This is a genomic window from Halobellus clavatus, from assembly GCF_900107195.1.
In the GTDB taxonomy this organism is placed as follows: domain Archaea; phylum Halobacteriota; class Halobacteria; order Halobacteriales; family Haloferacaceae; genus Haloquadratum; species Haloquadratum clavatum.
Map to the genome: position 1 here is coordinate 57,194 of NZ_FNPB01000009.1, position 57,671 is coordinate 114,864.

The following is a 57,671-nucleotide window of genomic DNA, read 5'->3' on the forward strand; positions in this document are numbered from 1 at the left end:
TCGCGGTCACGACTGCCCTGTTCAGAAGGCCATCGGGAACGGTGCCGAACTCGCGAAACAGACGGGCACGACGCGGACGGCTGCGTCTGTCCTCGAACTCGACAAACAGGGGGTGTACGACGGCGCCATCGCCGTTATCGGGAACGCTCCGACCGCAGCACTCGCCCTCGCAGACTGTATCGAGGACGGCACGCGCCCGGCCGTTGTGGTTGCCACGCCGGTCGGCTTCGTCAAAGCTGCGGAGAGCCGGACACGACTACGGGAGGTCGCGGACTCATACGGCGTCCCTGCAATCACGAACGTCGGCCGTCGCGGCGGAAGTGGGTTGGCAGCGGGCCTGACGAACGAACTCGTCCACGTGGCAAGCGACGTCCGGAGTGGAGAGGTCGACCTCCCGTGACCGACACCTACGATCTAGACTCCGGCCCCGATCCAGCGGCACTGGCGGCATCGGTTCCTGAATCCGGGTCCGTATCTGCGGCGGACCCGGTGTACGCAGTCGGTATCGGCCCGGGCAATCTGGCGTATCTGACCCCTCGCAGCGAGCGCGCAATCCGCGATGCCGATGTCGTCGTGGGTTTCGAGACCGTCGTCGAGTTCGTCCGCGAGAAGACGAACGCCGACCTACTCACGTGTGGGTATCGTGATGAGGCCGAGACGCTCGCGAGGTTTGCTGACCGTGTGGCTGAGGGGGAGTCCGGAACGGCCGTCCTGATGGGAGACCCGAACCACTCGGGCTATCAGTTCGTTGGAAAAGTTCAGGCCGCCGTCGAACGGCCCGTTCGGGTTATCCCTGGTATCTCGTCCCTACAGGTGGCCGCCAGCAGGGCACGAACACCGATGGAGGAGACGGTCTTCGTGACTCTCCACAAGAGTGGAGAGATCACACCTGACCTCCGTCGACTTTGCGATGAGGTCGGTGACCGACACCTGCTCGTGCTCCCGCGTCCCTCCGACTGGATGCCGGAAGACATCGCTGCCGAATTACTCGATGAGGGTGCATCCCCTTCGCTTGGGGCTCTCGTCTTGGAACGGCTGACACACGACGACGAAGAAGTGACGAGGACAACGCTAGGTAAACTCCAAGCACTCACGAACGAATCAGATACCGAAACGTCACCGTTCTCCGATCTGTCGGTCCTCGCGGTTCGGTCCAACTAGCGGATACCGATTCAGCGTCCTCCCGAATCTTCGCTTGTCATAGCTCTCACTGCTGTCTACGGGCTAGTAGGTCTCTTCTTGTAGCACTATTGCCACGCTCTCGCTGACGGAAATCCGACTCACCAAAACTTATTTGATGGTCTGTCTCAACCGATAAGACAACCCAAATTGGGTTAACACAAATAAAATTGTACACGTGGCTAACCCATGACATCCGAATCAATCCTGCTCATCGGCCGTACGACGAGAAACGCCCACGAAGTACTCGAAGCACACGCCGAGCGTCTCAGGCGGCGTTCCGCCGTCGATGACGTCGAGGTCGCGACGTACGAGAGTGAACCGATCCGCGAACTCAAAGAACAGTTCGAGCGAATTTCTGCGGATACAGTGTATGCAGTCCCGATGTGTGCTGCACATAGCCACGACACGATCGACGGGGTCCCCGCCGCGCTCTCCTCTGTCGCTGGGGACGTACACTACTGTGAACCACTCGGTCAGAGTCCGGCCGTCACCGAGGTGATAGAAGAGAAAGGGGCGAATCTGATTCCGGCATCTGAGGACGTCTCTCTCATCCTCGTTGGGTTCGGGAGTAGTTCGAAACCATACCACCGGCAAACGACCGACTATCACGCAGCTCGACTTCGAGAACAGTCGGGGTACGGAGAGGTGCTGACCTGCTATCTCCTCCAGAATCCAACAGTCGAATGTGCCCGGTACAACACTAGTAATACTCAGTCGGTGGCTGTCCCACTCTTTCTGACACGAACCGAAGCGACCGAGAGCAGGATTCCCGGGGAACTCGACCTCGCACGCGGCGGCATCGAGTATGCCGACCCGCTTGGAGCGCATCCACGAATAACGGACGCCGTTCACGCGGAGGTGGAAAAGCAACGCGCGCTCGCTGGTGACGACAACGCGTCGGCAGCCTCGTTCGAAGCGCAATTGACCCGGACGAAACGCCCAATCGCAACTGATGGGGAAGGGATCCAGCGGTACTGATTCGGATCTTAGAATGAAATTCGTTCTCATCGGAGGCGACACCGAGACGGCCCGTATCGATGGGATCAGCGCAGCAGGGGCCACCCCCGACGCGATGGTTCACACGCCCAGTGCAGACCTCGAAATCGTCGAATACGATCACCCAGTCCAGGCCCCGGTCGTTCCGGGGAGCCCGAGCGGCTGCCCAACGCCAGCAGTCATCACTCGCGCTGTCCGCGAACTCCTCGCGTTCGACCTACTGGCCGTCGAGGCCGGGCTCGCCGGGTCGACGATGGCACCGACAGTCAGGATCGGAGACGAGGTCGGAAGCGACATCCGAACCTCGGATCCGGTCGCGTCGGCTTCGGACACGTTCGAAGCCGCTCGTCGGCTGGGTCGCTCCCTGCCCGACGAGGAACTCGTGATCGGCGAGACGATTCCCGGTGACACGACGACTGCCCTCGGTGTGCTGACTGCACTCGGGGAGCAGCCGACCGTCTCATCGTCGCTGCCGGAGAATCCACTCTCGCTCAAGCGTGGCGTGGTCCGGGAAGCACTGGACACGAGCAGCATATCGAACGGGAGCGCTGCCGGTACCCCGATAGAGGCGGTTCGGCATATCGGTGACCCAGTCCTCGGTGCTGTGGCCGGATTGACTGCTGGCGCGACTGCCGCTGGAAAGAACGTACCGCTCGCCGGCGGCACCCAGATGGCGGCCGCCGCCGCACTCGTTGGACACACGGGCACGGGTAGTTCGCTCTCGCTCGCGACCACCTCCTTCATCGTTGCCGACGAAACGGCGGGGATCCGCGAGCTGGCGGACGATCTCGACGTCGCGCTGACGGTCACCGATCCCGGTTTCGGGAGCGTGAGCCATCCGGCGATGGATGCCTACGTGGCTGGTGAGGCGAAGGAAGGCGTGGGAATGGGCGGGGCCTGGTCGTTGGCTGCCGCTGCCGACGTATCGATGGCAGCCGTCCGCGAGAAAGTCGCCACCGTCTACGACAGGCTCGTCGGTGAGGAGGTCACTGCTACATGAAGGGTATCGTCATTGGCGGTACCCGTTCAGGCGTCGGGAAGACCGTGGCCACGCTCGCCATCATTCGCGCTCTCCAAGAGCAGGACTATACGGTCCAACCCGCCAAAGCTGGTCCCGATTTCATCGATCCCAGTCATCACGAGCGCGTGGCCGGTCGGCCGTCGCGAACGCTCGACCGCTGGCTCCAGGGCGACACCGGGCTTCGGCGGAACTACTACCGAGGCGACGGCGACGTCTGTATCGTGGAAGGCGTGATGGGGTTGTACGACGGCGACGGTTCCAGTACCGCAATGGTCGCCGAGTCACTCGACCTTCCGGTCGTTCTGGTCGTCGATGCGAAAGCCGGGATGGAAAGCGTCGCCGCGACTGCACTCGGATTTCAGCGATACACCGAACATACCGACACCGACATCGATGTCGCAGGTGTCGTCGCCCAACGCGCTCACGGCGGACGTCACGAGCGTGGCATTCGCGACGCACTGCCGGACGATTTGATGTACCTGGGTCGTATTCCCCCTCGCGACGATTTCGAGATCCCCGACCGTCACCTCGGGCTACATATGGGGGACAAAGTCCCACTTCCTCCCGGAGTCCTCGACGAGGCCGCCGAACACGTCCGCACTGAACGAATCGTTGACATCGCGCGTACCCCTCCCCACCCTCCCCACGTCGAGCACGAAACACGCCAGCCGGAAACGAACAAGCGAGTTGCGGTCGCTCGTGATGAGGCGTTCCGCTTCTATTATCCCGCGACTATCGAGCGCCTTCGAGAGCGTGCGAACGTGGTCACGTTCGCGCCGACGGCAGGAGACGAACTCCCAGACTGTGACGGCGTCTATCTTCCGGGAGGGTACCCCGAACTGCACGCTGCCACGCTGGAGAACAGTCCTGCGATACGGCAACTCGGCACTGCAGCGGCCGAGGGGTGCCCCATCGTCGGCGAATGTGGCGGGCTGATGACGCTCGCCGAGACGCTGACTACCACCGATGGCGACACCCACCGAATGGCAGAGGTGCTCCCTGCGGATGTGCAAATGCACGGTCGATATCAGGCGCTCGATCACGTCGAACTCCGCGCCCGAGAGCGTACACTTACTGCCGACTCGGGGCAGTCCCTGCGCGGTCACGAGTTCCACTATTCGAGTGCTTCTGTTGCCGGAGACAGTCAGTTCGCGTTCGATGTCGAGCGGGGTGACGGCATCGAAGACGGTCGAGACGGGCTCTACGAGTACGAGACGCTCGGGACGTACTGTCACGTCCACCCCGCGAGTGGAGCCTTCGATGCGTTCCTCGAGGCGATGTGAGACGGGACACGAAAACGAAACGATTTCCGGAGGTTCGTCGGTCTCTTCGGAACCATCGTAACGGAGGACAAGCCGGGCGATCCGGGAACCCACCCGTTCACGCGCTTGAAGCGCAGGGCGTCCGGGGCCACCACGGACGACCGCGCTGTCTGGGTGTACGACGACGAGACGTGGTCCTTCGAGCATCGGGAACCGCCGCTCCCTTTTGAGCCATATTGAAGTGATCAGCCTGTCCGCCGGAACGCAACGCCCGACGGTCACACTCTGGGCGACATTGGATCGCGGGACGGCGCCTCCCGCTCGAACGGAGATCTCTTTGGAAACCGTAGAGACGATGGCCCTCTCGAAATTCGACGAGAGGTACCGGTATCACCGCCGGACCAATCGTCAGGGAGGGATACCGATCCCAATGAGTCACGCGACTACAGCGGGATCACGGCCACTATTCGGGATGTGCGGAGAATGCTAGTCGGCGGGAGATTCCCCCTCCAGGGAGCTCCCATACTGGTGCACTGCGTAGAACCCGAGTGCGTACATTCCGAATGCAAACGGTCCGACAGCGAAGATTCCAATCGAGAATATCCCGACCGAGAACACCCCGACAGAAAACACTCCTACGGAGAAGATTCCGGCGGAGAGCACACCGAGACTGAAGTTCCCTGCTGCGAGGAACCCGAACGCTGTTTGTCCGGCCGCCAAGACTTCGTACCCCGCGATCGTCTCGACACCGGCCAGTGTCAATAGCAGCGCAATCATCAAGAGGCCGATCGCGACGAGACCGCCGGATTCTTGCCAATCTAGTTTCATATCTGTTCGTTCGGCCGAAGGAACCCTAATTATTCCGCAGACTCTCCTCTGTTAGGAATAATCAGCATATATATGTGTGACATATAAAGTGTCTCTACTGATAGAATCGGTTTTCGTTACGACCATCTGCACTTCACTATTTGACAGTTGTGTTGAGAGAGACCGTTTTGGGCCCCTACCGAATTACCGCATCCCACAGAACAGCGCCAGTGACCAGCGGCCGACGCACCGGGAGACGTGTTCAGCCTCGGCCTTCGGTTGGTGGTCCGCCACCGTCGATTTCGAGGACTGTCCCAGTCACATAGGCACACAACTCAGCGGTGAGAACGAGAACACCGTTGGCTTGGTCCTCAATTCGACCGAGACGGCCGAGTGGAACGCGTGAGGCGTCTTCCTCGTGCCACTCGTCGTCGATGTGTTCTGTCAACGTCGGAGTAAGGGTGCCACCGGGACAGACGGCAGTGACCCACACGTCGGGTGCGAGGTCGCGCGCGGCGTGTTTGTAATATGACGCCCCACTTTGCCGTCGTGGAGTGGATCCCACGGTTGACACGCACCTTCCGACCAGCCATCGAGGAGATGTTTCCGGTCTGGCCCTCGCCGCGCTCTACCAGTCCCGGAGCACCTCCAAGCGGTGGATTCGCCCGCTGGGTGGACTGCGCTCCGAGGCGGTTGACGAGCCGCAATGCGATCGAGGGGTGTCGAGTCCTTGGGACCGATGATTTCGCGAGATAACGACCTGGCTCGTACTGTGTGTTGGGTGACAGTCACGGCTCACCGGATCGTATCCGAGAGGCTGAGCCGAACATCCTTACCCGAGCCACGACCAAGATTGCGTAGCTGAGCGAGTCAGTGATCATTTCAATGGTGCGTCGAAACAACGAGCCGGTGCGTCAAATCAATAATGAGGGCCGCTGAGGTCGTCGGCGAGCCAACCACCGACGGTGGAGCGAACGCTTCGTGGCGTTGGGCGACAGTGCTTGCGGTCCAGCCGGTGTTGACGATCGGAGCCTGCCTCGGCGCGCTCCTGTTCGGTCTCCTCAGCACCGCAACGAGAGCCTTCGGACTGCCGGCGTATCTACCGATATTCCCGGGGGCGCTGACCCTTGTGTTCCTCGGGGTAGCCTACGTCTACACACCGATTTACGCTGCTGGAGTAGTACTGGACCGACGGTCTGTGCGAGCGTCTGCCGCGGTATGGAGTCCATCGAGATTGGTCCTGCTGGGCAGTGGTATCCAGGCCATATACTTCGTCGTCCCGATGGTGCAGGCCTATGGGGGTGAGACGTTCGAAGAACTGGTGTTCGGCTCGGTTGAGCTCGCGGCGCTCCTGAGTACTGGGATTCTGACAGTCCAGTATCTGGCTGTCCGCGACAGCAACCTCCCCGGAACCCCCGCGCTTGTCTCGCTGTGGTCCAGCGTGTGGTCTCGCGTCACTACCTTCTTATGATTGGTCTGTTTGTCTCGGAGTCGTGCCTCTCCGCCGAACAAAGACTGTCGATACACTCTACGCGGATGTCGAAGCCTCCGATCTCGTTGTCACTCCTGACGCCCCGTTTGCGAGCGCGCTCAACCGGCGCCTCGATCGTCCTCACTTCGGCACGTTCGCCACCACGCCTCGCCGGCTCGCCGCTGGCCGTCGCGAACAGGCGGAGGATCGCGTCGCCTTTCTGGAGCTCATCGAACAGACCGACCACGACTGGAAGGCCATCGCCTATGCGATCGGGAACGTCCTCCAGTGCTGGGAGCACCAGGGTCATCTGGATGCCATCCTCGACTACGATGCCTACGTCGACGCAACGACCCGCGACGTCGTCCAGCGGATGCGGACCCTTCGAACGACCTCGAAACAGCTCACCGAGTACACGATCGACGACTCCCAGTCGGTGGCCGTCGTCGGCTACGAGCAACTGACCGCCCTCGAGCGCAGCATCCTCCCGGAGACGTTCGATCGGATCGAGTTGTTCACCGACGACGCGTTCGACTATCCGGCGTTTCACGTCTTCGAGTCCGCGACCGATATCGTCACTGCGCTCTTGGATACGATCTCTACCGACACCGCCGAGGATGTCGCGATCGTCCTCGACAGCGGCAGCCAGTACTCCTCGCTCGTCGAATCGGCACTCGAAGCTGCCGGGATTCCATTTTATGGTGGCCCAGGATTCATCGATGATCCACACCATCGAGCCGTCATCCGCCTGCTCCGGCTCGGGTTCCGGGGGACTGAGACGACCATCGCTGACGCCCAGCCCGTATTGACGCAGCTGGGGCTCGACGTTCCCGTTGACGACCAGCACAAACGGCTGGATGCAGTCACTGTCCCCGAGCTCGAGTGGGTGCAGGAGCTCTGGCGGACGATCGAGACGCAGACGTTTGCGGACGTGCTTGAGGCGTATACTCGCCGCACTGATGTCGAGTTGACGCGCTTCGAGGAGGAACTGCGAACGCTCGGGCTCGCTGACGAACCAATCACCGAGGCAGGTGTCGACCGACTTGCGTACTATCTGCAGACCTACGAGGTGCCGATCGATCGCGACAACGAGGGTGTGCTGTTGGCCGACGCGAAATCCTCCGCCTATGTGGATCGCCCCGTGGTCTTCCATCTCGGGATGGGGCAGGACTGGACGCATTCGGCGCCACAGCGGCCGTGGGTCGATACCGACACCCAGTTCGAACGCTATATCGGGAGCTTCCAGCGCTTGCTTCAGAGTGGGGAGCAGCAGTACTATCTCGTCCAAGACACGGCTGGCGGGGAGCCGATCACACCCTGTCTGTACTTCGGCGAACTCCTCGAGACCGACTTCGAGCGGTTCAGCGATCTCGAGGCCGTCGAACATCGACGGCGACCGCGCTCGAACGACGGCGGCTTCGATCGTCACCCGCTGGACGTTGGGACCGAAACGGTCCAGACGATCAGCCAGTCCAGCCTCAACAGCTACGTCAACAGCCCACGGGACTACCTCTTCGGGCAACTCCTCGAGACCCCTGATCAAGAACGGTTCGTCGAAGGCAACCTCTTCCACGACTTCGCCGAATTTTACGTGACTCACCCTGATGTCGTTGCCGACGCCGACCGCGATGCGCTCGTGGACGCGATGCTCGCGGAGGCCGATCCCTTCGGATCGCGGGCAGACGAGCCGCTTCGACGGCGGAAGTACCGCATCGGGATCGAGATGCTAATCGAGTACTTGGACGATAACGGGCCCGACTCGGAGGCATTTCTCACGGCGACGTCCGGGTGGGGGGAGAATTTCTTCGCGTCGTATTTCGACGCGCCGATCGACTCGCCGCTCACCGAGCGCTGGTTCGAAGACCACTCGCTGGGCGTGAAAGGGAAGATCGATCTGGTGCAAGCGCCGGATCACCTGCTCGATTACAAAAGCGGCCACAAAAAGCGCGCCACCCAGGTCGTAAAGCGGGCGGCGACGGATCCCCCAGCGGACACGCCGAACTTCCAGGCGGCGCTGTATCTGACCTATTACCGGACAGTCCACCCGGACGAACCGCTTGAGTTCACCTTCTTCCACTTCCTCGATCCGATGGCCGACGTGATCGCCGGCGACGCGGATCTGGACGGTGCGCTCACGACCGTCTCATACTATCCGTTCACGTTCGACGAGTACGTCGGCTCTCGGGACGCCTACGAGACGCTTCTGGACGGGTATACCGACTGCCGGGAGACCTTCGACGACCTCGGCTATCAGGCCTACAGCGAGAGTATGGCGCAACTGACGGTCCCCGACACGACCGACCGGGACGAACTCCGTGCCTCCGAGTTCGCTGCGGAGTTCACTGCCGCCGTTGATGCCGACACGTCCGATGCTGTCGACGCCGAGAAAGGCGCCGATCAGGCAATCCGAGCACTCAACGGCGTTCGGCGGCGAGCGTTCTTCCGCGAGGATCTGGATGCCTTCGAGGTGTTCGTCGACGAGCGTCTCGCGGAACTCAACGATCGGCGGGCCGGCGAGGAGCGCTTCCCAGTCGCGGGGGTGGCCGGCGAGCCGAACTACAGACGGGTCGACCACCGCGATCTCCTCTTGGAGGGTGAACACGATGGGTGAGTCATCGTCCGGACCGACCCCGAACGAACGTCAACAAGAACTCATCGAGAGCACCGACGGACTGTATCTCGTCGATGCCGGTCCGGGAACCGGGAAGACGTTCGCAATCACGCGCCGCTACGGGACGATCGTCGAACAGCCCGCCATCGAACCCGAAGACATCCTGCTGGCGACCTTTACGCGGGGGGCTGCCACCGAAATGAAAGAGCGGATCGTCGACCACAGCACGTACGCACTCAGCGATCTGGCCGACGCCCCGATCCAGACGTTCCATTCGTACTGTCACGATCTACTCAGTGAACACGGCTATGCGGCGCCCACCCACCTCGGCCTCGACGAGCGGATCACCGGCTCGACACAGATCATCGATGACGAGTTGCTCGAAGCCGAGCGGTTCCGCGAGTTCTTCAGCGGATTTCGGGACGACCATCCGGAGTACGACGACTTGTATCGGGTGCTCTCGGGGCCTGGCGAACTGCTCGATGTGATCACCGAACTCGCCTCGAAGGGGATCTTTCCCACTGCTGAGGGGTGGTATCGTGATGGGGAATCGCATCTCGATGGCGACCTCGAGGCGTTCACAGAGCAATTCGATGCGGTGAATCAGCCACGCAACGATGGTCGAAAGCAATCGGAGTTACGCGAGGCGCTGAGTGGCTTTGGGCGAACCAAGACCTACCACCCGGAAGCGCCGTCGAAGTCGGAGCTGCGCGGCGGGCGTGGGACGAAACAACTCGATGCGGAGGTCGCACGGACCGTCTTCGAGGAAGATCGTACGGACCTCAAAGCGTTCGTCCACGACGTCTACGTCGAGTATCTCCAGTTCGCCTTGCAGCGGAACTATCTCACCTTCAGTTTCCTCCAGTTGTTTGCATTCGTGCTGCTCTGTGAGGACCCGCGGGTTCGACAGGCGGCGCAGTTCGAGTACGTGATGGTCGATGAGTTCCAGGATACCAGCGAGATTCAGTTCAAACTCGCGCTGCTGGTCTGTGGGACCAATAACTTCTGTGCGGTCGGCGACTGGAAACAGAGCATCTACAGCTTCCAGTACGCGGATGTCCAGAACATCCTCGAGTTCGAAACCCGGCTCGACCAGTTTGCTGGGGATCTCAACAGCGATACCGAGCGGGTGTCCTTTGACACCGATGCGCTGACTCGCATCGAACTGGCGGAAAACTACCGATCGACGGAATCAATCATCGAACTCTCCGAGCAGACGCTCACGACGCCCGCCACGAGCGGTGAGGACGTCACGACGACGCTGGACGACGTCGTCGAACTCTCCGCGAACGCCGCCTTCGATAACACGGTCATCGAGGGCATCCAGCACGAGGACGAACACGAGGCAGTCCTCACGAAGATCCAAGCGATCGTCGGCAACGACGAGTACGCCGTCGAAGGCGAGGACGGTGATCAGAGGGCACCCGAGTATCAGGATATCGCGGTGTTCACGCGGACACGTGACTACGGGCGGGAGCTTCTCGATGTCGCTGCCGAGTACGACTTCCCGGTCGCCTACGATGGCGGGATCGAACTCTTCCGGACCGACCCGGCGAAGCTGCTGCTGGCGTGGCTTCGGATCCTCGAGTCGGATGCCGACCGCGGCTGGGCCGTCGTCCTCGAAGAGATCGGGTACACGTTCGACGAGATCGAGCACCTGCTAGAGACGGACTCGTATCCGTCCGCGCCAGTTGCGTTCCGCGACGAGTTGCGGGAGCTGGCGTCCGTGGGGGCGGTCACGCGGCGGGTGCTCGACCGCTACGGATACACGGGCGACACGGGAGACGTGCTCCTCCATACGATCCAGTCGGTGTACGATTCGACGACTCTCACCCGGGGCGAGTTGATGCAGTTCATCGAGCGCGGCATCGAGACCGGGGCGACGGTCGATATCCGCGCGACTGCCGGCGAGAACGCGGTGACCGTCCAGACGATCCACGCCGCGAAGGGCCTGGAGTATCCGATCGTCATCCTGGCGAATATGAACGAGGGCCGCTTCCCGCCGCGATCGCGTGAGTCGAGCATCATCCAGTACCAGGACCCGGTCGGACTCCGACAGCGGAAGTGCTACGCCGAAGACGGTGCATACCCTCACGTCTACGACAACTGGCGGCACGACGTCATCCGCCGGTGTCTGCCGCGTGCGTACGACGAGGAACGCCGGTTGCTCTACGTCGCCGTCACCCGAGCCGAGCAGCACGTCGTCTTCGCGGCCGGTGCTGAGTCAAATACGTTCCTCGAAGAACTCCCGGTCGATGTCGAGACCCTCGATGTGACCGTCGAGCCACTCGATCGAGCGACGTCAGCGGCCGCAGAACTCCCCTTTGCGATCACGACCCCGGAGGGCCCGATCGGCCAGACGCCACATTCGCTGATGGATGAGACCGTCTTCGAGGAGACGGCTGCACGGATGGAAACGGAAGCGGAAGCGGATCCGGATACTGGCCCGGAGACCCGCGCGGTCGACTTTGGCTCCCAGGTTCACGAGTTCGCTGAGGCCTATGCGCTTGGAGACGGGGTGACACCATCGAACTCCCACGAGCGTCGGGTCGTAGAATTCCTCGAGGGGCTTTCGGGTGAGCTACACGTCGAAGAGCCAGTCACGCTCCCGATTGCTGTCGATGGCCACCGCATTACCATCTCGGGGATCGTCGACCTGGTGCAGGTGACAGACGAGCAGGCGACAATCATCGACTACAAGACGGATCGGACGCGGCATGCCCAACCGGAGTACCGAAAGCAACTCAGCGTGTATTATCACGTCCTCGACGAGTGGTATCCCGAGAAAGACGTCACGGCGAGTCTGTTCTATACGAGCGACGGATCTCGAGTGCAGATTGAGCCACTCACGATTGGGGCGGTACGATCACTCGTTCAGAATCGCTGAGTACCACGGTGTTTGTTTCAGGGATCGACAACTGCATCGACCGTCAAACCGTGCTTGCGGATTAACCGCCGAGATTTCATCAGCTCGAAAGTTTGCTCCGGGAGCCGGACACGGTACGACGCGGGTATATCACAGACAGAGGATGTCGGTAACGACGAGTTCGTCTCGTATTTTCAGTGAGCAAGAACGAGCAAGCAGTATGTGCTTGTGACTGCCAAAGCATCAATACGAGATGATCGATTACTACGACCTGGTTCTCCTCGCGATCGCTGCAGTGATGATCGCAGGTGCAGCAATGAGTTTGCATCCCCTCGTAGCGCTTCATCAGGGGCTCGCTGCTGGGAGTCTGGTAGCGACGCTCTTCTTGTACGACGTACTCTTCCGGAATCCCCCGACTGAACCGACCACGTCTACGACCGCGGCCTCAGCCGCTGTTGGAGTCAGTTGGCTGCTAACGCTTATCCTGTCTCTGTAACTCTCTGCCCGTGTCTGGGGAACCAGTCACTGAGTCAGCGCGTAGCATCCCTCTGTCTCTCGCAAGACGGTCCTGACAGAACGGAGCAGAACGGACGCCGGCTCTGGTCTGTTCGATGCACTGAGGGATCTGCACTGGTGTTTTCACCGGGAGTTCACTGAAGCGACTGCAGAGTCGTACCGACGAATACAGCGACGAAACGAGTTCCTGTGCCAGAAGATCCACAGGTCGCTCTCGTGTCGTGGAACACAGAGTGTGGGCTGATACCCAGATAGGGGTCGTTTAAATTGAGGGTTCAAATAGTCCTCGTCGGGCCGGAGCCGCGGCTGAACTTCTCAGGGAAGTGTTGCATCTGCCATCGGATCTTCCTCCACGCTTATGTTTCTGTAACTGTATGTATGTGTATGGCAGACGTACTAATCGTCGGCGGCGGTCCCGCCGGTCTGAGTGCTGCACTGTTCACGGCCAAGAACGGGGTCGAAACAACCGTCTTCGACACAGACGAGACGTGGATGCACAAGGCCCATCTGTTCAATTACCCCGGGATCGGGTCGATAGATGGCTCGAATTATCTCGAGACGCTCCGCGACCAGGTTGACGACTTCGGGGTCGATCGCCACCAGGAAACCGAAGTCACTGCTGTCGAATCGACTGATGACGGCTTCACCGTCACGACCGACGACGGCGAGTATGCCTCGTCGTACGTCGTGCTCGCAACAGGCGCGAATCGGGACCTCGCTGCGGGTCTAGACTGTGCGCTCACTGACGAGGGTATCGTCGACGTCGACGTGACGATGGAGACATCGGTCGAAAACGCCTACGCGACCGGGGCAATGGTTCGAGCCGAGGAGTGGCAAGCCGTCATTTCAGCTGGCGATGGGGCCGCTGCCGCGCTCAATATCCTCACCAAAGAGAAAGGCGAACACTTCCACGACTTCGACGTCCCAGGGGATGCTGAGGAACTCTTCGGCTCCCTTGTCGATTCCTCGTAGGGATACCCCATCGCACCCAGGAACCGCTCACCGAGCGCGTCCCCACGCTGCTTGAACGGGGCGACCTTCTCCTGCAGGTCGTCGCTGACGCGCTCGATGCTCGCGAGCGCCAACTCCACGGCGATCTCGACGTGATTTTCTGCATTCGAGGCGGCTGGGGTCCCACGGACGCAGTATCCCGAGATTCCGCCACGTGTGGAGTATACTGTCGGACAGAACTATGTGAAAATTATCGGCACCTCGTGGGTGCCAAAATGATTCACGAACTTCTGTCCGACAGTATATGCGTCGGCCGGTGACAGAGATGAGGAGTGTGAGCGATTAGAACCGCTTCTCACGTGGGTCGAGGGGCCGTCGTAGGCCTCTTGTGCCGAATTGACCACTCACAAACTGAGAGCGAACGGGGTTCAGAGTTCCTCGGCGCCGTCTGTGAGGACTACTAACCGAGATTCAGTGGGACCCGATTGAGGGTTCGTAGAATATATGCTCTCGTTCAGCACTTCGTCCCCGACAGATCCGGACCAGCTGACGAATCGAGACGAAATACTATTAGTCTGTACTGAACGAGGTACTGTTTATTTTTGGGAGATTCATCGGGAATTTACCACCAAACGATGCCCCAACCCCGATAGAAAATATTGATCAGAAGATGAAGGCTCAAGAGAAGGCGCGCTCCGAGACGTACGAAAAATCGGGATACGCGTTGGTCGATCTCTATTCCGACTGGAATACCAAGCACTGTCCAGTGATCGAGGACATCGAGACGAGTGCGGCCGCTCTGGCTTCAGTACTGCCGAGGTCAGCCATCACCAGCGGGAAGGGATCGACTGGCGTGATCAGGGAGGCACCGACGAATAGAAGCAGCAGCCGTCCGGCCGTGCTGGTCGTCCACCGCTGCACTGGCTCGGCAGCGAATGTACGGTCGTCAGTCGGTTCGGTCACTCCCCTCCGTCAGGGACGATACGATGAGTCGTTCGATTCCACGTCGGAGGAGACCACCGGCTGCCGGCTGAGAGATGTCCAGTTCAGCGGCGACTTCGCCGAGCGTCGCGTTCCGTGGTTCCTCGAAGTACCCCGCGTCCAACGCGACGAGGAGTGCCTCTCGTTGACTGTCGGTCAACCCGGCGTCGGTAGTCCCTAGGCTGGCGTATTCGTTCACGCGCAGTAACTCAATGTCGATGTCGTGTTGTCGTGCAGTCTCCCAGAGCGCGGCTAGGTTCGCTCGTTCGGGCATCCAGACGGTAAATATCCAGGCGTTTCCGTCGTTTTCCATATCGAGTACAACACCGTTCGCGGTCGAGATGACCGGCGAGAAGATCTTCGCTTCGTCCGTGTACTCGAAGCTATAGATCGCTTTCCCGTCTCTGGTTTCGATCACCTGTTCGAATTCGCCAACGGTGTGGTCGTTCCGCAGTCCGTCTTCGAACCGGCAGAAGTCAGATGACTCTACGCGGTAGAAGAACTTCCCCGATGTCGGGTCGGTTCCTGCCTCTGACACCGACCTGACGTTCGAACTGCTGTCGTGCGCGACGGTCTCCGTGAGCACGACGTCGGGATGCTCGATCCGCACGATCGCCTTAATATCGGTCATCGTTCCGTGAGGTAGGCGGTTTGCGTATATGGCCGTTCGCAATCGGCTGGGTTTGGCGTGGTCGGCATTTACGATCGGTATCGTAGCACTGCATCTTGAGAGACCCGGCTCTCACTCCTCCGTATCGTCCTCGGCGTGAATCTTGGCTTGTTCGCGAGCACTGGGATTGGCCGACTCTTTGAACGGGACCTTCGCTACTGTCGCATAGACGGGTTCGTCGGGCTCCTCGGCGTACTCGTCCGGGAGGTGGACCGCGAACTCCAGGTCCAGATTCGCGTCGTATATCGAGTCGTCGAGGGGGGTGTCGGTCTCGGCCTGCAGTTTTGCCGCTGGCACGAATCCGAGGCCGATGTTGGCCTCGAGGCCCGGATTCCACCCCGCCGAGGTCAGATAGCCACACTCCTCGCCCGTCTCCGGGTCCGAGATGAGCCAGAAGTCCGAGGCCCATTCGAGGATCGGCTCCCCGGCCATTTTCAGCCCGACCAGTTTGTGCGTGAACGGGAACGCTCCGTCTTTGATACGTTCCTTCTGGCGTTCCAGTTCGGCTTTGCCGATGTAGTCGGCGCTCTTGTCGTCGGGGACCTGATAGCCGAGGTTGACCTGGAACGGCGACGTCTCGTGGTCCATATCCTGCCCCAGCGACAGGATGCCGGCGGCGATCCGTCGCCGACCGTTGACCGGCGTCGCGGCACCGCCGTGCTGCTTGACCGTTTCGAGTACCGGATTCCACACCGCTTCGGCGTTCGTCGTCGCCTCGCGGACGTATATCTCGAACCCCGCCTCGCCGGAGAAGCCCGTCTGGCTCACCAGCACCGGGACGTCGTTGATCGTCGCCTCCAGCAGTCCGTAGTACGGCACGTCTTCGACCGCGGCGTCGATGAGCGACTCGATCACGTCTGGCGACTTCGGTCCCTGGACCTGCATCGGGGAGACGTCGATCTCGTCGATCTCCACGTCGAAGTCGTTGCCGACGGTAACTCCTTGCAACCACTGCAGTAGGTCCGAGTCGGCGATAGAGAACCAGAACTCGTCGTCCTCGGGTCGGAGCAGGACGAAGTCGTTGAGGATGCCTCCATCGTAGTTGCAACAGATGGCGTACTTGCCGCGCATCGGCTCGATATCGGTCGCATCCCGCGTGATGACGTAGTCGACGAACGACTCGGCGTCGGGGCCCTTGACGCGAATCTGGCGCTCGACTGCGACGTCCCATAGCGCCACGTCGTTGACCAGCAGGTCGTACTCGGCTTCCGAGCCCCCGTCTTCGGGATCAATGAAGGCCCGAGGATGATACATATGGTTGTACACGGTCGCCTTGTGACAGCCTTCCTCGACGGAGAGGTGCCAAAAGGGCGACTTCCGGACCCGCGTCGAGACCACGAGATCGATGTCCGCGTCGCCCGTCTGACGCAGGTTCCTGGGGACGGTGCGGTCCGACTGGTCCACGCTCGGGTGGTTCGTATGGTGGTTTTTTCCAGACATTACGATCTATTTCGGTGGTTCTACGGCGTGGTTGAACAGGTATTCCCAGAGTCGCGTCAGCCGACTAGTTTCGCCCGACGGGGTGACCCCAGCTGGGAGATAGAGTTCTACGTCGGTTGTGCTGTCCCGGTCGTCGGCGTGGGTTTTCGCTGTCATACGACTGAATGAACGACCCGTAACCGCATTGGTCTGTAGCTTATTCGTATAACGTGTTTATACCGGGTCCGCAGAGCCTGCGGAATCTTCACCCGGTTGGGACCTCGCTGGACGAGATCGAATCGAGTGGCGGGTGGCGAACACCGAGACGACAATCATCACAGAGCACGCCGCGAGACGGCGTTGACGCGTGTCGGAGTCGTCCCGCGCCAGTGTATCGTAGCTCTGATCAGTCGTGCGCCCAATCTGTTTCTCCGTAGCTGATCCCGCAATTCCTGTTCACGCTCGGGTGCTCAAGCGGGTCCACCAGATCTTCGTGGTGATATTGGACACCGTCGATCAGTTGGCTGGCAGTTCGGAGTGTGAACTGGACTTCCCGACCGTCTGTTTCATCGATAGCACGCTCTGTCAGTTGCGTGGTCGTATTGAGAGGAGACTCGACGATATACAGAGAATAGGACATATCGTAAAATATTATTTGGTATATATTCTATCGGTAGAATACGAGTCCACGACTCCATCGGGCACAAGGCGCAAAACCGTAAATGAACCACGAGAACACGTTTTCAGACCCCGTAGCCTTGTACTGGGGTAGTATCTTTCTTGCCTTTCTGTGGTTATGGCTCGGCGAGACTCGGGATCCAGATTCCGTCGTGTTTGTTGTGCTGTTTATGAAACTTGGCGGTGGATTGGCGACGCTCTGGTTTATCGCCGAACTGGGGTCAATCGGTGAGACGCAGTTCCTGCTCAACCTTTTGTCACTAATCGCGTATCTGTTCGCGCTCGTGATTTTCGGGACAGGCATCGGTTTTAGAAATCTGTTCCGAGGCTTCTTTGCCTGGATCAGGTAGTACTCGCAATGGTACGGCTGATTCGGTGACTGCAGTCAGAGGGAAGTGAGACAAATCGTTCAGTATCGACGTTCCACGCCATCTCCCATCTGGCAGGTATTTACTCCGGATATCACAGGAATAGACTCCTGAGTACAGCGGAATCAGTCAGCGTTCGCCACCGACCACTGGTCGATGGTCGTTTCTGCGGAAGCGACGTACGTTCGTACCGCATAGAATGCGATGGCGTAGACGCCGTAAGCAACCGACCTCACGGCGACCATTCCGATCGAAAAAGTCCCGACTGAGACGCCCCACAGAGAGTATCCCAGCCATCGACAACACCAACGCAATCCCAAAGGCAAGCGCACCGCTACCTCCTGGGTATCGAGATGGTCGGTGAGTATCAGATCAACGTATTGGGCGTCGGTGAGAATATGAGCGGCTTTGTCTGTCCGAGTTACGGAAACGCTTATTCGATCCTCAGTGAAGACGGGGGCGACCGCAGGCCGACGCGGTCGATGTCCCCTGCCTCGGATCGCTTCCGCTGGATCAGGCGATCGGTGTGAGCGCTGAGGACGGCGAGCCGATCGTTTGTCAGGACACCGCGGAGACCGCAGACGCATTCGAAGCCCTCGCGGCGACGGTCGCGAACAAAGTCGGTGTGCTGCAACGCCACCATCACCAGACTGCAACTGACGGTGGTGAATACCATCCCCGCGGGGCGGATATCGATGACAGCTCCGAACTCCAAGCGTCAGTGCGAGTCAGCGACCTCGAGGAGGGATTCGGCGCCGCTGACAACGCAGGGTCCAGCATCCCGGCGGCGAAATGCTGCGTCGGCGTGATTGTCGGCGAGCGGGCAGTCCGATCGGCGCTCGACGGGAAGCCTCCAACGTTCCTTCACCTGTGGTGCGGTAGGCTTTCAGAACAACGCCACCGTGACGCGATATCGAGCGCGTGTCGCGGCGGGAAGCGTCGTCCTGAGCGCGGCCGCGACGATTTCACCCCTGCCTCGTTTATTACAGAATAATTACAAAAAGATGATTGAGTGAATAGCGGGAGCAACGCTATCAAAAGCCAATCGCGACGAGATACGCGCTACCTGCCGGTGAATCACTCAACCGTGCTTTTGAAACAACGTCGGTAATATATAATAAATTCGATAACTCTTATACAGTAGTGAGCCGACGTCCTAGGTGCGACCGACGGAGGTCACACGATGAACCCGAACGAACTGACTGGCTCGAACGAACCGGGCCGAACCGTGATCGCACTGGACACCAGACAGAGCAGCACTAAACTGGGGGTGGACCGATGACAGACACCCACTCGACGACGAAGGGAGCGGCCCCCGAGAATCCATCACGGGGGTATGTACAGTGGCTCGTCCTCGTGGCGACGCCGATACTCCTCGGCGCGCTGTTCCTGATCCATCCCGACGGCAGCGGCGGCCTGCACGGACTCCGTTCCTCGGCAGGGACGTGGCTGTACCTGCACGTCGCTATGCTGCCGCTCCTCGGCTCGCTGGGCGTGGCGTTTTACGTGTTGTTGGACGGCTACGAGGGGACCGTCGCCGCGGTCGGGCGGGCCGGTGTCGTCATATATATGACGTTCTACATCGCCTTCGAGGCCATCGCCGGAATCGCGAACGGACTGCTAGTACACGGGACACACACGCTGGCGGCCGAACACCAGAAGGGCATCGCAGCGGCGGTCGATGCACTCGCTGTCCCCTCGATGGCACTGGGGATGCTCGGAAGCCTCGGCGCACTCCTGGCGGTCGGTGCCATCGGCATCCTCCTGCGTCGGTCGGGTGCACCGATGGTCCCGGTCGTCTTGCTCGGCGGCGCGCCGTTCGCCACGGTGTTCCACGCCGGGACTCCGCTGGATGCGGTCGGTATGGGACTGTTCCTCGCTGGCGTGGTCTGGATCGAGTTGCGCTGGCGCAGCGGCGATGAGCACCACGCCACACAAGCGACCTGAACGCCCGCGACGACGTTGTGAGCACGTCACGATTCACCTGCGGATTCCGATTTCAGTCCGTACCGACAGGGCCAACGCGGTATTCCTCACTGAGAATCTTCGGCACGCCTGCGCCTCGCATCGGTGCCTTGGGACTCGAACGCCCGTGCGAGTCTCCGACGTTCCAGCGGGGAGTCGGCGGCTCCGAGAAGCGGGCCTATCTTCATTGTCTTGCCACGAGATCATCTCGTATGGACACCGAGCGGACAGCGACCGAGGTTTTCGGGCTGCTGGCCGACGAGATCCGACTCGACATTCTCCGCACCGTCGCCAGGGCACAACAGGGGAATCGAACGACAGGAGTCGCGAAGCTGTCCTTTTCGGAGATCTACGACCGTGTCAATGTCGATAGCACGTCCAAGTTCTCATACCATCTCGGAGAACTGACCGGGACGTTCCTCAGAAAGCACGAGGACGGCTATGGATTCACCCACGCGGGCGAGCGCCTGGTCCGGTTCATCCTGGCCGAGAACTACCAGCAACCATCGGACATCGGCACGATCGAGACGGACGGCATCTGCCTCCACTGTGGGGAGTCAGGTCTCCGGGCGGCGATTCAGGATCAGTACTTCCTGCTTCAGTGTCCAGCCTGTGAGCGACCGAACTTCTCGTACACAGTTACGCCCGCGCAGGTGCAGGCACACGACGGTGGTGCCCTGATCGACGCCGTCACGTGGGCGCTGGTTGGGGACATCCTCAAGATGCGCGAAGGGGTCTGTCCGGACTGTGCCGGCCGCATCCACACAGAGGTGATACCTGTGAGCGACCAACCGCTCGCTGACACGGATCCGGCATCGTTTGCGACGAGCAGCGAGTGCCAGCAGTGCCTGCGGTTTATGAGTCTCCCGCTCACACACGCGGCTGCGTACCACCCCGAGTCGGTTGCGTTCCACTGGGAGCACGGCGTCGACATTATGGGGACGGGAATGTGGGAGTTCCACCGCTACCTCCACGACGGGCAGTGGACCGCCGAGCAGGTGGGAACCGACCCCCAGGAGTACCGCATCGAATTCCGGCGTGAGGACGCAACGCTCAATGTGCACCTCGACGAGAATGCCACAGTGACACGAACCGAGCGCGTCCTGCGGAGAGACCAGGGGGACCGTCGGACCGGCTGAGCACCGGTGCGCGGAGTCCCGACCGATCCCGCTACCGAGGAGTTGTGATTTCGAACATCGAGTCGATCGTCTCGACGATTCAGTCGGCCCGGCTGTCGGAGGCGCTATCGAGATTTCGACCCCAAGGTACAGGACTCGGGATGTTCTATGTGCGGGCCGCTGAATCAAGCACTTGTCTCCCAGACGGATCGCCGGACCGATCAGCCGGTTCCGCGGTGGCGTTCACTTCCGGTCGGTGACCTGTCGTGGTGCATCGGAGCCGTCGGTCTGGCCGAGTCGGCCAGCGGCCGTCCGGCGCTGTTCCGAGGCGGGGACGATGTCGGTCCCGTCGCTGTCGGCGAGCCCGTGGGGCGGCATATTGTTGTAGACCGTTTCGTACTCGTCGGGCCGAACCACGTACGTTTCGTGCCAGATACCGACCGCGGCGTCCGCGTGGGTCCCATCCTCGTAGTACTCCTGCCAGGCGCCGAAGTGCAGTCGATCGCTGTCGCGGGCGTACTCGCGGAGGGCCTCGAAGGAATCCCAGTACTGGACGAATCCGACGTTTCGGATCCCGGGGCCGACCACTGTCCGGCTTTCGAGTAACCCCGATTCGGGATCCGAGAGCAGTTCTCGAACCATCCGCGGAGCGATCAGGAGGATCGGTAGCCAGCGATGCAGTTTCCAGAATGCGTTGATTCGGAGGCCGATGTGGAACACCACGAACGAGTCGTCGCGTTCGGCAGCCACCCGCTGTTCGATCGGTGCGTCGGAGTCGAATCCATCGTCGCTCATCGTCCTACTACTCCCGTGGCGATTCGGTAGGTGTTTCTCCAACATGTTGGATCAGCTCGCCCCGGGATATCCTCTCGCCCTCGTTTCTCAGTCAGACCGGCAGTGGGAGGTGTCGGTGATCTCGGCGGGCAGTAATCCAATATGTTGGACAAAATCTGACTCCGACAGCAGACAACGTTCACATATGGGAGTCGAAGACACCCTTCCGGTCGAACTGCCGACAGACAACACCAGTCTCACGCGGGCGTTCTACGTGTTCGTCCTGGTGCCGACAGTGCTGGGAGCGGCCCACCACGTCGATCACATCATCCGTGGCAACCACGTTGGCTGGCCACTCACGCCGGACGTCAACCCGTTCACCTACAGCCTCGCCATCTACCCGCTGCTGGCGATCAGCCTGTACCTGACACTGACTAGGCGCGTCGAGGCGCGGTACTGGGCCGGCTTCTTCGCTCTCAGCGCCGGGATGCTCGCGTACTTTCACATCAGTCCGTGGGCGGTCGAACCACCACAGGACGTGATGGTGCCGTACGCGAATCCCGTGTTCGGCTACCTGGCGTTCGGAATCGTGCTCGCGCTCATCGCCTCGGTCGTCGTCGGATCGCTGTACGGGGCCTTCCTGTGGTACCGAGCGGCGCGCCGACCGGACACGTCGGAGACAGCGTCGTGAAGTCAGATATCCCGAGGCAGGGCCCACCGCGATAGTTTTATTCAGTCAGACGTTGCACTCGTGCAACATATTGGCGCCTCGACAGCGAGAACCCACGGGGAGGTGGCGATGATCCGGGCACGCTTCCGTATGACCCTGGCCGAGGACCTGTGGGTCTCCGAGGTGTCGACGTCGTTCCCGGAGGCGACACTTCGTCTGCTGACTGGGGTTCCGAAGGGCGATCGGGCACTCGAACTGGGAGAGGTTCGCGCCGAGAACGCCGGAACCGTCGCCGATGCCATCCGAAACCACCAGGACGTCGTCGCGTACGATCAGGTGTTCGCTGGTGACCGACGGGTGGTCGCGCAGTACGAGGCCGACGAGAAGAGCCTCTATGAGTTCCTCTGGGCCTCCTCGCTTCCCCCCGAGTTCCCCATCGTCGTGGAAAACGGCGAGATGGAGTTCGACCTGACCGCGACCCAGGCACAGTTCGACGCGTTCGGCTCGGCACTCGACGAGCGGGGACGGCAGTACGAACTGTTGACGCTCGTCCATACCGACGAACGAGACGGCCTGTTGACCGACCATCAGCGGGAGTACCTGACAGCGGCCCACCGCCGCGGGTACTTCGACGTGCCGCGGGAGTGCACGCTCGCGGAGTTGGCCGATGCGCTGGGCGTCGACAAGTCGACAGTCAGCGTGACACTCCGGCGCGGAACCGAGCGTGTCGTCGGTCAGTTCCTGGTCGGTCGGGACTGAGTGCGATGGCGTCGGTGGTGCTCCGTTCGGAAGCGAGAACCGAACTCCCTTCGCGTCGGTGTGGTCAGCGTAACGGGGCCAGCGTACCGGTCGGTCACTTGGCCCGAAATCTGCGCGGGCGACGGGCAAAGAGGACCGACAGCGGCCCGAGCACGGTGCGGGTAGAGAGTGAGAGGGCCAATGCGACGATACCGGAGTGACGATACGTCCCAGCGCCCCAGTGTGCACCGAGGACGGTCGCCCCCACACCCATCGGAGACAGGCCGGGAAAGACCCTCCTTGGCCCGAATCTCGGTCCCTCGTTCGATCCCAGGCCGAGCGTCCAGTGGATCCGTACCCGGCCGGCCAGTACTTCAGCGGCGACGAGACTCCCGATGCTGCTGAGCGGAACTCGTATCATATAGTTGATGGTGAGGGAGCGGCCGCTACCGGGAGTCTCCCCTCGACAGATACTGTCGATCTGTCGTGTAAATTTCACTATCGTCACGCGATAACCAAAGGTTTTGTATCCGGTCTCCTTGGTGGATATGAGCGGATTTTGATATGAACACGCGATGGAGCCGCCGCGGAGTGGTACGCACTGCCGGATCTGGAATCGCGGGGCTCGCCGTCCTCGGCACTGCTGGTACGTCTGTCGGACAGACTGACTCGAAGGCGTCTATCACGTTCGCCGATCAAGCCTCGGACGGTTCGTCGGTCACGATCGACACCATCGAAACCGACGTCGCGGCCCGGTTCGTGCTCAGGAATCGCGAGTTGGGCGAGGTCGGTGGCCCGGTCTCGTTCGATGCAGGGGCGGTTGTCGAGGATTACGCGGTCGAGTTGACCACCGAGATTACCGAAGCGAAAACGCTCTCGGCAAACCTCTACAACTCCGAGGGGCAAAACATCGCTCGGGAGACCGCAGACATCATCATCGGTGAGTCGTCGGACTTGGTGCCCGGATTCGGACCGAAGCTCGTCGAAGCGGATCCTGCGTTCGGGTTCAACTATCCGTACTATCTCTACGCACCCTCAAAGACCACCGGTAGCGACCCGGGCTCGATTCTCATCGAACCCAACAACAGCGGAGAGACGACGGACGATTTCGAGGTTCAGCGACAGTCGGCAGCGTCCCGAATCAGTGGCGGGACCTCGCGAGAGATCAGTGACCGATTGACGGTTCCCCTGCTCGTCCCGGTGTTTCCTCGGCCACAGTCAGATCCAGTCGACTGGAGACACTACATCCACGCGTTAGATCGACAGACGATGCAAATCTCGGATGGTCCACTCGAACGGGTCGACCTGCAACTCCTCCGAATGGCGGACCACGCGCGCGAGTTGCTGTCAGAGCAGTCTTACGCCGTCGACGACCAGCTCCTCCTGAATGGGTTCTCTGCGTCGGGCAATTTCGTCGATCGCTTCGCTGTGCTTCACCCGGATCGCGTTCGGTCTGTGACAGCCGGCGGATTGAACGGAATGGCGATGCTGCCGCTCGCGGAGGCCGAAGGCCGGACGTTGGATTACCATATTGGAATCGCAGACGTCGAGGAACTCACCGGTGAGCCGGTCGACGTAGACGCGCTCGACGGGGTCAATCAGTTCCTGTTTATGGGCAGTGCAGACGGGAACGACACGATCCCGTACGACGACGCGTGGAGTGAGGGGATGCGGGAAGTCGCGCTCGAGGTCTATGGCGAGGAGATGATCACAGAGCGGTTCCCCTACTGTCAGTCCGCATACGAACAGGCGGGCGTCGATGCCCAGTTCAAATTATACGAAGGGGTTGCACATACGCCCGCCCCAGCACTGGAGGACATCGTCGAGTTCCATCGACGGAGTCTCGACGGCGAGTCCGTGAGCAGTTTCGATCAAACCCTCGGGTTCGAGCCGGTCCTCGAGCAGACTGCCGAACAGGCAGCAATCGGAGAAGCGATCGAATTCGATGCGAGCAGCACAGCGATCGGTCTGGGGAACATCCTCGCGCACATCTGGGAGTTCTCGGATGGCGAAACCCGGACGGGGCAAGTGGTGACACGGCGCTTCGACACGGCTGGTGAGTACAGCGTCGAACTCACAGTGATCGACGACAACGGACGCGAAGCGACGACGGAGACGACGGTTGTCGTCGGAGAAAACGTGGAACAGACCGCATCTGGTACCGGGACCGAACGTGACACTCCCTCGACTACGCCCCGGGAAACTGGACGAGCGACGGATCAGGACCGGAGAATCACGCTCCCGGGGATCGGGGTGGGAGTGGCCGGAACGAGTCTTATCGGCGGCGGGTTCTTGGCTCTCAGAGACCGGTTCGGACAGTAACGCGAGACACGCGTAGTTTGCTGCTGACGGCTGAACGTCACAGGGAATGGACGTGTTAGCTGTCTCGGAATCATCGCTTGGCATGAATCTTTGAGGATCGATATCCAACCGTCGAGTATGGATCTCGATCTCGGATTGGAAGGTAACGTGGCGCTGGTCACTGGGAGTGCGACTGGCCTCGGTCACGCCTGTGCAGAAGCGCTCTCGCGCCAGGGAGCGGATGTCGCACTCGCCGCGCCGAACTTGGACGACCTCGCGTACGCGGGTGACAGGCTCTACGCGCTCGGCGACGGCGAGATTTTCGGCCTCGAAGTCGACGTACGCGACCCCGAGCACCTGGCAGCACTCGTCGAGGAGACCGTCGACCAGTACGGCGGCATCGACCACCTCGTCACGGGACCCAGACCGCTCGAACCGGCGCGGTTCGCCGACGTCTCCAACGAGGACTGGTTTCGCGGATTCGATCGGCTGTTTATGAGCGTCGTCTGGGCCATCCGTGAGTCATCCGCACACCTCAAGGCGTCCGATCAGGGGACGATCGTCACCGTGGCTCCCCCCGCGATTCCTGCACTCGCCGACGAACTGTCGGTGGCGTCCGCGTACGGGCAGGCAGTCCGGGGGCTCGTCGATAGTCAATCCCGCGCGCTCGCGCCCGAGGTCCGCGTGAACGCCGTCGTCCCGGGTCCTCACGAGACCCCAGACTTAGAGGAGATCCTCGCCGAACGGGTCGAAGCCGGCGAGTTCGACGACGTCAAATCGGCCTGGGACGCCGTGCTCGCGGACTGTCCCTCCGAGTCGCCAGGCCGCCCGCTCGATCTGGGGAAGGTGGTCGCCTTCCTGTCTAGCCAGCACGCGAGTTTCGTCAACGGTGCGACAGTCCCGGTCGACGGCGGATGCGGGCACTGAGCCTCGGATTCGAAGCGGCATCGTCGGTGTTTCGCGACTCGGGATGGAACCGTCGATCGCTGGTCTCAGCGACTGTCGAGAATTCGTCTGTGCTACTGTTTCTAACACTGTAATCTGTATTTGACTCTCCGATCGAACTTTACTCTATCAGGGCCAACCGCGAATTGATGACCCTACTCGGAGAAGGTCCTGTTTTCCTACAGTCCGCTGCATCCAGCCCCGAACTGTTGCTGCAGTTAGTGCTTCAATTGGTGTTGGCCGCGCTCGTGGTCGCAGGCATGTGGAAGACGTTCCAGAAGGCCGGGGAACCGGGGTGGGCGGCGATCATCCCGATATACAACATCTACGTGATACTCAGAATCACGGGTGGTGCGTGGTGGTGGCTGCTGCTGTTGTTTATCCCAGTGATCAACTTCGTTGCGCTCGTGAAGATCAGTGTCGACCTCGCTGGCGCGTTCGGGAGAGGTATCCTGTTTGGTCTCGGTCTCACGCTCCTGCCGATTGTGTTCTACCCGATTCTCGGCTTCGGCGGGTCCCGGTATCAAGCGACGACCTGACTCCGAAGTCGTCGTCGCCGTCCGTTCACCTCTTGATACGCCGGAGTGCGTTGTCGAGCGTCACTGCTCTCGGGACGGCCAGTTCTCGCGACCAGACAGCCACCCATTGGTAGCCATACCGGAACGCTGGGTCCAGCGGAGTGCCGGGAGGCAGCAGTGCATTTGCCCTTCCCTGTCTGTGCTGTTCCCGATGGCACCCGGAGGCTCGTCCGACGCGACTGCGATCTTCCATCCATTTGCGACAAGATCGGACAGTGAGAGACGACCGGGGACACCCCAACAGTCGGTCGGATTCGGGGAGCGTCTGAGACACGAAGCCGATCAATCTGCTAGTCAGGCTGCCACAGACGACTCTCCTGAGTGCCTGACCGGTCGCCGGACTTCCTGCGGGTCGAATCGATCGGTCTGCTTGCGCATCCGGCCTCAGGGTATCGAATACTGGTAGTGACGTCACAGTCCGGACAGGCATCACTGGCGATGTGCCAACAGACACGCGATTGCTCGTGCGACGCTGATTCGCCACCCCGACTCCGGTCGCTCTTGGAGTCGATGATTTCGATATCGTCTGAGGTCAGGTGCACTAAGCAGACTGTACCAGAGACCGTCACGCACCTGCCGTCAGCCGTGAGCGAAACGTCCACATCGTGTGCACCCCAACCGACGGTATGGCTCACGATCGCATACACGCGCGGAAACCAACACACGATCTCGATCGGTGGTCGACTGGCGTGATCACAGAGATCGGACAGCGGAACGGCCACTGTGTCGTTACTGTCGACGCCGCAGACGGCCACTCGGTGGAACTCAGCGTGACCTTCGCCGTTCGAGACCTGTTCTGTCGTCGCCTGGATATCAGCGACGGGGCGTCACCGGTCGGAGAACGGGTCTGGTATCGGAAACACGGCAACTGACCGTAGAGCGGTCACTGAAACGGACACCGGCGCTGCGTGGGTAGCGGAGACGCGATAGTAGCGTTTCCAACTGATTGCGCAGCCGATCGCACGCCGTCGTGCGATCGTGCGAGTGAAGACTTGCAAACGCTACTATAGGGCGTGCCTCGGCGCCGTGCTGTCTCGTTTTTCCGTGTGGTCAGAGAGACCCGCCGTAAGATCGATCAGAAGGTCCTCAGCAAACGATGCGTGCGAATCTCTAGTTCCCAAGGGTGAATAATCGCGGCGTCTGAGCGAGATTCTTCCTGATGCGAGTGCCGACGTGAGCCCTTCGGACGGGAGCGTCACGGCTCCAGTAGAAGCCAGAAGTGCAGTCTATTGTTGGTGTCGACCGCCTCTCGACAGCCTTTCAGCTATCAATTGGGTCGGCGCGTGACACATTCACCACTACCAGCGCTAGTCGATCCGGCAGGCGGGGCGGGACTGTCCGTGGCTCTCACTCGCGGGACTGGAGGACAGCCACGGTGTGGGAGGTGTACTGGCCTTCGTGTTCCTTCGCTCGACGGTAGGCGTCGTGTTTCTGTAGCTCTTCGTCGAGATCGCAGTTGTCACACTCGACTCGGTAGCTCATCGGTTCTCCTTGTACGTCTATCACTAAAAGTATGTGGTATAATAGCACGCGTCACACGAGAACGCGAGTGAATACGCTGTGTCGACGGATGCACACCCATCAGACCGGCAGGGGCAGGCCTCAGACCAGTACAGTCAGGCGGTCGACCGGGATAGACACGCCGCAGCGCAAGAGAGACACGCTCTCAACTTCGGAGATCGTCGTCCCGTGGTCTCTGTCCGGCCGCACCGAGGGAGATTCACCGTGGCAGCGTCCACTCGATCGATGCGTCGCGGTCCGGAAACTGCGGCGTCGATACGATCTCCAGCGTTCGGTCGCCGACCGCGGGCGTGACCGGTGCGGCGAGCAGCAACCGCGCCACGTCCGCGCGAGAGATGAGTCCCCAGAGTTCCGCACCGGGATCGGCGGCCGTGACCACGTCCGTTCGACTCCCGTTCGTCAGCACGCCGGGGCGCAAGATCGTGTGCCGTAGCGACGCATCCCGCAGCGCCGCTTCGGCCGACGCTTTCGCCTCCTGAAGCGGCTCGATGAACGCGTCGAACACCGATGCGAGTGGGCTGGACGGGTCGGGCCCAACGCCGATTGCGGACTCCATTACGAACGCCTCAACGTCGGCATCCGCCGCTGCGGCGACGAGCGCGCGGTTGCCAGCCCCGTCGACGTACGGCGGTCCGGATTGGATTGCGAGAGGCGACGTGCCGACGGCGCTGACCACCGCATCGACGCCGGCGACGGCTGCTGAGAGGTCGTCCGGATCCAACAGATCCTCTACGACGACGTCGTCGGCGCCGGCGGCCTTGAGGTCGGCGGCGGCGTCCGGCGAGCGCGTGAGCGCTCGGACGGTATCGACCCGCGACTGCCCGAGTCGGAGCACCGCACGTCCGGTCCCACCGGTCGCGCCGGCGACGAGAACCGTGTCGAGGTGATCTGGGTGCATACGCAACTGCTTGGTCCCAACAGGCAAAAGCGCCCGCACCGACGGGTGGTTCGGGACCATTCCTCTCTCAACACCGAACGCGTGTCTTCGTTCGGCGGCGTCAGCGTGGCTCAGCCACCAGTCTCATTCACGATCCGCCCGCCGGAACCCACCAGCGTTCGCACGCGGAACCGACCAACGCGACGGCCGAGCGAGCCAGCGCCCAGTATTAGTGTCTGGGGCGCTACTAACGTGACACGCGCGAATCGGTGCAGAACGGGCCGCGGACCCACCACATAGATCAATCATATGACACTCACACCAGCCACGATACGGGACTACGATGCACGCGCAGCGGATCGGGAGGCGACTGACACGGCGACGTTCGGACTCGGTTGTTTCTGGGGGCCGGACGCGCAGTTCGGCACGATGGACGGCGTAGTACGAACCCGCGTCGGGTACGCCGGAGGGTCGAAGTCTAACCCCTCCTATCACTCGTTAGGGGATCACACGGAGGTCGTCCAGGTCGATTTCGATCCGGCGGTCGTCACCTACCGCGACCTCGTCGAAGTCGCTTTCGAGGAGCACAATCCACAGGCACAACCGCCGAAAACGCAGTACGAGAACGTCGTGTTCGCGGAGACAGCCGCGCAACGGGACGCGATCGGTGCGGTGTTGGCGGCGGCCGGCCGAACCGCCGACGACGTCGAAACGCGCATCGAACGACTCTCCCGGTTCTATCCGGCCGAAGACTACCATCAGAAGTACCGGCTCCGGTCGGCATCGTTCTTTATGAGCGCATTTGAGGAGGCAAGCTACTCCGACGAAGACCTCCGTGAGTCCCCCTTCGCGGCTACCCTGAACGGGTACGTTGACGAGTTCGCGGAACTCGCGGTACCACGCGCGAGGGTGGACAGCGCGTCCGAACCGACGCTTGATGGCCGAAAAGCCGGTCTCGGCCATCCAGCGCTGGCCGTATAGCTCGCTGTCCAACCGTGCGTTGTGCGCGTGATCGTACGCAGCGAACAACCGATGACGCAGCAGGGGCCGGACGCCCTCTGATCGGAGGGCGTCCCGGAGAGATTGGTCGTCATAGCCTTTGTCGCCGGCAAGAGCCGCCGCGAAACAGTCGTTCTCGTGGCGGCTCGTCGCGGACTGGCCGATCACGCTGGCGAGGGCGTTATGGTGACCAGCTGACGCTCGTCGCGGCGTGCCGCGACTCACTTCGTGTGATTCGCGGACAGCGCGGGATCGACTACGAAGGCGATCTTGAGCCAGTGATTCAGGAAGCTGAAGACCTCTCCCAGCCGCTGGGAGAGGTCTGGACAGATGGACTCAGAGCGTACCGCGAGATGGATCGGGATCACCGAACGGTCGTCCACAAAGAGAGGTACGTATCGCCTGACGGAGTCCACATCAATCAGGCAGAATGCCTGTTTTCGCTTGTTCAACCGTGGCTGCGGAAGTTCCGCGGCCTGTCCAAGCAAGGCTTGGAACAGGCCGCTCATACATTCGGGATCGTTAGATCGCTGAATCTCACAGGCGCATCTGTCGATATCACCATCGACTGCCTCGTTATGGGGTCTTTCCGCAGCTTTACATAAGAGCGGAGCGTGAAGTAGAGCGTCGTGCTGTTCTGGTGGAAATCGGTGACTTCGCCGATACAGCGGAACCCGTTGAGGGCAGGCGTGTCCTGGACAATCGACGCGATCCGGTCCTTTAGCTGGGACACGCTCAGGACCTCTTTCGCGTCGGGTTCGACCGCCTGCCGTTCGGTATCCGGTGCGTCCGCCATACACGTTTGTCGGTCCTTTGACTTATTTGACCGAAAGGATATCTTTCAATTTCCCAATAATTATTCGACTTTGGTAAATAGCCAGCAATAGAATTGGTCTACCCAACATTTGTTGGTCTTAGCGACCTAATCAGTATTCCTCAAGCTGATTGAAGCAATTATACATAACGATGCCATATTTTAATATACTTGGAATTTCATATATTCTGAGTATCAAAGAAAACATATTCTAAAATCTATTTTATAATATAATCAGAAATAAATAAAAGGAAACATTCTCAATTTATGCTAAATATCAATATGTTATTGGGTTCTAAATCGCCGTAGCTGAGCGATTGTTTTTGTGATTTGTTTATGTTTCCGGATTTGGGTAAGGAGTGTGTCTATGCCCCACACCTGCCTCTAGGTGTTAGATCGTGGTGACGCGGGTGAAGTCGTCGTCGAGCGCCTGGGCGTCTTCGGGCAGCAGCGCGACCACGAGGAAGTCCGCGTAGTCCGCGAAGTACTCCATCAGGGCGGCGATGCGGTCCGAATCGATCGCCTCCAGGGAGTCCAACAGTATGAACGGCACCGTCTCGTGGAGGTCGTGGACGAGATACCCCGCCAGCGCGAAGATCAGGCCCGTGACCTCGCGTTCACTCTCGGAGAGGTGGTCGATCGTGTCCTCGTAGGCCGCGCCGTTGTCGGTCGTCCGGACGATGTGGAGCTCGAAGCGGGTCTGGGCCCCGCTCGCGTCGCCCTCCTCGATCCGCTCGATCCAGATCCGCTCGATGTTCTCGTAGCCCAAGAGGTCCAGAATCGACTTCATGTGCTCGTTGAACGACTCGACGGCCTCGGCCTCGATCTGGTCGATCTTCGTCCGCTGGTCTGTGAGTTCGTCAACCAGTTCCGCGCGCTGCTCGCGGAGGTCGTCCGCGCGCTCGACGTCGGCCTCGATCTCTTCGATCTCGTCTGTGACCTCCTCGAGGTCGGATTCGAGGCTGTCGATCTCGAACTCCAGCTGATTGGCCTCCTTGTGGAGTGAGAGGATCTCCTTGAAGTCCGCGGATTCGAGGCTCTCTACCTCGAATTCCAGTGCCTCGACCTCGTCGGTCAGCGACTCCCGTTGTTCTTTCAGCGAATCGATCTGCTCGTTCCGGCGGTCGAGTTCGTCCTCGATGTCGTCGATCTTGCGCTCGATCTCGGTGCGGCGGCGCTGCTTCTGGTTCGCCTCGCGCTGTTCTTCCTTCCGAGACTCGAGGTCACTCTTGACGGTATTGAGCTGTTCGACCTTCTCGCTCCGGAGGCACTTCAGCCGCTCGATGGTGGACTCGATCTGCTCGCGGTCGACTGAGGAGCCGCAGGTCCAGCAGATGACGGTCTCGTCGTCCTCGCCGACGAGCTGGTCGGTGACCGAGCCACCTTCCGCTGCGGCGCCGCCGTCCTGCAGGAGTTCGTAGTCCTCGGCCTCGAGGCGCTCCTCGTTGTACTGAATGAGGCTGCGGAGCTCGTTGATCTCGGTGTTGAGGGCCTGGCGCTTTGAGCGGAGTCGCTCGATCTCGGCCTCGAGATCCTGGTGGTCGCCCATCGGCGTCTCGGGGAGTTCCGCGAGGTCGTCTTCGAGCTCGCTGCGTTCGCGCTTCAGCGAGGAGATGCTCTCTTCCTGACGCTCGATCTTGCGGCGGACGGACTCGAGCTCCGAGCGGGTGTCTCTGAGTTCCTGGAGCTTGTCTTCGAGTTCGGCCTGTTCTTTCCGACCTTGCTCGACGTCGCGGCTGCTGTCGTCGATCTCGGCTTCGAGGTCGGCTAAATCCTCGCGCTTGTCTTCGATCTTCTCACGAAGGGTCGTGCGGCGGCGTTCCAGATCGGGAAGCTCGCGTTTCTTGGATTCGATGCGGGCGAGTTCGTCGTTGATGTCGCCCTTTTGGTCTTCTAGGCGGCGGATCTCCGCGCGGATGGCCTCGACGTCAACGGGGCGCATGATGACGTCCCGCAGTTGGGCGTCGCGGGCGGCGGCCTGGCGGGCGTCGTTCGTTTCAAGCAGGAAGGCGAAGAGGTCGGCGACCTTGGGGTCGTCGAGGTAGGCGTCGCCCTCGAACTGGACGCCGTCGCCGACGCGTTTGAGGGTTCGTTCGTAGGTGGTGTCGCCGAGGGTGAGTTCGACGCGACCCTGGTCGGCGTCGCCTTTGAGCGAGACGCGGTCGCTTCCCATCGCGCACATAATCGCACGAAGAAAGGAGGTCCGGTTGGTGGCGTTCTTGCCGGTCAGCACGGTCACGCCGGGCGGAATATCGACTTCAGTCTGGTCGATTCCACCGATGTTCTCGACCAAGAAGTGAGCGGTTTCCTTCCATTGTTCTGAGATACTCATACTCAGTTACTCTCACGTAGTACGCAAATGCTTTTCCAAGGACAAAAGATCACTCTAAAGATAATATGATAGTCACTACCGGGAAATCCGAACTATTCGAATTCTGAAACTTATTCCCGAACATTGATTTTGTAAAGATACGACCATTTTCCACTTAGAAAAGTCTGTTACTCGCCTCGACGGCACCGTCTGAAAGCGCCTCTAGCTTAGCCCACGCGATTTCGGGTTCGACGATGTTGTGTCCGGCAAGTGTTGCTAGCCCACAGTCAGGAGCCGCGATAATCCGTGTGGGATCTCCGACGATTTCGGCCAGTTTGACGATTCGATCAGCGACAGTCTTCGGATGCTCGATGATGTTCGTCTTGACATCGACGACGCCGGGGATCAGCAGCCACTCATCAGGTAACGGATGTTCCTCGAAAGCCCGCCACTCGTGGTGGTGCCGCGGGTTGGCGTATTCGATCAACAACCCCCCAACATCGGCCTCGTACAGGATCGGGAGAATGTCGACTAACGGGACGTCCTCGTGGTGGGGGCCCTCGTAGTTTCCCCAACAGGTGTGCAGGCGAATCTGGTCTGCCGGGATGTCGCTCGTGGCTTCATTAATCGCCTCGATGCGCCGACGGGCGCGGTCTTTGAACTCCGCCGTCGAGAGATCCTTGAACTTCCGGTGCCGTTCCGAGAGTACGTCCGGGGCGTCGATCTGGAGCGTCAGCCCCGCTTCGGCGATACGCTCGTATTCCTCACGCATCGCGCTCGCCAGTGCGAACGTGTATTTGTCGTTCGATTCGTAATACTGGTTTCCCAGAGAAGCGGCGATCACCCCGGGAGACGCAGCGGTCATAAACGTCTCGTCGAATTCAACCCCAGTAGTGTCGAGCACTCGATCGAAGCGTTCGACTTCGGCGTCGACGTGATTCGTCCCGTGGTACCGTACCTCCTCAACCGCGACCGGCCGCGTCTGCGCCTCGGAGACGATGTCTGGAAACGCTTTTCCGGCGTACTCCGGGAAAGCTTCGACGTCTGCCCACTGCGGGCGGGGGATCGTTTGATCACTGAAACCGTCGAGTCGTTCGGAGACATAGATATGGAAGCCCGGTCGGGACTGCTCTCCATCGTTACCGATATCAATACCCACATCCGCCTGTCTGCGAATGGCCCGCTGGGTCGCCTCGTTGATCGCTTCGTGCAATTCGTTTCGGTTGGTGTCCACACCCTGTCCCCGCTGATCCATCAGTTCGATCAGCTGGTCCGTCCGTGGCAAACTGCCGACGTGAGTCGTGAGAATACGCTCGTCGCTTCGTTTCATACCGTACCAGAGACAGAATGTGGAGACTGATATCTGTATGTGATACCGGTTCGATCCGCCGGCGACGGGATTCGGTCGTGTGACGTCAACATCCAGGTTCGATTCTGGTGTCGTCGCCGACGGGATCAATCCGTGCCGCTCGTAATGATTACTCCCACTGTGTACCGGCAAGCACGGACGGCCGGGGTGGCGCTCGTCGTGAAGAAACGAGAGTAATCAGTATCAGCGATTGAGGGTGTGAATCGCTATGTCCTGTTCGTTGGCTGCGGCTTCCCCGATCGACTCGGAGAGCGTCGGGTGAGGATGTATGACTTCCGCGAGTTCGTCCGTCGGCAGCCCCTCATCAACGGCAAGCGCGATTTCGGAGATCAGTTCCGAGGCCTCTGGGCCCACGACTTGCCCTCCGAGCACGACGTTGCTGTCTCCACAGACGAGACGGACGAAGCCCTCGGTATGGCCAGTGGTGAGTGCACGGCCACTGGCACGCATCGGGAACTCGCCGACAGACACGCTGTGCTGGGTCTCTTTGGCCTCTGCTTCGCTCAGCCCGACCGTTGCGATTTCTGGGGACGTGAACGCAACGGCGGGAATCGCTCGATTTACAGCCGGCGTGTTCCGGCCGGCAATCTCGGAGGCGGCAATCTCTCCCTCCATCGACCCAGCGTGCGCGAGCATCGGTTCGCCCGCTACGTCGCCGACAGCGAACACGTGATCAACAGCCGTGCGTCCGTACTCGTCCGTTCGAAGGAACCCGTCATCGTCGGGTTCGAGACCGATTCGGCCGAGGGCCATCGTGTTCGTCACGGGGGTCCGACCCACCGCGATGAGCACGGCGTCCGCCTCGTATTCCTGACGGTCGCCGTCGTCGGCTTCCTCCGTTGTGACCACGACACCCTGGTCTGTAGGGTGGCACTCCGAAGCGAGTTCGCCGTAGTTCATTTCCATTCCGAGTTCCGATGCCGCCGAGGCGACGGGCGCGATCAGATCCGGCGAGAACGCTGGCATCATCGAATCGAGCGCCTCGACGACGGTGATCTCGACGCCGAGTTTCGCGAACAGCATCGAGAGTTCCATCCCGATATAGCCCGCGCCGACGACCACGAGACTCGCCGGGAGTTCGTCGAGTTCCAAGGCTCCCTTAGCATCGAGCACGTTGGAGCGATGGAACTCGAACCCCGGGAGTTCGATCGGACGACTCCCCGTCGCCACGACCGCGTACTCGAATGTGATCCGTTCTGACTGCCCGTCAGATTTCTCGATACTGACCGAGTGCTCGTCTTCGAACGCTGCGTGTCCCTCCACGAGCGAGACACCGTTGGCTTTACACAGTTTCTCGACGCTCCGGTTCATCCTTCCGACGATGTCGTCTTTCCACTCGACCATCCGCTGAAAGTTGATGTCAACCTCGGCCGAGATTCCCATCTGCGAACTGGTCCGTGCATCGTGTGCAACGTCTGCAGCCGATATCAGTGCCTTCGAGGGAATACAGCCGCGGTTGAGACAGGTTCCGCCCAGAGCGTCCATCTCGACGAGCGTCACATCAAGGTCGTACTGCGCCGCACGGATCGCGGTGACGTACCCCGCTGGACCGCCGCCCACGACGAGGATCCCCGTGTCGAGGCGTTCACTCATCGTTTCCCTCCAGGTCCCGCCACGAGAGCCGCGGGTTTCGTGCGGCACCGGTCTGATCGATGCGTGCGGCAGCGGTCGTCGTGGGGGCCGCCGCGAGTTGCTCGGGCGTCTTTCGGCTCGCCGCTGTGAACGCCTCCGCCAGTATGTCGAGTTGGTCCTTGTTCAATGCCTCGGTGGGTTCGGTCATCAGTGCCTCGTCGACGATTTCCGGCCACTTGGTCGTCGGCGGATGCACCCCTTCGTCGAGCATCCCCTTAGCAAATTCCGCAGCGTCGACGTCGCCAGCACTGGCGACGAACTCGTGGTGGAACGGCTCGTACGGGATGTCGAGATCGATCTGCGAGGCGAGGTAGTTCGCGTTCAGGACGGCCATCGCCGAAGTGTCCTTCAGTCCGGCGTCACCGAGTCGGGAGATGTACGCGTAGGTTTTCAACAGTACCAGCCAGTTGCCGTGGAAGCCGTGGACTTTGCCGACACTCTCGGCAGGTTCGGAGAGCTCGAATGACCCGTCGTCAGCCTTGCGAACGTGCGGGTCGGGGAGGAACTCGGTAAGTTCGTCGATGACGCCGATCGGTCCAGCTCCGGGTCCGCCACCACCGTGTGGCGACGCGAACGTCTTGTGCACGTTGTAGTGCATAATGTCGAAGCCCATATCACCGGGGCGAGCGCGGCCGAGCAGTGCATTAAGATTTGCGCCGTCGTAGTAGAGCAGTCCACCCGCCTCGTGGACGGTCTCGGCGATGTCTTCGATATCGCGCTCGAAGAGCCCAAGGGTGTTCGGGTTTGTCAGCATTAGTGCGGCCGTCGACTCGCCAACGGCCTCCTCGAGCGCGTCGACGGGGACGCGTCCGTCCTCGTTACTCGGGAGTTCGACGACGTCGTACCCGGCCATTGCGGCGCTCGCGAAGTTCGTACCGTGAGCCGACGCGGGTACGATCACTTCCCGGCGCTCGGCGTCTTCGTCGTTCGAGCGGTGATAGGCGCGTGCCACGAGCAGGCCGGTGAACTCCCCCGCCGCCCCGGCAGGCGGTTGCAGCGTGACGGTCTCCATCCCGCCGATCTCCGCCAGGTACTCCTGGAGCCTGTACAGAAGCGTGAGGGTACCCTGAGCGTCCGCCTCGGGACGATCTGGATGCATCGCCGCGTCTTCTAGCGCGGCGACGTCCTCGATAAATTTCGGGTTGTACTTCATCGTACAGCTCCCGAGCGGATAGGGGCCGTGTTCGACCGAGTAGTTCATCTGGGAGAGCCGCGTGTAATGACTCGCAACTTCTGGTTCGGCCGGTTCCGGCAGCGTCAGTTCGTCGCGGACCAGTTCGTCGGGCAGGTCGACGTCCTCGTGAGAGACGGTCTCCATCCGCTTCTCCGAGAGGAGCGGTTCGTTGACTGCCTCGCCGCCCTCGGTCTCCTGCTCCCAGGTAGCCTGTTGGTAGTTCATCCCAGGACCTCCCGAACGGCCGCGACCAGATCGTCCAAGTCGCCGCTGTTGGTCTCTGTCACGCAAACCTGGACTTCGAACTCGCCGGCCTCGTGGACGAGGAAGCCCTTCTCGGCCAGTTCCGATACCACCTCGGTGGCGGGACGGTTCGTGCGCGCGACGAATTCGCGGAAGTGGTGACGGTCGTCGACCGGCGCTGAGATGCCGTCGATGTCGTTGAGTCGAGCGGCGGCCTCAGCGGCCGTCGTTACGCAATCCTCAGCGAGTGCTGACAGGCCCGACGCGCCGAGCGAAGCGATGTGGATCGCCGTTCGGAGCGCAACCCACGCCTGATTCGTACAGATATTCGACGTGGCCCGTTCTTTTCGGATGTGCTGTTCTCGAGTCTGGAGAGTCAGGGTGTAGGCACGGCGTCCGTCGGCCGTCTTACTCGTTCCTACGAGTCGGCCGGGAACCTGTCGAAGATACGCCTGCTTGACGGCGAACAGCCCGAGTCCCATCCCGTAACTGGCCGAGAGCCCGAGGACGCTCGCGTCGCCGATGACGATGTCCGCGCCCACCGCGGCCGGTTCCTGCAGGAGCGCCAGTGCGACCGGATCGGAGCCGAGACAGAACGCCGCCTCGTGGTCGTCCGCGAGCGTCGCGATCGACGGCAGCCGCTCCTCGATTGCGCCTCTAGCGGTTGGCGATTCAGCGTACACCATCACGATATCGTCATCGAACAGTTCCGTGAGCGCGTCGAGGTCGACGTTGCCGTCGACGAGCGGATACGTCCCCACTGTCAACTCCGCGCCCTCGGTGTAATTTTCTAAGACGCTGCGCCGCTCTGAACGGATGGTCTCGGGGACGAGAACGCGTGATCCGCTGGTGTCCCTGACGCGGGCCGCAAGCGTCGCCGCCTCGCCGAGTGCAGTCGCAGCGTCGTACATCGAACAGTTCGCAACCGGGAGCCCAGTTAGTTCGACGATCATCGACTGGAACTCGAAGAGCGCCTGGAGGAAGCCCTGCGAGGTCTCCGGTTGGTACTGCGTGTAGGAGGTCAGAAACTCCGAGCGCAGCGAGAGGTAGTCGACGACCGACGGCACGTAGTGATCGTAGTGGCCGCGACCGAGGAACTCGGTCCGATCGGCGTTTCGCCCGAGCAGTTCTTCGATTTCGGTCACGACCTCGAACTCCGATTTCGCGTCGATGTCGAAGTCACCGTCGAAGGCGACCGCCTCCGGAACGTCGAACAGTTCTTCCACGCTTTCGGCACCGATGGCCGAGAGCATCTCCTCTACTTCCTGCGGCGTCTGCGGGGCGAAGGGACTCGATTCGGCTGGTTCGTGCGTTCGATCCCCCTCGTCGTGCTGTATTCGTTGCATTGTCATTCTTCGGTCTGCTCGCGGTAGTCAGTTGCACCGAGCGCGTCGTCGGGTACCTGTCCATCGATCTCGAAGAGCCACCCCTCGCCGTACGGATCAGTGTTGAGCAGTTCCGGCTGGTCGAGTACGCCGTCGTTCGTCGCGGTTACCGTCCCCGTGACGGGCGTGTAGATGTCCGAGACCGCCTTGATGCTCTCGACGACGGCGCAGGCGTCTCCGCTGTTTAGGGACTCGCCCTCCTCGGGGAGTTCGACGAACACGACGTCACCGAGTTCGTCCTGCGCGAAATCGGTGATCCCGATGCGCAGGGCGTCCCCGCCGTCGTCGATCCATTCGTGTGAGTCGGTGTAGTGTAAGTCGTCAGGTATCTCGTGTGTCATTGTGGGTGCTGAGGTTCGTCGAGGATATCATTCGTCGTTTGCTCTGGTGAGCGTTTTCGATCTGCGTCACTCATCATACGATTCGAGGAACGGCGTGTCGACGACGGTGGCGTCGGCGGTCCGGTCGCGGATCGAGACGGCGAGTTCAGTACCCGGAGTAGCGGAGTCGGCATCGACGTACCCGAGGGCTATCGGAATTCCCAGCGTGGGACTCATCGTGCCGCTGGTCACCCGCCCGACGTCGTCGCCGTCGGCGACGATCCGGTGTCCGTGACGGGCGATCGCCCGCTCCTCGAGCCGTAACCTGACGATTCGCTCGTCGATTCCCTCGTTCCGGGTCTGTTCGAGGGCCGACCGCCCGACGAACTCCTCGTCATCGAAGTCGACGACAAAGCCGATTCCCGCCTCGAAGGGGTTGTGCGGTTCGTCATCGGGGTGGAAGTCCTGTCCCGAAAGCAGTAAGCCCGCTTCGAGACGGAGCGTGTCCCTAGCCCCGAGCCCGCACCGCCGGACATCGTCGAATCGCCGATCGATCGTCGTGGCCTCGTCGCCGGGGAATATGATCTCGACGCCGTCTTCACCCGTGTATCCCGTGCGAGCCACGAGACACTCGACGTCGCCGATCGACGTCTTCGTCGTCGTGAACGGCTCCAACGCGTCGAGCTGTTGGGTCCCCTCGGCGTCAACACGGTCTACTGCCTCGGGTCCCTGGATCGCGATCATTCCGAGTTCGGTGGTGCGGTTCGCGATCGTAACGTCGAGACCCCAGCGATCGGCGTGCTCACGCAACCGATCGTACATCGCCTCGTCGTGGCCGGCGTTCGGAACGACGATGTACTCGCTTTCGACCGGATGATCGTACACGACGACATCGTCGAGGATGACACCATCGGACTGGAGGAAGCACGAGTACAGCGCGTCCCCCGGTTCGAGACCGCGCACCTCACTTGGGGTGAGTCGGTGTAACAGCGTCTCTGCTTCGGGGCCATCGACAGCCAATTGGCCCATATGACTCACGTCGAACAGTCCGACGTCCTCCCGAACGGACCGGTGTTCCTTGCGGATAGAATCGAACGAGACCGGCATCTCCCACCCGCCAAAGTCGGTGAAGTCCGCGCCCGCCCGGCAGTGGGATTCGTACAGCGGTGGTTGCTTCGATGACACAGCGATAACTACACGACTACAAGTATTTATACATTTTTAGACCGTACAACGGCACAAACGTTGTATTTTAATCGGAAATATTTCGTTAAAGGTGAATGCATACCCTCAGTCGACGAATTGTATCGGCACTCCGCCCCGAACAGGAAAGTGGAACAAATCGGCGCGTCGCGTCCGCTCCGTGCGGAATGGTAGAATACGAGATCGATCGAGAAGTCGCGAATACAAACACGTTCTCGTTGGGATCTCGGTGTTGTTCGGCTCTGCGGAGAGGGTTAATCAAACAAAAGAGAATTTTCGGCGCCCGAGAATCCAATATTTCTGTATCCTGGGTGAATGAAAGCAAATTATAAAATTTCACTCCCAGAGGAGAGGGAGTATACCACGGCTCACCCCACCAGTCGCGCCTCGAAGAGACAACAGTTCGGACCTCGTGAATATTTATATAGTGGCGCTCCCAACAGTCGAGCGTGCCAGAAGACGGACGCGAACTGACGACGACAGCTACCTCGCTCCGGATCCTCGACACGATCAATCGGCTGGAAGGTGCCCGAATGAGCGAACTCGCCAGGGAACTCGGCTTAGCCAACAGCACCGTCCACGCACATCTGACGACGCTTCGTAACCACGAACTCGTTGTGAAGGAAGGCAACGAGTTCTACCTAGGAATCAAACTCTTCCACCTCGGCGAGCAGGCGCGACACCGGAAACCGGAGTATGAAATCGTGCGGCGGCACGCCCACGAACTGAGCAATCAGCTCAACGAGGAAGTCGCGTTCGCCATCCCTGAGCACGGGCGTTCCGTGATAATCTTCGACGAGAACAACGACCCCGCAAACGACGGGTTTCAGGTGGGTCGGTACTTCCATATGCACAACTCTGCGAGCGGCAAGGCGATGCTCGCGGAATTCACCCGCGAGCGTGTCGACGAGGTGCTCGATCGGTGGGGGCTACCCAACGAGACCGAAAACACGATACAGAGCATCGAAAAACTCTACGAGGAATTGGAGCGGACCCGCGAACGCGGCTACTCGCTAAACAGACAGGAGGCACTCGAGGGGCTGATGGCCGTCGGAATAGCGATCACGACCCCGGATGGAAGCGTCCTGGGATCGCTCGACGTCTCGGGGCCGCCGTATCGCCTCTCCGAGGAACGGATCGTCCCGGAGTTGCGTGAGACGGTTTCGGATATCGAACGCGAAATCGCGTCCCGATACGGAACGGAATGAACCCGCTCAGTAATCGTGAATCGGGTCGTCGTCGGGGGTCACAGACTTGATGTACCCGAGCTTGTCGTAGGCGATCCACTCTTCGACGTACTTCCACTCGCCGTCGACCTTCTGGATCAGGCAGTTGGCGATCCCGAGGTTGTCTTCCATCGTCTTCCCCGTCGGCGGCCCGTACTCCGTCGGGCCGGTGTTCTCCGCGGTGATCGTCCTGACCATCGACGTATAGTAGCCGTCTTCGGGGTTTCCTTCCCAGATGATCTTCTCGATATTCATCTCGGTTTCGGGGAAGGCGTTCAGCCGTTCGAGGGTATCCTCGACGAGCGCTTCGGAGCCAACGATGTCACCGCCGGCGCCGTGAACGACAACGTCGTCGGCATAGTAATCGTAGATTTTCCCGACGAGCTTCTCGTCCCAGATTTCCCGCGTGCTCTGTCGGATCATCCGCTCAACGTCGAGTTCGTCGGCCGTCCGCCAGTCTTCGGTCATCGTCGCTCTCCTCGTGGGCAAGTCGCTGTCCCAAAGTCGGCACCTGCATCGAACGTCGCCGTCGCGTGTCTGCTTTGTTGTCGCACTGAATGAACCCTCACCGAGAGGTCTTCATCGTAGATATTAAATATTTCGCTCGGGTCGTCCTCCGGGCCGCAGCGCCCGTCGGGAGTCCGCCCCACGAATCACCGTCGACCGCCTCCCCTCAGAAGTACTGCTGATCGTTACGGAGTCGCTCGAAGATGTCGACGCCCATCTGTTGGAGCAGGTCGATCTTATCGATGAAGACCCAGTTCTCGGCGAGTTTATCGCCCTCACGACGCCAGAAGTCCATCACGCGCATACCGACCGGTTCGTCGGTCGCCGGGAGTCCCATCCACCCATCGCCGAGGTGCGTCGCCTTGACCGACGGCCATCCCGTCGAGGCGCAGTAGTTGCCCTCAGCGAACCGAGCGACGTGATCGCCCCCCTCGCGGTCGGGGAAGGCTTCGAGGAAGGGTGCCTGGTGGTACTCCTGGAAGCCGTCGATTCCGCGGGTCGTTCCGGTACCCGCCGGTCCGTACCACATAAAGTCCTCATGCCAGAACTTCTCGAGGCCCATCCCGTCGAGACCCTCCTCCTCGTAATCGTGGAGGCCGTCGATCATCCCCTCGACCACCTGGAGCGTTTTTTCGGACGCCTCGTCATCTTGTTCGTCGAGGAGGACACCGTCCTGTGTCGTCGGCCCAGGGATGACGACCTCGGGGGCGAGCGCGGGCACGAACTGATAGCCCGCCTGCCGCATCACGTCAAGGATATCGACGAGCAAGCGGGTCTCGGCGATCTTGCCGTCCACGACGCGGTGGAACTCGCCGTACCGGAGCCACGTCGCGTGTCCGGTCGCGGGAATGTCTAGCCAGTCGTTCTCGAACGTTCCGACGAGATTTCCGGTCGCACAGACCCACTTGCCGCCCTCGAATTCGCCGGCGAACAGGATGTAGTCGTTCTTTTCGAGGTCCGGGAACGATTCGAGGAGCGGTCCCCAGTACGCGTCGGCGATCGCGTCGGGGCCTTCTACCGCGTTGATCGGTTCCGGGCCGTGCCACTCGGCGTCGGCGTGGTAGTAGTCGGGGAGGAGGTCATCGACGTTCTCCGCGCTCGCGTCGTGTATCTCCTGGGAAAACTCGTGGACTAACCGCTTGCGCTCTGTGGTCATATAGCTCACGTAAGTTGGTACAGAACACGGTAAAATAAGTATCGATCCGGAGTCGGTCTGGGAGCATCGCGAAGGCGGTCAGGGAGAAGACGGGTCGTACTCGTGGCGTCTCGTGCACGGCGGCTTACCCGGAATGAAGGCGATTCGAGCCGAGTTGTAGTGGTAGCTAGGCGTTCGCTTCGGGACCCCACGACAGGTCCCGGTTCGGACCCGTCACGGGGTTCCTGTCCACCGAATCGATTCCGGGTTGTTCCGGAGCCGTTCGAAGACATCGACACCGAACTGCTCGAGGAGACCGATCATATCGATGAACACCCAGTTCTCCGCCAGTCGGTCGCCCTCCCGCCGCCAGAAATCGATGACGCGGAAGGTTACTGTCTCACCGGTGCTCGGGAGGCCGAATAAGCCGTCCCCGCGATGCGTGGCTTCACCGCTCGGCCACGCCGTCCACGCACAGTAGTCGCCTTCGGCAACACGGATAGTGTTCCCCCCGGTTCCGCGGTCGGGGAAGGCTTCGAGCCACGGCCCTTGGTGGAACTCCTGAAACCCGTCGACGCCACGGGTGGTACCGATTCCTGCCGGGCCGTACCACATAAAGTCCTCACGCCAGTACGCGTCCATATCCATAACATCCAGATTCTCCCCATCGTACGAACCGAGCCCCTCGAAGATCATATCCTCAACAAGCTGGAGGGTCTGTTCGGAATCTGACTCGTCCTGCTCGTCAAATAGGAGTCCGTCCTGTGTTGCTGGGCCTGGTCGGACGACTTCGGGCGCAAGTGCCGGGATGAATCGGTAACCCGCCTGTCGCATCACATCAAGCACGTCAAACAGCATCCGCGTCTCTGCGATTTTCCCGTCCACTACGCGATAGAGTGCACCGTACTGGATCCAAGTCGTACGCCCGGTTGCAGGGATGTCGAGCCAGTCGTTCTCGAACGTCCCGACGAGCGTCCCTGCCGCACTGACCCACTGCTCGCCTTCGAACTCACCCTCGAGGAGGATGTAGTCGTTCTTTTCGAGGTCGGGAAACGCAGTCAAGAGTGGGTCCCAGCATCCCTGGGCTATCGATTCGACACCGTTCAACTCGTTGAGTGGCTCAGGGCCGTACCACTCCGCGTCATCGTGGTAGAACTTCTCGAGGAGGTCATCGACACTCTCTGCCGTCACGTCGTGGATGGACTGTGAGAACTCGTGGACTACGTGCTTCCGTTCAGCTGCCATATTTCAGTCTCGACTAAGACAATCGCTCACACGCAAAAATAACTACCGCACGGGGTGGTGCGTCCGAGCGCGTGCTTTCGCCGAGTTATGGCGCGGGGGACCGCCGAACAGACCGCGGATTCTCGCGGAGGCGTTCAAACACGTCGACACCGAGCTGGTTGAGTAGGTCGATCATATCGATGAACACCCAGTTTTCTGCGAGGAGATCACCCTCTCGCCGCCACACGTCGATGACGCGCATATCTGTCGAATTCCCAGTCGCTGGCAATCCCAGCCAGCCGTCGCCGAGGTGGGTCCCCACGACGGCGGGCCATCCGGTCGAGGCACAGAAGTTCCCCTCGGCGATACGCGAGTCGTGATGCCCAACCTCTCGGTCGGGGAATGCCCGCAGAAACGGGTTTTGATGGAACTCTTGGAACCCGTCGATCCCGCGGGTACTGCCGATTCCCGCGGGGCCGTACCACATAAAGTCCTCGTGCCAGTACCGTTCCATCCCCATATTCTCGAGGCCCTCTTCCTCGTAGGAATTCAGCCCGTCGAACAGCATTCCCTCTACCAGTTCCATCGTCTGCTGGGTATCTTCCTCGTCCTGTTCGTCGAGAAGAATCCCGTCTTGGGTCGTCGGTCCCGGTATGACTACTTCGGGGGCGAGAGACGGAACGAACTGATAGCCGGCCTGTCGAAGCACGTCCAGCACGTCGACGATAGTTCGAGTCTCGGCGATTTTCCCGTCCTCAAACCGGTGGAAATCGCCGTAGCGGATCCACGTGGCGTGGCCCGTCGCGGGGATGTCGAGCCAGTCGTTCTCGAACGTCCCGACGAGATTGCCGGTCGCACAGACCCATTCGTCGCCCTCGAACTCGCCAGCGAACAGGATGTAGTCGTTCTTTTCGAGATCCGGGAACGCCTTCAGGAGGGGCTCCCAGAACTCGGACACCAATTCGCTCCTGCCCGCGAGCGTGTCGACCGGTGCCGGACCGTGCCACTGGACGTCCTCGTGGACGTACTCCGCGATCAGGTTGTCGACGTTTTCGTGAGTCGTTTCGTGAACGGTATGGGCGAACTCGTGTGCTGTCTGCTTGTTTTTCACTCTGGTTGTAGGCATTGCTATCACCGATTAGATAAGCTTCGTTCCGAGTCGGACAAAATACTATCGGTGACGCCGGCGCTCGGAAGTACTGTTTCTCATTCCGAACGCGCTCGAGGACGTCGACGCCGAGTTGATCCAGAAGGTGAATCATATCGATGAACACCCAGTTCTCCGCCAGCAGGTCGCTCTCACGACGCCAGAAATCCATCACGCGCATTTCGACCGATTCGTCAGTTGCGGGCAGTCCCAACCAACCGTCGCCGAGGTGTGTCGCCTCAAGACTCGGCCACCCGGTCCACGCACAGTAGGTTCCCTCGGCCATTCGGATGTCGTCGCTGTCGGCTTCTCTGTCGGGGAAGGCTTCGAGGAACGGCTCCTGATGATACGCCTGGAACCCGTCGATCCCGCGGGTCGAGCCGATGCCGGCGGGGCCGTACCACATAAAATCCTCGTGCCAGTACTCGTCCATCCCCATATTCTCGAGGCCCTCTTCCTCGTAGGATTCCAGCCCCTCGAAGATCATTCCCTCGACCAGTTCCAGCGTCTGCTCGGTTTCGGCGGCGTCCGCACCGTCGAGGAGGACGCCGTCCTGCGTCGTCGCCCCGGGGATGACGACCTCTGGAGCGAGCGCGGGCACGAACTGATAGCCGGCCTGCCGCAGTACGTCCAGCACGTCGACGAACAGACGCGTCTCGGCGATCTTGCCGTCCTCGAACCGATGGAACGTGCCGTGCCTGAGCCACGTCGCGTGCCCGGTCGCGGGGACGTCGAGCCAGTCGTTCTCGAACGTCCCGACGAAGTTGCCGGCGGCACACACCCACGTACTGTCCCGAAACTCTCCGCCGAAGAGGATGTAATCGTTCTGTTCGAGGTCCGGGAACGATTCGAGGAGCGGCCCCCAATAGCCGCGACTGATCTCGTCGCGGCCGGTGAGCCGTCCGATCGGCGCGGGACCGTGCCACTCCGCGTCCGGATGGTAATATTCCTCCAATACGTCTCCGATCTGGTCGGCCCCGGTTCCCGGATCGTCCCAGAGAACTCGTGGACTCGGTCCTTGCACTGGCTGTAATCGGAGCTCATCGTTGACTACCGTTTACCGCTGCATCCCACCGCAACAAAAACAATTCTGAGACCGAGGTGGAACACGACGGGAGTCGGACGGACCGTCGGTGCGCAACCCGGTGGAACGGCCGGTCAAGTGACGATAGCTATTTGTATCTCGGTGGAATCTCTCCTCGTATGCCCGAGAGTGCTCCAGTGGTTAGAACGCTCGATATCGCCGATACCGTCTACGACATCACCTGGCAGACCGCCGAGGAAGGCCCCGACATCACCCAGGGCGAACGCCACCGCTCGTACTTTTTCGACCTCCCAGGCGATGTCCCCACGCTGGTCGACACCTGTTTTCAGAACCGCGCCGAATACCTCTTCGAGGCGATCGAACAGATCGGCGTCGAACCCGAACGGCTCATCATCACGCACCGACACCTCGACCACGTCGGGGCGTTCGACGAGGTAGTCGAACGGTACGATCTGGAAACGTGGGTGCCCGAGGAGGACAACGTCGCCGAGATCGACGACTACGGCATCGACATCGAGACTGAACCGGATCACCTCTTCGGCGATAGAGAGCAGATCGGCCGGTTCGAGACCGTCCACGTCCCCGGGCACTCGCCGGGGAACTCCGTGCTCATCGACGAGGAGGCGGGGATCGCCCACTGCGCTGACACCGTCTCTGGTTCGGATCGGCGCGGTCTCCCGGCGGGCTACCTCCTCCATCCGCCACAGGCGACGCACACGAACCAACCGCCGGAAGCGGCCGTCGAAGCCGAGAAGAACCTCGACAAACTGCTGGACTACGAGTTCGACGTCGCGCTCCTCAATCACGGAACCCCGGTGTTCGAAGACGCCTCGAAGAAACTCGAACGCTACGTCAACTTCGAGTCGAACTTCAGCGGCGAGGGTCGATCGATCCACGCGAACGATCGAAAGACCATCGACGCGGACGAACTGTACAGCCGTCTCGACGAGTAGCGTTACTCTTCGCCGACCCGGTCTTCCAGTTCCTGCTCGAACATCTTCACGACCGCACCCACGTCTTCCTCGCCGAACCCCTCGTCGCTGGCTCGCGTGTACAGGCGGTGGACCAGGCTTCCCATCACCATCGGGAAGTCCTCCGAGTCCGCCATATCGACCGCGAGACCGACGTCCTTCCGCGCGAAGTCGACGCTGAACCCCGCCTCGAAGTCCCGTTCGAGCACGCGCGGCATCCGGCTCTCGAAGGCGACCGAAGTCGCGCTCGCGTTCCCGAGGATGTCCCAGAGGCGCTCGCTGTCGATGCCGTACCGGGCGCCGAGCGCGACGGTCTCCATCGCAAGCAGCAGGTTCCCCATCGACATCGTGTTGTTCAGCAGTTTCATCGCGTGTCCGGCCCCCGAAGCACCGGCGTAGTGGAGTTCCGCACAGAGGGCCTGCAGCACGTCCTGTGCGTGCTCGGATTCGAAGACGGCCTCCTTGCCACCGACGAGGCCGGTGAGGGTCCCGTCGCGCGAGTTTTCCGGCCCGCCCGTGATCGGCGCGTCGAGAATCTCCGCGGGCGTCTCCTCGATCGCGTCGGCGACGACCTCGGTCGTCGGCGGTGCGATCGTGCTCATCTCCAGGAACGTAGTCTCGACGGACTCGTGCGCCAGTCCTCCCTCTCCGGTGTAGACGTCTTTCACGATGTCCGAGTTCGGCAGACTCGTGATCGTGACGTCACTCTGGCGGGCGACGTCGCGGCCGCTGTCGGCGACGATCCCGCCGTAGTCCGCGAACGCTTCGCGAGCCTCCGGCTGGAGGTCGTGTCCGTACACCTCGAAGCCCTCGTCGAGGAGGTGCTTCGCCATATTGCCGCCCATCTTGCCGAGTCCAACGACTCCGGAGGTGGTCTCAACCATACGGAAAAATCAGACTACCCGTTATTATATGTACCGACTAGTCGGGCCGTGGCGTCGAAGTCGTGACAGGGTCAGACTACTGGAAATTGTGGTAGACCGACTTGATCTGGGTGTACTTCAGCGCGCCGTGTTTCCCGTCTTCGCCGCCCAGCCCGGACTCGTTCCAGCCGATGTGGTGGCCCTGTTGTGCGCCGCCGCTCCCGTTGATGAACGTCTCGCCGAAGTCGAGGTCCTCCGCGACCTGCATCGCGTCCCGGTAGCTCTCGGTGAAGACGTAGGAGGAGAGCCCGTACCGCGAGTCGTTGGCGTACGCGACGGCCTGATCCACGGAATCGACCTCGACGATGGGCGCGACTGGTCCGAAGACCTCCTCGCTGACGACGTCCATCTCCTGGTCGACGTCGCCGAGAACGGTCGGTTCCACCCAGTGCCCGTCAGAGGTGGGCGGCTCCGCGACCGACTCCCCGCCCGTCAGGACTGTTGCCCCCTGCTCGACCGCGCCTCGGATCGCCGCCTGTGTCTTCTCGAGTTCTCCCGCGCTCACCTGCGGCCCCATATCGGGGTCGTCTCTCGGATCGCCGATTTCGAGCGCCTCCATCGCCGCGACGAACTGCGCTTCGAACTCCTCGCGGACGTCGGCGTGGACGTACACCCGCTCGACGCACGTACAGGCCTGTCCCGCGTTGATCGTCCGCGAGGCGACGATGTTCTCGACCGCGCTCTCGACGTCGGCGTCGTCGGCGACGATCGCGGGCGCCTTCCCGCCGAGTTCGAGCGAAACCCGGGTGAGGTCGTCGGCGGCGTTGCGCATTATCGCCTTCCCGGTCTCGACGTTACCGGTCATCGTCACGTAGTCCACCTCGTCGTCGCTCACGAGACCGGCCCCGACCGCGCCGCCGCCGGTTACGACGTTCAAGACGCCCGGCGGGAGGTCGACCTCGCGGTCGAGGATGTCGACTAGTTCGAGCGTTGTCAGCGGCGTCAGCTCGCTCGGTTTCAGGACCGTCGTGTTGCCGGTGACGAGGGCCGGCGCGAACTTCCGGACGAAGACGGATATCGGGAAGTTCCACGGGATGATCCCCGCGACCACTCCGTACGGTTTCCGCACCAGATTGATCGACTGGCGCGGTTCGCTCCCCGGGACCACGTCGCCCTCGATCCGACGGTCCCACTCCGACATATACCGGGCGATGTCGGCGGCGGCACGGATCTCGTATTCGGCCACCGAGGACGTCTTGCCCTGTTCGGTAACGAGGGTCTCGGCCAGCGTTTCGGCGTGGCTCTCGATGACGTCTGCGACCTCACGGAGCAGGTCCCCCCGCTCCTTCGCCGGGCGCCGTTCCCAGTCGGGTTGCGCGCTGCGGGCGGCCTCCGTCGCGCGCCGGACGTCTTCCTCCGTTCCGGACGGGACCGAATCCACTACCGCTCCCGTTGTCGGATCGGAGACGGGAATGCTGTCGTCGCTCGTCGGTGCGTGCCACTCGCCGTCGATATAGAGAGGCGTATCGCTGAACTCTGCAGTCATCTATTGAGCGGTTGAGCCACAGGAATAAATAATTAGCCTCTGGGCCGGAGCAGTCGGGTCAGAGGGGAGAATTGTGACCCGTATTTTTGCCACTAGCGGCTGGAGGGCGAGACATCCAGGGCTGAACCCCGGTGCGAAACTGGGAAAACTGAGCGAAACGAATCGCGCCTCAGGAACTCACGGCGGCGGCCTTGAATCCAATCAAGCGGCCGATCAGCAGCACGAGGACCAGCACCAGTAAGATCTGAATCGAGGCGGTGGCCGCTACCAGCGGTGAGGACTCGTACTGCAGGAAGAGGAATATCTCGACCGGCAGCGTGGTCGAGCTCCCACTCGAGAGGAACAGCGCGACCAGCGAGTCCGTGAACGAGAGGATGAAGGCCAGCAAGAAGCCCGAGACGACTCCGCTTTTCATCAACGGAAGCGTTATCTTCCGGAACGCCTGGAACTTGGTCGCGCCGAGGTTTCGCGCCCCCTCGACGAGTTCGGTATCGACCGACTCGATCGCCGTCATCGCTGTAAGGAACGTGTACGGGATCGTGATGACCACGTGGCCCACGACGAGCTTTGCGGACGTCGGAACGAAATCCAGTAAGTTGAAATTGAGCGTTATCATCAGCGCGAGCGCGATGATCGCCGGTGGAATGATGAGCGGGGAGATGAAGTACATCACGACCTCGTTCTCGAACGGGACGTCACGGCGGACGACGACGTACGCGGCGAGGATCCCGAGGATCGTCGAGATCGTGGCGGTGGCGATCGCAATCGGTAGGCTCACGAAAAAGAACGGCTCGAAGAACGGGCTCACGAGGAACTCCTGATACCAGCGCAGGGAGATCCCCGACGGGGGGAATGCCTGCGACTGGGTCGGGTTGAGCGAGATGCCGATCACGATTATGATCGGAAGGACCAGTGTCGATACCGCGAGTCCGAGCAGCCCGTAGTAGAGCGCTCGGCCGGCTACGACCGCCGGAGTCGAGAGCGACCGCGAGTTTCGGCCGGTCAGTACGGCCGAAAGCACGCTCATAATGGCCATCAGTCCCATTCTGAAACCCCCATTCGGTCGCGGACGAATGAAAAGTAGATGTACACAAGCGCTGTAGTCGTGATCGTCAGGACCGTCCCGACGGCGCTCGCGAAGGGCCAGTTGAGACCGTTCACGGCGCTGTCGTATATCAACCGCCCCATAGTCAGGTCAGAACGGCCGCCGAGCAAGTCAGGGGTCACGATGGAGTTCATCGTGAGGACGAACACGAAGATGGTCCCGGTGAGTAGACCGGGCAGGCTCAGGCGGAAGGTCACCTTGTAGAACGCCTGGAGCTGGTTCGCGCCGAGGTTTCGCGCGGCCGGGACGAGCGAGTCCGGAATGTCTTCGATCGAGGAGTAGACGGGGAGGACGACGAGCGGGAGGTATACCCCGATTAGACCGATCGTGACCGACAGCGTGTTCCCCAAGAGTGCGAGTTTGAAACCCAGCAGATCTTGGAGGACGGTGTTGATCACGCCGTTGGTAGCGAACAGAACGATCCACCCGTAGATGCGGACCACCGTCCCGACCATAAGCGGGAGGAAGACCGCGAACAGCGCCAACTGACGACGCAGCGGGGTGGTCGTTGCGATAAAGTACCCGAGTGGATACCCCAGTATCACACAGAACGCGGATACGATGAGCGACAGCCTGACCGTGTACCAGAGCAGTCCTTGGTAGAAGGGGTCGAACAGGAGCTGTTCGTAGTGTTCGAGGGTGAAGTTCCACGAGATGATCGTCGTCGCGCTGTACTCGAAGAAGCTGATGTACACCGCATAGAGGATCGGGAGGATCAGGAAAATCAGCAGGTACGCCGCCGGTGGCACGGCCGGAAGGTACTCGTCCAGCCAGTCCGAGACCCGGTTTGGCCGATCGAATAAGTTGCCCGTGTAATCGGTGATTGCGCCCAACATACTACGCCTCCACGAGCCCGTAGTCCTCGAACTGGACGGTCACGCTGTCACCTTTGGTGTACTTCGGTGCGCCCAGGTCAGTGGTGAGGAACTCGTTGCCACCGACTTCGATCTTGTACTCGGTTACCGAGCCAAGGTGGACTGTGCTGCGGACGGTCCCGGAGAAGACTCGGTCCCCATCGGAGGGGTTGATAGTGATGTCTTCGGGCCGAATGTAGAGGAGATCCGTGGGTGCGTCAGCGTCCGCCTCGTGCATCGGCAGCGAGATGTCGTCGTCTTCGAACGTCACGGTACCGTTCTGACCCTTCGTGACAGAGACGAAGTTCGAGTCGCCGACGAAGTTCGCGACGAACTTCGACTGTGGGTCCTGGTAGATCTCCGACGGAGGCGCGTACCGGACCTTCTCACCCTCGTGAAGCACGAGCACGCGGTCAGACAGCGTCAGTGCCTCGCGCTGGTTGTGTGTCACGTAGATTGACGTGATCTCGAGCCGGTCGTGCAGGTCTTTGATCTCACGGCGCATCTGCTCGCGGAGCTGGCGGTCGAGGTCCGAGAGCGGTTCGTCGTAGAGGAGCAAGTCGGGCTCCAGGACGAGGACGCGGGCCAGCGCGACGCGCTGTTGTTCCCCGCCGCTCAAGTTCTGGATATTACGATCTTCGTAGCCTGGCAGTGAGACGATCTCGAGGATCTCGGCGACGCGCTCTTCCATCTCTGCCTCCGTGAGGTTCTCCCGATGTCGGAGCCCGAACGCCACGTTGTCGAACACAGACATATGCGGAAACAGAGCCAGGCGCTGGAACACGAGCCCCATATTTCGGTCCTCGGGCGGGAGCCCGATCATTTCGTTCCCGGCGACGACGATGCTCCCCGCGGTGGGGTCGACGAATCCGGCGATCGACTTCAGCATCGTCGTCTTCCCGGATCCCGACGGCCCGAGAATCGAGACGAACTCGCCTTCCTCGATGTCTAATGAAACATCGTTCACTGCGACGACGTCCCCGTACGATTTTCGGAGGTTCTGAATGTTTACGAATGCCATTTCTGGATTATAGCTTGAGATTGGCTGGATATTATTTATTCTTTGCGGAGAAAATACACCACGCACAGACGCGCTGACGGGTGTCGGTATTACGCGCCAGCGATGATTTTCTTGAAGCGCTGGCCGTCTTCCTGCTTCTGCTGTTCCACTTGGAGCCAGTCGATACCGACGTCGTACCGCTGTCTCTGTTCCTCGGTGGGGCTGATCATCGGATGTTTCTCTTTGACTTCTTCAGAGATCATCTCGGTCGCGGCCGGGTTAGCCGGCGGGTAGCCCATAATCTCGGCGAACTTGGCCTGCGGTTCGGGAGCCAGATTACCGTTTCCAGCTATTTTGGCCTGCTCGAGGCGGTCCTCGCTGGTGTGCTTCGTGATCGGGTAGCCCCAGTAGTCCTGGACGCATCCACCCTCAGGGACCGAGAAGCCCATCGGGAGGCCCTCGTCGATCTCAATGTTCTCGGCTCGCGCCGAAAGGAATGGCGCGACGTACATCTCGTCGTTCAGATAGAGAGACCGAGCCTGGTCGATCGAGTCGAAAATGATGGGATCGGTCGTCTCGACGAACTCACGGAGCCATTCCAACCCTGGTTCGATGTTGTCGAGCGAACCGCCCTTGATCTTGTTGATGACGTAGAAGTACTTCGAGCCCGCGTTGTCCCAGGGCTCGAATCCGACTTTCCCCTCGAGATCGGGGTCGATGAGCGAATCCCACGTATTGAATTCTTTGTCGGTCTTGTCCTCCCGGTAGGCGATCCCACGCGGGAAGTAGACAGTCCCGCCCATATACTCGTTCTTGAACGCAGGCGGGATGTCGTCGTAGTTATCGAACTCCGTCTGTTTGATCAGGGCGTCGTTCTGTCCGAGAAGTTCGGCGCGCTGCCCGTCCAGTTCGACGAGTTCGTAGTTCGGATTCTCCGGATCGCGTTTCAGCTCCGCCGTGTACTGTTCGGACGAAGCGGTGATGTACTTGTAATTGTATTCCTCTTCGTACGGCGGCTCACCGTTTGCGAACGGCTCGAAGAACGCCGCCTGGCGGTCCTCTCCCCAGCTGCCGCCGCCACCGCCGACGCGGACGACTGCCTTGTCGCCACCGGAGCTGCCGCCGCTGGAGCTGGTGGTACTTCCGTCACCGGAACCGCTGTCGCCGCTACCACTGTCGCCGTCGGACGAGCCACCGCCGCCGCCACCGGAACAGCCGGCAAGTCCTGCGACTCCAGTCCCTGCGGCAAGTGCTTTGACCACTTTTCTCCGAGACAGCGGGCTGTCATTGACACCCATAGGTAGGGATATACATAGTACTACTAAAACATTTTCAAATATATATGATACTATCCCCGAACAGAGACGCACAAGTGGGACCGAACATTTTGTTCAACAATATTGAACTAAGACGTTGGCTCCGCGAGAACAACAAGATTGTTAATGCGTCGCACCGAATTCCGTGGTATGGCTCAACACGACAACACCCTCAAATCGGTCGACAAAGTGTTCAAGATGGTTGAACACCTCAAAACCAACGGTGGAAAAACGGTCACAGAACTATCACAGGAGCTAGATATGCCGAAAAGTACTGTACAGGTCTATTTGAATACCCTGGCGAAGAACAAGTTCGTCGTACAGAACGGTGCGACGTACCAGATCGGTCTGCAGTTCCTGCAATATGGAATGTACGCGCTCTGGAACGAACCCGTGTTCCCGAACGTCAAATCGAAAGTCGAGGAACTGGCGGACACGACGGGTGAACTGGCGGCCTGCTTCGTAGAGGAACTCGGAGAGGCCGTGTACGTCTATGGGACGGAAGGAAATCGGGCGATCCGAACAGACCTCACAATGGGTGATCGGTCGGGACTCCACTGTACAGCCAGCGGGAAGGCGATATTCGCCCATCTCTCACAGGAGCGAATCGAAGAGATCATCTCACAGCGATCGCTAGAGCGGAAGACGCCACAGACGATCACGGACCCCGACGAGCTGCGAGAGGAGCTAAAACAGATACGCGAGCGGGGTCACGCGTACTCCAAGGAGGAGTCTGTCGAGGGGATGCGCTCGGTCGCTGCACCAATCCTGCTCGACGGAGAGGTCGTCTGCTCGATTAGTCTCGCCGGACCCGCAAACCGCTTCGTCGGCGAGCGGTTCACATCTGAGGTACCGGACATCGTGAAGGGTGCAGCCAACGAGATCGAACTGAAACTGACATATTCCGAGAGCGGGCTGTAGGCCGAGGGTCAGAATAACAAGTGTACATATATTATAAATATTCTTGACGGCAGTGTCTCAAGTGCACTCCACCGGCAGAATGCAAATTATAACATATGTACATTTGTTATGTCTTGGACATCGTGCAGAGTTCCCGGCGGCAGAATTGTTCAATAGTATTAAACACAAGTCAGAAAAACGATCATTACGAATTTCCTGAACAATTCTGCGCCGACGGTCGAGCCCGAGTCAGAGCTCCGCACGACTGATCGATACCAGATCCCGTAGCGTACGACGTGTACAGATGGTTTCGGCGGGAGAATCTACCAACGACGTTTGGAGGCACAATCGATGGTCCACCGTTCGGGCACCCATTCTATCCCGGTGGTACGGTAGTTTTAAATAACAAAAACGTATTCACCTCTGTATGGCTGACCGAAGCCTACAGACAGCTCTAGATGCAGCTCAGGATCCAGTGGGAATGCTCCAACAGGCCGGCGGTCGGTGGGTCTGGCCGCAGGAAGTAAAACGCGAGTACACGAACTGGATGGACGAGCTTCGCGCCGCCCGCGAAACGTGTGTGTTGGCGGATCTCTCACACCACCAGATGGACCAAGTGATCGAGGGTCCCGATTCGTTCGACCTTCTCAAGAAGCTCTGTACGAACAGCTTCGAGGGATTCGACGTCGGGAAAGCCAAGCAAGCCATTTTGTGTAATCCCGACGGCAAATTCATCGGAGACGGAGTACTGCAGCGACTCGAGGAACAGAAATTCGTGATGAGCGGAAAAATCCCCGCCGCCCACTGGCTCGCCTACCACGCTGAGACGGGTGAGTACGACGTCAGCGAAACGATCTATCCGAAGTCCTCGAAGACCGACGACGACCCGCACTACTACACCTACCAGGTCCAGGGACCGAACGCGCTCGACGTGATGCAGGAGATCGTCGACGAGTCTCTCACTGACATCCCGTTCTTCAATTTCAAGCGGATTTCCATCGCGGGCGAAGAGGTTCGCGCACTCCGTCACGGAATGGCCGGCGAGATTGGCTTCGAACTACAGGGCCCCTACGAACACGCCGACCTGATCAAAGACGTAATCCTCGAAGCGGGAGAGGAATACGACATCCAACGGCTCGGGACCCGTGCGTACGAACCGCTGAGTGTGAAGCTCGGCTGGGTCACGACGCACGTCCCCGCGATATACACCGGCGAAGAGATGGCAGAGTACCGCGAGTGGCTGAGCGCGAGTAGCTACGAAGGCACGTATTCGATCGCTGGAAGCTACCACTCGGATGACATTCGTGATTACTACGTGAGTCCGATCGATATCGGCTACGACCATATGGTCGAGTTCGACCACGACTTCGTCGGACGGGAGGCCCTCGAAACCGAGGCAGCAGACCCCGATCGGACACGCGTGACGCTCGTCTGGGACGACGAGGACGCGATCAGAATCTTCGCATCGCTGTTCGATGACGACGCACTCCCGAACAAGTTCATCGATCTTCCGCGCGATCGGTGGGGCGGCCACCACGACAAAGTGCTCAAAGACGGCGAGATCGTCGGCATCTCGAAGAGCTTCGCGTACTCCTACAGTGATCGGGAGATGATTTCCATCTGCTCGATCGATCGAGAATACAGCGAACCCGGGACAGAGGTCAGTTTCGTCTGGGGTGAAGAGGGTGGTCAATCACCGAATCCAACGGTGGAGACACATTCGCAGACGGAGATATCCGCGACAGTCGCACCAAGTCCGTACCTCGACGACGCACGATAGAGTGAGTTCGGTGACGACTATCGTCTGGTTCGTCGCTTTCGTAGGTGAAGTCCGGTATTTTTGATCGGTGTAGCCTAAATTATGGGTCCGCACGATCAGCAGTGGACTCGGTTGGGGAATCAGGAGTCATTGATTTACTGGTGATCCCCGCTCTGGTGGACTTCGCCAACCGTGATTACGGCCATACGAAAATACCGCTACCAAGTTCTTTGTTGATACCAACTCTCTGCAGTAACGTTCCAGATCGTTCTGAATGGAGTTCGACTTGGTAAGTAACGCTTCAGTACTGGTCAAGAGACAGCTAGCGACCCAAATA

General features: G+C 60.6%; 51 protein-coding genes and 3 pseudogenes (1 of these 54 cut by a window edge). 26 read left to right on the top strand and 28 right to left on the bottom strand.

Translation table 11 applies throughout. The features are described from left to right. The 5 genes from BLU74_RS12990 to BLU74_RS13010 form a co-directional block, all read left to right on the top strand. Positions 1-400 carry the 3' portion of a precorrin-8X methylmutase gene (locus tag BLU74_RS12990; protein WP_089767981.1) on the top strand. It extends 332 nt beyond the left edge of the window, so 400 of the gene's 732 nt are visible here — the last part of the coding sequence; its start codon lies beyond the left edge, outside the window; its stop codon occupies positions 398-400. Continuing rightward, on the top strand, positions 397-1,161 hold the full coding sequence (locus BLU74_RS12995) for a cobalt-precorrin-7 (C(5))-methyltransferase (protein ID WP_089767983.1): 765 nt from the start codon (positions 397-399) through the stop codon (positions 1,159-1,161). The genes BLU74_RS12990 and BLU74_RS12995 overlap by 4 nt, the downstream gene beginning before the upstream one ends. Positions 1,162-1,368: 207 nt before the next feature. Then, the gene (locus BLU74_RS13000; RefSeq protein WP_089767985.1) at positions 1,369-2,160 is read left to right on the top strand and encodes a CbiX/SirB N-terminal domain-containing protein; all 792 of its coding nucleotides are present in this window, start codon (positions 1,369-1,371) and stop codon (positions 2,158-2,160) included. Positions 2,161-2,173: 13 nt separating this feature from the next. Next, positions 2,174-3,178, top strand: coding sequence for a nicotinate mononucleotide-dependent phosphoribosyltransferase CobT (gene cobT, locus BLU74_RS13005; protein ID WP_089767987.1), 1,005 nt, complete (start codon positions 2,174-2,176; stop codon positions 3,176-3,178). Beyond that, a complete protein-coding gene (locus BLU74_RS13010; protein ID WP_089767989.1) occupies positions 3,175-4,482 on the top strand; it encodes a cobyrinic acid a,c-diamide synthase in 1,308 nt (435 codons plus the stop codon). The genes cobT and BLU74_RS13010 overlap by 4 nt, the downstream gene beginning before the upstream one ends. Before the next feature lie 465 nt (positions 4,483-4,947). Here the strand turns inward: BLU74_RS13010 and BLU74_RS13015 are convergent, their stop codons facing one another. Both BLU74_RS13015 and BLU74_RS19605 read right to left on the bottom strand, forming a co-directional pair. Beyond that, complete coding sequence (locus BLU74_RS13015) at positions 4,948-5,289, bottom strand: hypothetical protein (RefSeq protein WP_089767991.1); 342 nt, start codon at positions 5,287-5,289, stop codon at positions 4,948-4,950. A 241-nt stretch (positions 5,290-5,530) separates the two neighbouring features. Then, positions 5,531-5,842, bottom strand: coding sequence for an SDR family oxidoreductase (locus BLU74_RS19605; protein WP_394327876.1), 312 nt, complete (start codon positions 5,840-5,842; stop codon positions 5,531-5,533). 351 nt (positions 5,843-6,193) lie between these two features. On the opposite strand from BLU74_RS19605, the gene BLU74_RS13025 reads away from it, so the two are divergent. The 4 genes from BLU74_RS13025 to BLU74_RS13045 all read left to right on the top strand — a co-directional run bounded on the left by BLU74_RS13025 (position 6,194) and on the right by BLU74_RS13045 (position 13,704). Beyond that, on the top strand, positions 6,194-6,739 hold the full coding sequence (locus tag BLU74_RS13025; RefSeq protein WP_089767997.1) for a hypothetical protein: 546 nt from the start codon (positions 6,194-6,196) through the stop codon (positions 6,737-6,739). Positions 6,740-6,761: 22 nt separating this feature from the next. Next, positions 6,762-9,350, top strand: a complete 2,589-nt coding sequence (locus tag BLU74_RS13030) for a PD-(D/E)XK nuclease family protein (RefSeq protein ID WP_089767999.1) — start codon at positions 6,762-6,764, stop codon at positions 9,348-9,350. Beyond that, a complete protein-coding gene (locus BLU74_RS13035; protein WP_089768001.1) occupies positions 9,343-12,237 on the top strand; it encodes a UvrD-helicase domain-containing protein in 2,895 nt (964 codons plus the stop codon). The genes BLU74_RS13030 and BLU74_RS13035 overlap by 8 nt, the downstream gene beginning before the upstream one ends. An 879-nt stretch (positions 12,238-13,116) precedes the next feature. After that, positions 13,117-13,704, top strand: coding sequence for an NAD(P)/FAD-dependent oxidoreductase (locus tag BLU74_RS13045; protein WP_089768005.1), 588 nt, complete (start codon positions 13,117-13,119; stop codon positions 13,702-13,704). A gap of 714 nt (positions 13,705-14,418) precedes the next feature. Here the strand turns inward: BLU74_RS13045 and BLU74_RS13050 are convergent. From BLU74_RS13050 to BLU74_RS13060, 3 genes are all read right to left on the bottom strand, one after another. Then, on the bottom strand, positions 14,419-14,646 hold the full coding sequence (locus BLU74_RS13050) for a hypothetical protein (protein ID WP_089768007.1): 228 nt from the start codon (positions 14,644-14,646) through the stop codon (positions 14,419-14,421). After that, positions 14,630-15,295, bottom strand: coding sequence for a helix-turn-helix domain-containing protein (locus tag BLU74_RS13055; protein WP_089768009.1), 666 nt, complete (start codon positions 15,293-15,295; stop codon positions 14,630-14,632). Before BLU74_RS13055 ends, BLU74_RS13050 begins: the two co-directional genes overlap by 17 nt. Before the next feature lie 111 nt (positions 15,296-15,406). Continuing rightward, positions 15,407-16,774: a glycine cleavage T C-terminal barrel domain-containing protein gene (locus tag BLU74_RS13060; RefSeq protein ID WP_175454650.1), complete on the bottom strand. Its 1,368-nt coding sequence runs from the start codon at positions 16,772-16,774 to the stop codon at positions 15,407-15,409. A gap of 701 nt (positions 16,775-17,475) precedes the next feature. Here BLU74_RS13060 and BLU74_RS13070 point away from each other — a divergent pair. The 5 genes from BLU74_RS13070 to BLU74_RS13085 all read left to right on the top strand — a co-directional run bounded on the left by BLU74_RS13070 (position 17,476) and on the right by BLU74_RS13085 (position 20,903). Beyond that, positions 17,476-17,781 carry a hypothetical protein gene (locus tag BLU74_RS13070; protein WP_089768014.1) on the top strand — a complete coding sequence of 102 codons (306 nt, stop codon included), beginning with the start codon at positions 17,476-17,478 and terminating at the stop codon, positions 17,779-17,781. A gap of 416 nt (positions 17,782-18,197) precedes the next feature. Then, positions 18,198-18,329, top strand: coding sequence for an Mrp/NBP35 family ATP-binding protein (locus tag BLU74_RS19360; RefSeq protein WP_245705803.1), 132 nt, complete (start codon positions 18,198-18,200; stop codon positions 18,327-18,329). Further along, complete coding sequence (locus BLU74_RS18525) at positions 18,326-18,793, top strand: hypothetical protein (protein ID WP_245705798.1); 468 nt, start codon at positions 18,326-18,328, stop codon at positions 18,791-18,793. Before BLU74_RS19360 ends, BLU74_RS18525 begins: the two co-directional genes overlap by 4 nt. A gap of 284 nt (positions 18,794-19,077) precedes the next feature. Beyond that, positions 19,078-19,746: a hypothetical protein gene (locus BLU74_RS13080; RefSeq protein WP_217635378.1), complete on the top strand. Its 669-nt coding sequence runs from the start codon at positions 19,078-19,080 to the stop codon at positions 19,744-19,746. 230 nt (positions 19,747-19,976) lie between these two features. Next, on the top strand, positions 19,977-20,903 hold the full coding sequence (locus BLU74_RS13085; protein ID WP_089768016.1) for a DUF7351 domain-containing protein: 927 nt from the start codon (positions 19,977-19,979) through the stop codon (positions 20,901-20,903). Between the two features lie 222 nt (positions 20,904-21,125). On the opposite strand, the gene BLU74_RS13090 is transcribed toward BLU74_RS13085, so the two are convergent. Beyond that, entirely contained in the window at positions 21,126-21,677 is a 552-nt protein-coding gene (locus tag BLU74_RS13090; RefSeq protein ID WP_089768018.1) for a DUF4188 domain-containing protein, read from the bottom strand. Positions 21,678-21,861: 184 nt separating this feature from the next. Between BLU74_RS13090 and BLU74_RS13095 the strand changes: the two genes are divergently transcribed. From BLU74_RS13095 to BLU74_RS13120, 6 genes are all read left to right on the top strand, one after another. Beyond that, entirely contained in the window at positions 21,862-22,347 is a 486-nt protein-coding gene (locus BLU74_RS13095; protein ID WP_089768020.1) for a hypothetical protein, read from the top strand. Positions 22,348-22,476: 129 nt separating this feature from the next. Next, positions 22,477-23,085 carry a helix-turn-helix domain-containing protein gene (locus BLU74_RS13100; RefSeq protein ID WP_217635379.1) on the top strand — a complete coding sequence of 203 codons (609 nt, stop codon included), beginning with the start codon at positions 22,477-22,479 and terminating at the stop codon, positions 23,083-23,085. A 570-nt stretch (positions 23,086-23,655) separates the two neighbouring features. Continuing rightward, complete coding sequence (locus BLU74_RS13105) at positions 23,656-25,386, top strand: PKD domain-containing protein (protein WP_175454651.1); 1,731 nt, start codon at positions 23,656-23,658, stop codon at positions 25,384-25,386. Positions 25,387-25,503: 117 nt separating this feature from the next. Next, a complete protein-coding gene (locus tag BLU74_RS13110; RefSeq protein WP_089768024.1) occupies positions 25,504-26,292 on the top strand; it encodes an SDR family NAD(P)-dependent oxidoreductase in 789 nt (262 codons plus the stop codon). Between the two features lie 167 nt (positions 26,293-26,459). Next, positions 26,460-26,849, top strand: coding sequence for a DUF5684 domain-containing protein (locus tag BLU74_RS13115; RefSeq protein ID WP_089768026.1), 390 nt, complete (start codon positions 26,460-26,462; stop codon positions 26,847-26,849). 665 nt (positions 26,850-27,514) lie between these two features. Then, positions 27,515-27,760, top strand: coding sequence for a DUF7861 family protein (locus BLU74_RS13120; protein WP_089768029.1), 246 nt, complete (start codon positions 27,515-27,517; stop codon positions 27,758-27,760). 475 nt (positions 27,761-28,235) lie between these two features. Here the strand turns inward: BLU74_RS13120 and BLU74_RS19510 are convergent, their stop codons facing one another. Both BLU74_RS19510 and BLU74_RS13125 read right to left on the bottom strand, forming a co-directional pair. Then, positions 28,236-28,370 (bottom strand): hypothetical protein, encoded by a 135-nt coding sequence (locus BLU74_RS19510; RefSeq protein WP_281241857.1) that lies wholly within the window; start codon positions 28,368-28,370, stop codon positions 28,236-28,238. A gap of 238 nt (positions 28,371-28,608) precedes the next feature. Then, complete coding sequence (locus tag BLU74_RS13125) at positions 28,609-29,307, bottom strand: NAD(P)H-binding protein (RefSeq protein WP_089768032.1); 699 nt, start codon at positions 29,305-29,307, stop codon at positions 28,609-28,611. A gap of 288 nt (positions 29,308-29,595) precedes the next feature. Here BLU74_RS13125 and msrA point away from each other — a divergent pair, with 288 nt between their 5' ends. After that, the gene (gene msrA / locus BLU74_RS13130) at positions 29,596-30,267 is read left to right on the top strand and encodes a peptide-methionine (S)-S-oxide reductase MsrA (RefSeq protein ID WP_089768034.1); all 672 of its coding nucleotides are present in this window, start codon (positions 29,596-29,598) and stop codon (positions 30,265-30,267) included. Here msrA and BLU74_RS13135 read toward each other — a convergent pair. Further along, positions 30,160-30,402: pseudogene (locus tag BLU74_RS13135) on the bottom strand (transposase); the annotation flags it as partial. The gene msrA and the pseudogene BLU74_RS13135 overlap by 108 nt on opposite strands. On the opposite strand from BLU74_RS13135, the pseudogene BLU74_RS13140 reads away from it, so the two are divergent. After that, a pseudogene (locus BLU74_RS13140) lies at positions 30,396-30,890 on the top strand (IS1595 family transposase); the annotation flags it as partial. The pseudogenes BLU74_RS13135 and BLU74_RS13140 overlap by 7 nt on opposite strands. On the opposite strand, the gene BLU74_RS19365 reads toward BLU74_RS13140, so the two are convergent. The 8 genes from BLU74_RS19365 to gcvT all read right to left on the bottom strand — a co-directional run bounded on the left by BLU74_RS19365 (position 30,791) and on the right by gcvT (position 40,718). Beyond that, entirely contained in the window at positions 30,791-31,081 is a 291-nt protein-coding gene (locus BLU74_RS19365) for a single stranded DNA-binding domain-containing protein (protein ID WP_245705804.1), read from the bottom strand. The pseudogene BLU74_RS13140 and the gene BLU74_RS19365 sit on opposite strands and share 100 nt — an antisense overlap. 409 nt (positions 31,082-31,490) lie before the next feature. After that, positions 31,491-33,431, bottom strand: a complete 1,941-nt coding sequence (locus tag BLU74_RS13150; RefSeq protein WP_089768036.1) for an archaea-specific SMC-related protein — start codon at positions 33,429-33,431, stop codon at positions 31,491-31,493. A 154-nt stretch (positions 33,432-33,585) separates the two neighbouring features. After that, the gene (locus BLU74_RS13155) at positions 33,586-34,740 is read right to left on the bottom strand and encodes a cobalamin-independent methionine synthase II family protein (protein WP_089768039.1); all 1,155 of its coding nucleotides are present in this window, start codon (positions 34,738-34,740) and stop codon (positions 33,586-33,588) included. 222 nt (positions 34,741-34,962) lie between these two features. Further along, a complete protein-coding gene (gene lpdA / locus BLU74_RS13160; protein ID WP_089768041.1) occupies positions 34,963-36,372 on the bottom strand; it encodes a dihydrolipoyl dehydrogenase in 1,410 nt (469 codons plus the stop codon). Next, on the bottom strand, positions 36,365-37,810 hold the full coding sequence (gcvPB, locus tag BLU74_RS13165) for an aminomethyl-transferring glycine dehydrogenase subunit GcvPB (RefSeq protein ID WP_089768044.1): 1,446 nt from the start codon (positions 37,808-37,810) through the stop codon (positions 36,365-36,367). Before gcvPB ends, lpdA begins: the two co-directional genes overlap by 8 nt. Further along, entirely contained in the window at positions 37,807-39,174 is a 1,368-nt protein-coding gene (gcvPA, locus tag BLU74_RS13170) for an aminomethyl-transferring glycine dehydrogenase subunit GcvPA (RefSeq protein ID WP_089768046.1), read from the bottom strand. Before gcvPA ends, gcvPB begins: the two co-directional genes overlap by 4 nt. Positions 39,175-39,176: 2 nt before the next feature. Beyond that, positions 39,177-39,554 carry a glycine cleavage system protein GcvH gene (gcvH, locus tag BLU74_RS13175; RefSeq protein WP_089768048.1) on the bottom strand — a complete coding sequence of 126 codons (378 nt, stop codon included), beginning with the start codon at positions 39,552-39,554 and terminating at the stop codon, positions 39,177-39,179. A 66-nt stretch (positions 39,555-39,620) separates the two neighbouring features. After that, on the bottom strand, positions 39,621-40,718 hold the full coding sequence (gene gcvT / locus BLU74_RS13180) for a glycine cleavage system aminomethyltransferase GcvT (protein ID WP_089768050.1): 1,098 nt from the start codon (positions 40,716-40,718) through the stop codon (positions 39,621-39,623). Between the two features lie 467 nt (positions 40,719-41,185). Here gcvT and BLU74_RS13185 point away from each other — a divergent pair, with 467 nt between their 5' ends. After that, a complete protein-coding gene (locus BLU74_RS13185; RefSeq protein WP_245705799.1) occupies positions 41,186-41,944 on the top strand; it encodes an IclR family transcriptional regulator in 759 nt (252 codons plus the stop codon). 6 nt (positions 41,945-41,950) lie between these two features. Here the strand turns inward: BLU74_RS13185 and BLU74_RS13190 are convergent, their stop codons facing one another. From BLU74_RS13190 to BLU74_RS19610, 5 genes and pseudogenes are all read right to left on the bottom strand, one after another. Continuing rightward, positions 41,951-42,430, bottom strand: a complete 480-nt coding sequence (locus BLU74_RS13190; RefSeq protein WP_089768052.1) for an ester cyclase — start codon at positions 42,428-42,430, stop codon at positions 41,951-41,953. Between the two features lie 205 nt (positions 42,431-42,635). Continuing rightward, a complete protein-coding gene (locus BLU74_RS13195) occupies positions 42,636-43,625 on the bottom strand; it encodes an ester cyclase (RefSeq protein WP_139175769.1) in 990 nt (329 codons plus the stop codon). 213 nt (positions 43,626-43,838) lie between these two features. Then, positions 43,839-44,849, bottom strand: a complete 1,011-nt coding sequence (locus tag BLU74_RS13200) for an ester cyclase (protein ID WP_089768057.1) — start codon at positions 44,847-44,849, stop codon at positions 43,839-43,841. 85 nt (positions 44,850-44,934) lie between these two features. Continuing rightward, entirely contained in the window at positions 44,935-45,954 is a 1,020-nt protein-coding gene (locus BLU74_RS13205) for an ester cyclase (RefSeq protein ID WP_089768060.1), read from the bottom strand. Between the two features lie 172 nt (positions 45,955-46,126). Further along, a pseudogene (locus BLU74_RS19610) lies at positions 46,127-46,999 on the bottom strand (ester cyclase); the annotation flags it as partial. A 179-nt stretch (positions 47,000-47,178) separates the two neighbouring features. Here BLU74_RS19610 and BLU74_RS13215 point away from each other — a divergent pair. Further along, positions 47,179-47,973 carry an MBL fold metallo-hydrolase gene (locus BLU74_RS13215; protein ID WP_089768065.1) on the top strand — a complete coding sequence of 265 codons (795 nt, stop codon included), beginning with the start codon at positions 47,179-47,181 and terminating at the stop codon, positions 47,971-47,973. Positions 47,974-47,975: 2 nt separating this feature from the next. On the opposite strand, the gene BLU74_RS13220 is transcribed toward BLU74_RS13215, so the two are convergent. From BLU74_RS13220 to BLU74_RS13245, 6 genes are all read right to left on the bottom strand, one after another. After that, positions 47,976-48,875, bottom strand: a complete 900-nt coding sequence (locus BLU74_RS13220; protein ID WP_089768068.1) for an NAD(P)-dependent oxidoreductase — start codon at positions 48,873-48,875, stop codon at positions 47,976-47,978. Between the two features lie 76 nt (positions 48,876-48,951). Beyond that, complete coding sequence (gene aldA / locus BLU74_RS13225; protein WP_089768070.1) at positions 48,952-50,400, bottom strand: aldehyde dehydrogenase; 1,449 nt, start codon at positions 50,398-50,400, stop codon at positions 48,952-48,954. A gap of 169 nt (positions 50,401-50,569) precedes the next feature. Next, complete coding sequence (locus tag BLU74_RS13230; RefSeq protein ID WP_089768073.1) at positions 50,570-51,445, bottom strand: ABC transporter permease; 876 nt, start codon at positions 51,443-51,445, stop codon at positions 50,570-50,572. After that, entirely contained in the window at positions 51,436-52,341 is a 906-nt protein-coding gene (locus BLU74_RS13235; RefSeq protein ID WP_089768075.1) for an ABC transporter permease, read from the bottom strand. The genes BLU74_RS13230 and BLU74_RS13235 overlap by 10 nt, the downstream gene beginning before the upstream one ends. Before the next feature lies 1 nt (position 52,342). Further along, positions 52,343-53,326: an ABC transporter ATP-binding protein gene (locus BLU74_RS13240; protein ID WP_175454653.1), complete on the bottom strand. Its 984-nt coding sequence runs from the start codon at positions 53,324-53,326 to the stop codon at positions 52,343-52,345. A 143-nt stretch (positions 53,327-53,469) separates the two neighbouring features. After that, the gene (locus tag BLU74_RS13245; protein ID WP_139175771.1) at positions 53,470-54,657 is read right to left on the bottom strand and encodes an ABC transporter substrate-binding protein; all 1,188 of its coding nucleotides are present in this window, start codon (positions 54,655-54,657) and stop codon (positions 53,470-53,472) included. 168 nt (positions 54,658-54,825) lie between these two features. Between BLU74_RS13245 and BLU74_RS13250 the strand changes: the two genes are divergently transcribed. Together BLU74_RS13250 and BLU74_RS13255 are read left to right on the top strand one after the other, a co-directional pair. Beyond that, positions 54,826-55,596 (top strand): IclR family transcriptional regulator, encoded by a 771-nt coding sequence (locus BLU74_RS13250; protein WP_175454654.1) that lies wholly within the window; start codon positions 54,826-54,828, stop codon positions 55,594-55,596. Between the two features lie 406 nt (positions 55,597-56,002). Next, positions 56,003-57,355 (top strand): aminomethyltransferase family protein, encoded by a 1,353-nt coding sequence (locus BLU74_RS13255; RefSeq protein WP_089768085.1) that lies wholly within the window; start codon positions 56,003-56,005, stop codon positions 57,353-57,355. Positions 57,356-57,671 lie beyond the last annotated feature (316 nt).

What these genes read in the sequence shown, in the direction of transcription:
- BLU74_RS13000 (WP_089767985.1), top strand. Translation starts at nt 1,369, where the DNA reads ATGACATCCGAATCAATCCTGCTCATCGGCCGTACGACGAGAAACGCC.
- cobT (WP_089767987.1), top strand. Translation starts at nt 2,174, where the DNA reads ATGAAATTCGTTCTCATCGGAGGCGACACCGAGACGGCCCGTATCGAT.
- BLU74_RS13010 (WP_089767989.1), top strand. Translation starts at nt 3,175, where the DNA reads ATGAAGGGTATCGTCATTGGCGGTACCCGTTCAGGCGTCGGGAAGACC.
- BLU74_RS13015 (WP_089767991.1), bottom strand. Translation starts at nt 5,289, where the DNA reads ATGAAACTAGATTGGCAAGAATCCGGCGGTCTCGTCGCGATCGGCCTC.
- BLU74_RS13025 (WP_089767997.1), top strand. Translation starts at nt 6,194, where the DNA reads ATGAGGGCCGCTGAGGTCGTCGGCGAGCCAACCACCGACGGTGGAGCG.
- BLU74_RS13035 (WP_089768001.1), top strand. Translation starts at nt 9,343, where the DNA reads ATGGGTGAGTCATCGTCCGGACCGACCCCGAACGAACGTCAACAAGAA.
- BLU74_RS13045 (WP_089768005.1), top strand. Translation starts at nt 13,117, where the DNA reads ATGGCAGACGTACTAATCGTCGGCGGCGGTCCCGCCGGTCTGAGTGCT.
- BLU74_RS13055 (WP_089768009.1), bottom strand. Translation starts at nt 15,295, where the DNA reads ATGACCGATATTAAGGCGATCGTGCGGATCGAGCATCCCGACGTCGTG.
- BLU74_RS13060 (WP_175454650.1), bottom strand. Translation starts at nt 16,774, where the DNA reads ATGTCTGGAAAAAACCACCATACGAACCACCCGAGCGTGGACCAGTCG.
- BLU74_RS13070 (WP_089768014.1), top strand. Translation starts at nt 17,476, where the DNA reads ATGAACCACGAGAACACGTTTTCAGACCCCGTAGCCTTGTACTGGGGT.
- BLU74_RS19360 (WP_245705803.1), top strand. Translation starts at nt 18,198, where the DNA reads ATGAGCGGCTTTGTCTGTCCGAGTTACGGAAACGCTTATTCGATCCTC.
- BLU74_RS13080 (WP_217635378.1), top strand. Translation starts at nt 19,078, where the DNA reads ATGACAGACACCCACTCGACGACGAAGGGAGCGGCCCCCGAGAATCCA.
- BLU74_RS13085 (WP_089768016.1), top strand. Translation starts at nt 19,977, where the DNA reads ATGGACACCGAGCGGACAGCGACCGAGGTTTTCGGGCTGCTGGCCGAC.
- BLU74_RS13090 (WP_089768018.1), bottom strand. Translation starts at nt 21,677, where the DNA reads ATGAGCGACGATGGATTCGACTCCGACGCACCGATCGAACAGCGGGTG.
- BLU74_RS13095 (WP_089768020.1), top strand. Translation starts at nt 21,862, where the DNA reads ATGGGAGTCGAAGACACCCTTCCGGTCGAACTGCCGACAGACAACACC.
- BLU74_RS13100 (WP_217635379.1), top strand. Translation starts at nt 22,477, where the DNA reads ATGACCCTGGCCGAGGACCTGTGGGTCTCCGAGGTGTCGACGTCGTTC.
- BLU74_RS13110 (WP_089768024.1), top strand. Translation starts at nt 25,504, where the DNA reads ATGGATCTCGATCTCGGATTGGAAGGTAACGTGGCGCTGGTCACTGGG.
- BLU74_RS13115 (WP_089768026.1), top strand. Translation starts at nt 26,460, where the DNA reads ATGACCCTACTCGGAGAAGGTCCTGTTTTCCTACAGTCCGCTGCATCC.
- BLU74_RS13120 (WP_089768029.1), top strand. Translation starts at nt 27,515, where the DNA reads ATGGCTCACGATCGCATACACGCGCGGAAACCAACACACGATCTCGAT.
- BLU74_RS19510 (WP_281241857.1), bottom strand. Translation starts at nt 28,370, where the DNA reads ATGAGCTACCGAGTCGAGTGTGACAACTGCGATCTCGACGAAGAGCTA.
- BLU74_RS13125 (WP_089768032.1), bottom strand. Translation starts at nt 29,307, where the DNA reads ATGCACCCAGATCACCTCGACACGGTTCTCGTCGCCGGCGCGACCGGT.
- msrA (WP_089768034.1), top strand. Translation starts at nt 29,596, where the DNA reads ATGACACTCACACCAGCCACGATACGGGACTACGATGCACGCGCAGCG.
- BLU74_RS19365 (WP_245705804.1), bottom strand. Translation starts at nt 31,081, where the DNA reads ATGGCGGACGCACCGGATACCGAACGGCAGGCGGTCGAACCCGACGCG.
- BLU74_RS13150 (WP_089768036.1), bottom strand. Translation starts at nt 33,431, where the DNA reads ATGAGTATCTCAGAACAATGGAAGGAAACCGCTCACTTCTTGGTCGAG.
- BLU74_RS13155 (WP_089768039.1), bottom strand. Translation starts at nt 34,740, where the DNA reads ATGAAACGAAGCGACGAGCGTATTCTCACGACTCACGTCGGCAGTTTG.
- lpdA (WP_089768041.1), bottom strand. Translation starts at nt 36,372, where the DNA reads ATGAGTGAACGCCTCGACACGGGGATCCTCGTCGTGGGCGGCGGTCCA.
- gcvPB (WP_089768044.1), bottom strand. Translation starts at nt 37,810, where the DNA reads ATGAACTACCAACAGGCTACCTGGGAGCAGGAGACCGAGGGCGGCGAG.
- gcvPA (WP_089768046.1), bottom strand. Translation starts at nt 39,174, where the DNA reads ATGCAACGAATACAGCACGACGAGGGGGATCGAACGCACGAACCAGCC.
- gcvH (WP_089768048.1), bottom strand. Translation starts at nt 39,554, where the DNA reads ATGACACACGAGATACCTGACGACTTACACTACACCGACTCACACGAA.
- BLU74_RS13190 (WP_089768052.1), bottom strand. Translation starts at nt 42,430, where the DNA reads ATGACCGAAGACTGGCGGACGGCCGACGAACTCGACGTTGAGCGGATG.
- BLU74_RS13195 (WP_139175769.1), bottom strand. Translation starts at nt 43,625, where the DNA reads ATGACCACAGAGCGCAAGCGGTTAGTCCACGAGTTTTCCCAGGAGATA.
- BLU74_RS13200 (WP_089768057.1), bottom strand. Translation starts at nt 44,849, where the DNA reads ATGGCAGCTGAACGGAAGCACGTAGTCCACGAGTTCTCACAGTCCATC.
- BLU74_RS13205 (WP_089768060.1), bottom strand. Translation starts at nt 45,954, where the DNA reads ATGCCTACAACCAGAGTGAAAAACAAGCAGACAGCACACGAGTTCGCC.
- BLU74_RS13215 (WP_089768065.1), top strand. Translation starts at nt 47,179, where the DNA reads ATGCCCGAGAGTGCTCCAGTGGTTAGAACGCTCGATATCGCCGATACC.
- BLU74_RS13220 (WP_089768068.1), bottom strand. Translation starts at nt 48,875, where the DNA reads ATGGTTGAGACCACCTCCGGAGTCGTTGGACTCGGCAAGATGGGCGGC.
- aldA (WP_089768070.1), bottom strand. Translation starts at nt 50,400, where the DNA reads ATGACTGCAGAGTTCAGCGATACGCCTCTCTATATCGACGGCGAGTGG.
- BLU74_RS13230 (WP_089768073.1), bottom strand. Translation starts at nt 51,445, where the DNA reads ATGGGACTGATGGCCATTATGAGCGTGCTTTCGGCCGTACTGACCGGC.
- BLU74_RS13235 (WP_089768075.1), bottom strand. Translation starts at nt 52,341, where the DNA reads ATGTTGGGCGCAATCACCGATTACACGGGCAACTTATTCGATCGGCCA.
- BLU74_RS13245 (WP_139175771.1), bottom strand. Translation starts at nt 54,657, where the DNA reads ATGGGTGTCAATGACAGCCCGCTGTCTCGGAGAAAAGTGGTCAAAGCA.
- BLU74_RS13250 (WP_175454654.1), top strand. Translation starts at nt 54,826, where the DNA reads ATGGCTCAACACGACAACACCCTCAAATCGGTCGACAAAGTGTTCAAG.
- BLU74_RS13255 (WP_089768085.1), top strand. Translation starts at nt 56,003, where the DNA reads ATGGCTGACCGAAGCCTACAGACAGCTCTAGATGCAGCTCAGGATCCA.